This window comes from Aneurinibacillus tyrosinisolvens (assembly GCF_001015055.1).
GTDB lineage: Bacteria > Bacillota > Bacilli > Aneurinibacillales > Aneurinibacillaceae > Aneurinibacillus_A > Aneurinibacillus_A tyrosinisolvens.
This window is the reverse complement of record NZ_BBWZ01000006.1, coordinates 172,227-227,752: the sequence shown is the minus strand read 5'-3', so window position 1 is coordinate 227,752 and position 55,526 is coordinate 172,227. Positions and strand designations below refer to the sequence as shown.

Genomic DNA, 55,526 nt, shown 5'->3' with positions numbered 1-55,526 from the left:
CCGTTTGTCCTGGTTATGCCTATTTTCCTGAAAATGACCTTCGATCGTGCAAAGTATAGAGAAACCCATAAGTTTCTCTACACTCTGAGGCTCTATCCAATTAGGGTAGAGCCTTTTATCCTCCGTCTCCACAAAATTAAAAATAACTAATCACACCATATCGCACTTTTCATTTTAATGTAAAAATAACTTCTACAACCACTTTCTATATCTACGGAGGGATTAAGTGTTATATTGTTTCTTTCTCCTATTATTTTATATGTGGAGTTGTGTTTTTCACCAATAAAAGAACCATTTTGAATCTATGCCCACTAGGACAACGAAATTTAATTCATTTTGGACTTAAGCTTCTTTCACGATTTAATAAAGTAGGAAGTGGGTCTTTCGCTATACATTTGATGAACAGGCTGGAAGTAATTCCATAAACTTATCAATATCAGTACTGTCATTAAACAAATGAAGTGAAACTCGCAATCGTCCGTCCCCGCCCCATAGATAGATGTTTTCCTTTTGTAACCGGTCAGCAACTATTGCCGCATTTTCGCACACAATAGAAATATTCCCTGCCCGTTTGGATGGTTTATTTGGCGTCATTATTTCAAAACCCGTCTTTTTCAACCGTTCAATTAAGGACCCACCCAATTCCAACACATGTCGCTCCACTTTCTCGATGCCAGTATCAAGAAGTAATTCTGTACTGCTGGCCAAGGAATAGACTGTCGAATAACTGGGGAAGCCCTGCTCATAACGGCGTGCATCATCATGGAATTCAAATGATTCAAATCGGGTGGAACTAAACATGTTCTGTATGCTTCGCCACCCCGCACTAACAGGAACGATATCATGTAAGCGCTTATGATTTACACCGAGAATGCCGGCACCATGTATTGATAACAGCCACTTGTATGAACTACAGACCACAAAATCCGCATCCTCCATATTCACGGGCACAACCCCCAGTGACTGGGTTGCATCCAACAGGAGTAGAGCATTGGTTTGGTTTAATTCTCGATATAGCTTTTGGTAATCCAATCTAGCGCCAGTCATATAGCTAACATGACTAGTCATGACTAGCTTTGTACGATTATCCACCAAAGCGAGAATGTCATCGGGTTCAATTTGCCAAGCCTGAGCCCTGGCAATTCGCACTTCCACTCCTCTTTTTTTCAGTGCCAACCATGGTAGCACACCTGAAGGAAACTCCAATGTATTAATCACCACGTTGTCTCCCTGTCGAAATGGGATTGCTTGAGCGATTATTGAAATCGCGTCGGAAGAATTGGATATGAGTGCGATATCCTCTGCTTTGCCGCAAAGCAATTTTGCTACATTTTGTTTACAGGTTGACTCAATCATGGCATTTCGTTCCCGTCCAAGAGGACCTAAACTTCTCGACATGAAGTAATCATTCACAGCTTCTACGCTTCTGCGCAGCGTAGGAGTTTCTGCTCCACTAAACAACCAGGTGCAACTATCTAGACCGATAAAGTTCGATTTGTCGATTAAGGAGTTCATATTTCGGTATTCCTCCCTGACGAGCCTCTTGCACGACTGTCACGTATTGTTTTGCTTTGTGGGTAATTTTGGTATAATCAACAGATTCTATGGCATATCGGTCTATAAGATGCTCTTCAATTCTGACAGTTGCCACTCCCTCCCGCACAAATGATGCGATATTCCCAAGGCTTACACCTCCAGTTGGGATGACAGGAATATAAGGAAAAGGAGCTTTTATATCTTTGATGTATTGCAATCCAAGACCGTTTGCCGGAAAGATTTTGACCAAATCGGCACCCCATTCGATAGCTGTAATCATCTCCGTCGGCGTCATCACTCCTGGGACGGCAATCTTGCCATAACGAAGGGTAGTTTGAATTACCCCTTGGTGGAGGCTGGGGCTAATAATAAACTCAGCCCCACTTTGGACTGCTAATCGAGCAGATTCACTGTCGATAACTGTGCCCGCACCAATGATTGCTTGTTCTCTCCATTTTGCAGAAAGCTTATTTATAACCGTAAATGCTCCTGGCGAGTCTACCGTTACTTCAAGTGCTGTAATACCTCCTTCGATTAGGCTCTTGGCAACTTGTTCAACCTGTTCTTCTGGAATTCGCCGGAGTACAGCGATTACGCCACTCTCCACGAATTTATTTAAGAGAATCACTTTTGGTAACATTGTTGCCCCTCCTTTTAACTGAATCTGCTAACGTAATACTTCTTTTGTCTTTTCACCGAGCTTTATAACGACCGTGTTAGTACTGCTCTATTTATCAATTATTTGAATCAATTTCATAATTGCTTTTTAAAAATTTCAATACCCACAGAATTTTTGTATTCAATTTTAAAAACGACCGGAGGTCGTATTCTGCTAAGCGGCTTTAACGTTCAATTTGGTGTTAATACGATTGACAGCTAATTTAGAAGCATTAAACAATAGACACAGCAAATCAACCTGGACTTTCGCTAATTCTCCAGAACAATAGCGGATATTGTTCAGTTGAAAATACTCTTTTAAGTACGCGTTCACTCGTTCAACAGAAGTACGTTCCTTGTAAAGCTCTTTCCATGACTTACTTCCACGAGCGGGAGCTGGATACCGGCGCAAATCGGCTGTCTTTTTGATTTTCATGCTCTTTTGACAGAGCGTGTCACGAGCAAGCGGACAGTCCGCACATTCCTTTGGTCTTGTATACTTGAGTGTTTCGTATTTTTTATCATAGCTGTCATAACGGTAGGAATACTCACGAACACAGGTCGGTGCAAAATACTTATCGACACCGATAGGTGGCGCTTCGTTCCGCTTATTATAGGCAATGATACCGTCCGCTTTCATGCGGTAAATTTGCTCATAAATCGGGTTGTAATCATATCCAGCGTCCGCCATCACTTTCGTGATGGTAAGCTCAGGAAAACACGCAGCGACTCCTTTTAACAAAGGAATGGCAGCTTTCGCATCATTCATGTTTCCGGATGAAAGCAGATGGCCTATCACATACTGGCTTTTTGTTTCTACCACTAAATGGAGTTTGTAGCCGTACCAAAAAACGTTTTTTATTTTCAGAGTTCTTTTTAATTCCCCACCTGGGAGCGTTTGGCATTTCTTTTTGAAGCTCATCGAAGGTGTAATCCAATTGTTTTTCGATTTTCTGCTCAAAAATAGGCAGGTTATTTTGGATTTCTTCCTGTTCTTTTTTCCAGGCCTCATAGTCTTCTTTCTTTTTGCGGCCTCGTTTTTTCGGTTCTTTGACAGCGGGTTCCTCTTCCCCTTCTTCCTTTTGTGGAGCTTGATCTCGCGCCTCTATATGCGTAGCGTCAATGGCAATATGGCTGCCATCAATAAAACCTTCTTCCATCGCTTGGGATAGAAGTTGATGATTCATTTCAACCAATGCGTTTGAGATTTTGATTTTTCGAATCAAACGTGAGAAAGAAGATTCAGATGGTACCCGATCAGAAAAGGAAAAACCACAATCCAGACGGAAAAGAACATCTTGTTTTAAGCGGCGAACAAGAAGTTTTATTGTTGGGATCCCCTCTAAAATACGAGCCAGCATGGAATAAATCATCGCTGGATAATTAAGCGACTGAGGGGCACCATCACATGTTTTCTTAGATGTAATTTTAAGCAGTGGCATAATATTAATGCCTTCAAAAGTCGCCGTGTAACGTTCGGTAGGTTCTAAATCTAACAAATCTTGCAGGGAAAACAAATGACCTTGGCGAATAGAGTACATGAGGAGACCCACCTTTCTCATTGAGTTGTGGTAGCAACTACTCTATTCGAGATTTAGGGAGGTACTCCTTTTTTTCATGTTCATTGAACCTTACGGTTCAAGGGCTTTGAGTTATGAAATTGATTCATTTATTAAAAATTTTGATAAATTCATCTAGATTGTTTTGAATGAGGGGTACATCACCGACAATATTTACACTACCCATGTCTTTCAATCCATGTCCGGTTAATATGACAACAACATTATCATCTTTGTGAATCCGATTGTCTTTCAAACTTCTTGCTAGACCGGCAATGCCTGCTGCAGCAGAGGGTTCCACGAATAACCCTTCATCTCGCAGTAGCCACATTTGAGCTTCTAGAATGTTGGAATCAGCCACATCAATGACAAATCCATTGGATTGTTTTACAATCTGCAATGTATAGGTTCCATCTTTTTCGTATCCAACTAATCCGTCTGCGATTCCGCCAGCGATTGTACGCGGATTTGGTTCTGAACACACGACAGATTTTCCATGCAAAAATGCAGATGCAATTGGATTGTTGCCTTCCGCCTGGATTCCTGCCATTCTGGGCAGTTTTTCAAAGGGATGAAACTGCTGGCATTCCTGGAAGCCCTTATAAATACCAACAAGTAGGGGTCCTGCACCAATAGGTACATAAATGACATCGGGGATCGAGCCATTCAATTGTTTAAACAACTCATGTGCTACGACTTTATCCCCCTCCACCGTATAAGGATTCAAGAACGTCGTGGTCAGATTAAAGATATTTAATTTCTCTCCAATTTCTTTGGCTAAAGAAAAACAATTGCTATATGGACCCGTAACACGTACTACGCTTGCACCATATGCGAGAGTCTGTTTTACTTTTTCCACGGGAGTCGTATCAGGTACTAGAATGATAGCTTCAAGGCCGGCGCATGCACTATATGCGGCAACCGATGCAGCTCCGTTTCCGCTTGAAGCGGCAATTACCTTTTGAAACCCAAATTCCAAAGCTTTCGAAATCCCTATGGATACGGGTCTATCCTTAAAGGATCCAGTCGGATTGGTAAATTCACATTTGAGTAACAACGTTTTCAGACCTAGCCTTTTGCTAAGGTTTTTGGCCAAAAGCAACCCGGTTGCACCTTCATCCAAACTAATCCGTTTTTTGCTAGTTATAGGCAACAATGCGAATGGGTCTTTGGCTTTACTGAAATCATAATAAACTTCCAGAATCCCATGGCATTTATCGCATTCATAAAGTGGGTCAAGCGGATACATAGTATGACAGATAATACATCTCAACCCGACAGCCTGCATCTTTTCACGACCTTCTGTGATATATATGAACTTCGTCGACCAACAGGTTTGACGCCATATGCATTCCTTCTAGATAACCTTTCGTAAAAAGGTTTGTGTCCGTTCATTTTTGGGTGTTTGAAAAATCTCTTCTGGCTTCCCTTCTTCAACAATGTATCCCTGGTCCATGAAAATCACCCGGTCGGCGACATCCCGGGCAAAACCCATCTCATGTGTCACAACAACCATTGTCATTCCTTCACGAGCCAAGTTTTTCATTACCGCCAATACTTCCCCAACTAATTCAGGATCAAGTGCCGAAGTGGGTTCGTCAAAGAGCATAAGCTTGGGGTCCATTGCCAATGCCCGCGCGATCGCTACACGTTGCATTTGCCCCCCTGAAAGGTTCCCAGGATAAACATCCGCTTTATCCTTCAATCCGACCTTATCCAGTAATTCCAAAGCCTTTGTCCTCGCTGCTTCTTTGGAAATCTTATTTACGAGCATTGGGCCAAGCATCACATTCCCAATAGCTGTCTTGTGCGGAAACAGATTGAATTGTTGAAACACCATTCCCACTTCCGCACGTACCCTGTTGATGTTCGTTTTAGCATTGCTTAAATCATATTCACCAAGCAACACTTGGCCACTTGTTATCTCCTCCAATCGGTTCAGACAGCGAAGGAATGTGCTTTTTCCAGAACCAGAGGGGCCAATGACACAAACCACTTCTCCCTCGCGAATCTCACAGTCAATTCCTTTTAGAACCTCCAGCTTTCCGTAACTTTTATGCAAATTTTTCACTTCAATGTTCATCCAAAATTTCAACTCCTTTTTAGTGCCTTCACAATTGTCCTCTAAGCTGCACTATGAAGCCCAACTCACGTATCGGACTGCAAAAACTTTGATTCGAAGTAATAGGAAGCCTTTGATAGCCCGAAACACAGAACGAAATAAACAGCTGCAACGACCAAAAAAGAGGCAATCGGGTTATAAGTTAAATTGCTGACGACTTTACCTGCCTTTGTCAAATCAATGTAGCCGATGACAGAAACCAATGACGAATCCTTAATCAAAGCAATAAAGAATCCAATTCCCGGTGGTATGATAAACTTAAGTGCTTGCGGTACAATAATATGTTGGAACTTTTGGGCGTACGTCAATCCTAATGCATCTGCAGCTTCAAATTGTCCTTTCGGTACAGATTGAATCCCTCCCCTTACAATTTCCCCTAAATAAGCACCAGCATAAATCGAGAGCGCCATAACGGCGGAAAAGCTTTTGGAGAAATTGATTCCAATCTCAAGCATTGGCAGCGCAAAGTACACCATAAAAATAATCATAAGCAAGGGACTCCCCTAATCAGTCTGATATATAAGGAAGAAAGGGCTTTCGCTAGCTTACTTTTGGACGTCGCTCCTAATCCGATAACGATTCCAATTAGGCTTCCAAAGAGTATTGAAAAGAAACAAAGTTGTACGGTTAACCATGCGCCCTTGAGGATTGGAATGATATGAATCCAACCAAAATCTTGTGTTATCACTGTTATCCCCCCATTACCATTTGAACACTTTCTTTTCTAAAACATTTGACAGATAGGCAAAAACGGATGAGCAACTGTAATATAGGACTGCAGCTATTATTGTTACTTCCAGTGTTCTCGCCGTTTTTGATTCAATATTCATAACCTGGTAGGTCAATTCTTCCAGTGAAATGATAGAAGAAACAGAAGAAAACAAAAAAAGTAAAATAAGTTGATTGGTTAAGGCAGGGAACGCCGTTCGAACCGCAGGGGGCAGTATTACATGTCTGAAAATCTGCGTCTCATTCATCCCTAATGCACTTCCCGCTTCGTTTATTCCTCTGGGTACACTACTAAAACCGGCCCGGAATATTTCAGCTGTATACGCACCATTATTGATGGTAATTCCAATCAGAGCTGACCATACTGGACTGATATCGATATGGAGTTGACCCAATCCAAAATAAAGGAGATACAATTGCACTAGAAGGGGGGTATTTCGAATCAATTCGATGTACGAATTACCCAAAAAGCTGATAACAACATTCTTACTCGATTTGCATAAAGCTACAAAAAGCCCAAGTAAAGTTCCTGCTACCATACAAATAATGGTAATATATAAACTTGTGCCTAACCCTTTAAATAAGAGGGGAAAATAAGGCACAATATCCTGAAATACTAGGTCCATATATCAATCACCTCATTTTAGGGTGGATCAGAACGGGGGGTTCCCCGTTCTGATTGTTGTCGAGCAGATTAAGGATTAATAGGTCATCATTTTTGGTGCATCGACGCCAAACCACTTCTTGTACAGTTCCGCACCTTCACCGGAATAATTTAGATTACGTATAAAATTGTTTAAATAATTCAGCCATTCTTGGTCACCCTTTTTCACACCCATGGCAATATATGCAGGTTTAAACGGTTGACCCGGCATTAGTTGGAATTCCGGATTCTTTTTCGCCAGATCCAAAGTAATTCCGTCTTCTTCTGCGAATGCATCAACTTTTCCAGTCTTTAAGGCCATAAAGGCATCTGCCACTGCATCAAATTTAACCAACTCGGCCCCTTTAACATACTTGGTTATTGCCATATCTGATGTCGTACCCCGAGCAACTGAAATCTTTTTTCCTTCTAGGTCTTTCCAACTGTTGATTGGTTGGCCTTTTTTAAACATCGGAACTATACCGGCGGCGGAATAAGGGATGGTAAAGTTAATCGATTTTGCACGTTCATCGGTTGGAGTAAATACCGAAATCGCAACGTCTGCTTTATCTGACTCGAGGAGGGGGATTCGGTTTACCCCATCGGTTGTTACAAATTCAATTTCTGCTCCTAGTACTGCCGCGAGTTTACGAGCAATATCAGGGTCATAGCCCTCGTACTCTCCTTTTGCATTTAATACACTCCACCCGGGACTGTCGGCATAGGTTGCAATTCTAATTTTTTTCGATGAAATGATTTTGTCCAACCGACTCTCGGTATTTTTAGATGCTGTTGCATTTGTTTCGGAACTACACCCAGAAATTAACAAAAAAATCGACAGAGCTAAAATAAGAATGGCACTTGTCTTTTTAAGAAACATGTTCAGAGTCCCCCTTAACAATATTTTTTCTTTTTTGTCTTACAAAATTACAGATTCGCGAAACGCCTTCGAATAACTTGGAATCCTCAGTCGCAAAAGAAATACGGATCATCTTTTTTGTGGTCGAACCGAATGTCGCACCCGGTGCCACTGCTACCCCTGCTTCTTGTAACAATATAATTGCTGGATTTTTCTCATCTGGTATAACATCAGAAAGGTCAACCATCATGTAAAAAGCTCCTTTAGGCTTGTATGCATTAATCCCCGCTTCTTCAAACAGTTTGTATACATGATCACGGCGTACTTTGTAGATGCTGCGCATTTCTTCTACAAAATCTTGCGGACAAGAGATAGCTGCTTCAGCAGCTTTCTGGGAAACAGAGGATGCACACGATACCAGTGGCTCTAATACTTTGGCAATGGTCATAGCAATATGCTGTGGGGCAACTGCGTATCCCACTCGCCACCCTGTCATCGCGTAATTCTTGGAAAAGCCAAAAATGCTGATTACTCTTCCTTCTGTATCGTATAACAGAGGACAAATGTGTTTGCCTTCAAAAATAATTCCGTCATAGACTTCATCTGAAATCACATAAAGGTCATGTTTAGAGGCAAATGCCAGCACTTCTTTAATGTTCTCTTCACTCAATACTCCGCCAGTGGGATTTCCAGGAGAATTAATAATAATTGCCTTGGTTTTCGATGTTACTACCCGCTCTAGTTCTGTTGTGTCTGGAATAAAGCCTAATTCCGGATTTAACTTGTACCGCTTAGGGATAGACTCCTGGCTTAAAATAATCTGCTCATAGTTAGGCCATCCCGGATCCGGAATCAGCACTTCTTCTCCAGACTCAACTAGCGAGAGTACACTGGCTGAAAGTGCGTTCACCGCTCCTGCAGTCACGACAATTTCTTCAACTTTACTATTCAAACCATATTGTTTTTGTAAATGTGTAACAATTGATTCACGAAGTGTGTTCAAACCCGCATTTGGAGTGTAGTGGGTAAAGCCTTCGTTCATTGCGGCATATGCTGCTTCACGGATATGAAGAGGGGTATCGACATTGGGTTCCCCCACTTCAAGATGGATTACATCCGGAATGTTCACTGAATAATCCATAATTTCGCGTATCCCTGAACGAGGTAGAGCACTCCGGGTTTTAGATAATCCTTTCATAATTGATTACTCCCCCTTGGATTTTAGCTAATTGGTATAAAAGTGATTCAATGGCTGGCTCCAATGTCCACCTCCTTTCCCCTATAATTTAGAAATGATTTTGTCCCATCCTTAGTTTCAATCCACTCTTCAACCGAATTTTTATTAAATGAAGCGCTTTCAAATTGATTTTCAAATAATCATTATAGGTAGTTATTGTAAATCGGGCATCCCTCTCGCTTTCTTTATTCTCAATGAAATGTTCAAAATTCTTTTGAATAAATGCATCTTTGATAACTTTGTAAATTAATCACTCTATAATTTCGGCGATAACATCGATTTCAATCAGAATATTAGCCAGTTGACTTCCAACTGTAGTACGTACAGGAAAAGGCTCAATAAAAAATTCCTTATAAACTGAATTATATGCCTCAAAGTCTTTTAGGTCAGCTAGATGTGTGGTTACCTTAACCACATCTGTCATTTTAGCTCCTGCTGCCTCCAAAATGTATTGAAGATTTTTAAGAACTTGCCTTGTTTGTTCCTCTATGGTCTCAGGGGTTTCTCCAGTTACTGCATTTTTAGGGCCCTGACCAGCCACATAAACGCTATTTCCGATTTTAATTCCTTGAGAATATGGACCTGCAGGCCATGGTACAAGGTTTGTAGAAATTTCTTCTTTCATTTTCGTTACTCCTTTTCCATTTATAAATTTTATTTTTCAATCACTGAATGTAGAAAGTTTTTTATTCTTTCTTCCTTCGGCGATGTGAAAATTTGTTCGGGGGGTCCTTCTTGAATTTCATTAAAAAATTCCCCCTTTATTTGTTTTTACCCCTGGCATCAACAGGAATACTTTGAATTATTTCTCCCCCTCTAACACCTATCAATTCATCACATAAATTAGGAATAACACAGGCATGATTTGGAATTATAGTTAACCGCTGACCAATATGGAGTTGAACAGATGGGTCAAAGCGTAAAAAACCATGTTCTTCATTTAGTTTGAAAATTTCGACTCCCGGGTGTTCAATTATGTAACCAAAACCATTCCCAAAATGAGTTGTATCTGTAGTTAACGTTTTCGAACCTGCATCAATGATGGCTTTTCCTGGTGAAGGTGTACTTACCACCGTTGCTATTACACGTAATGCACACTCATCAATTGTTACCATACCAGTTGAAAGCTGTGATACATCATTGAAAATATAATTACCAGCTCGAACTTCTGTAACACCCTCCATATTTTCCACAAATTTAGAGGAGATAGATGACCCTGCGCTAACTGCTTGTATAGAGAAACCAGCATTACGCAGAATATCTGCAGTCTGTTTAATTGTTTTAGCTTCCTCCTCAGCCATTTTAGCTATTTCATCAAAAGTTCCTTTACTGTAGATTTGACCGGCATATGTTAATAAACCAATAATCTTTATTCCAGGTAAATTTTTAATTAAATTAGCGAATTGGAGTGTATCCTCTCCTGGCTGTCTGCCACAACGATGAATCCCTCCATCAACTTCAATATAAACTTGTATAGGTTTATTTAGCTTTGCTCCAATATTAGATAGGGATTGAGCCACATCTATACTATCAATACAAGTCCTTACATTTATCTTTTTAGCCAGTTGATAAAAACGTTCTAACTTGTCTTCGCCAACAATCGGGAATGCTATCAATATATCGTTGAATCCAGCCTCTGCCATAATTTCGGCTTCCCCTAACTTTGCGCAGGTGATTCCCGATATACCAGCACGTTGTTGCATCTTGGCAAAATAAACCGATTTGTGAGTTTTTATATGTGGTCGATGCTTTATGCCTGCTTTTTTTACTTTTTCGGCCATCTTACTAATATTTTTCTCAACGATATCTAAATCAACAATAACCACTGGAGTTGATAATTTATTAACCATAACCTTCCTCCTTCTCCCAAGTTTAATAATTTTTTTTGAATTCTTATTTTATCTAAAAAGTTACAAAATATGGGCCTTGAAACATAAAAAATATAAAGCGTATTATGTAAAATCATACGAAAGATCTGATACATCAGATCTTTCGTATGTAATCATTGTAAAATATTTTTAGAAATTGTCAACAATTTTTTAAATATTTATTATAATCAATATTTTCAGTTTTCATTTTCGTTTTATGTGAACAATTTCCTAACCATAAAGATTTATATGTAATATCTAATATTTTGCATCGTAGGTGAATTGTATATAATTATAAAAAATGTTAATAATGCTGTTGCGATTATAAAATTGTTCGGCACTTTTGCTTTAAAACATTATGATTGACTAAATAAATGCATGAATTACACAAGGCAAAAGTCTGTCCGTTTTCCAATTGATGGGGAGGTTAAATAAATGATTGATACATCGAATCTTACTGATCGGGTTTACCTAGAAATGAGAAGCAAAATTATCAATAAAGAATTAGAACCAGGAGAACGGATTAATTATGATTTACATTGTGAAGAAATGGGCATTAGTCCTACCCCACTAAGGTATGCCATTAACCGACTTCAACAGGATGGACTTGTTGAAGTTAAACCTCGTTTAGGAACGTTTGTTAGTAGACCTAATTCCAAAAATATTATGGATGTTTATGATGTTAGGAAAGCAGTAGAATGTCTGGCGTTGGATTTATCTTTTGATTCTTTCTCTGAACAAATGGTAGATGATTTACTAAGGGAAGTAAACTTTGCTTCTAAACACTTACTTGAAGATAATTATCAGGGGTATTTTTCTATAGATAGGAATTTCCATTCTACTATTATTAATCTTTCAAAGAACAACTATATTTTTAAGATTATGGGGAGTTTAGAGTACTTAATCCAATGGTTTTCTGTTCTAACAAGTAAAAACGTTGAACGACCCTATTCTTCAAATGAACAGCATAAAGAAATATTATTTGCTATACAACGTAAGGATCGCAAAAAAGCCGAAGAATTGCTAGAAGAACACATTGAGATTGCAAAACGCACTATGTTAGAAGATTATGGGGACGCATAATGAATTTTTCTTAAAAAACAGTCTTTATAGTTCTTAAATTGTGATTGTAATTTGCAATACCAAAAAGATCTTAGGCATTTTTTAACTCATATAGTGTTTGATAACGGCCTGTTCGGTAACATATCAGCAGTCTTCTTGTTTATACACTCATAGATATTTCATGTATTTATATGCAGATTATTTACCCTCGCTTGCCCTTCAAAGTCAAGTAGGATGTCTGTCAGGATGTCCGCTGTATTTAGTTTTTATCTAGATTTCATCGTTATCTTTCAACCATTAGTAAACAAATCAAAAGAGCAATCAATACAAGCACAGAAAAAAACGGTAAAATAATCACTTTAAAAAACTATGTATATCTGATGGAACTGTAACCTGAATAAGGGACTTTTTTAAAGTGTACTTTATTCGGGTTACAATTCATACAATGTTGGGTGTTTTTTACTCTTGATATTTACCACTCTTCCTCTTTACTATCTATTCCGAATTATCATAATAGGTCCTAAAACAATTCCTGTTACTCCTATTAACCCGAATGTAATTCCTTTAGTGAAATTCGTAATATTTTCCCTCGTTTTAATCCAACCTTTCTGATGTGCTTTAATAAACTTCTGTCATATCATATCAGGGATCGATAAAAAGGAAAAATGTGGATTTGGAATCCGAACTATAATTAGGCAATTTAGAAAAGGTATTTTGTATTTATGGGGACAACTAGAGTACATTATTTAGCAGAAGTAAAGTGAAATTCGCTCAAGATGAAAGAGTACGGGTACACCACTCGTGCATTCATGAATAATCTGCTACATTCCTAGTGTAAATTCCCTTTCTTTATTAGCCGTGCCAGGCCGAAATTAATCACTTATACGACGACAACAGGAAAGGACTGCGATAACGATAACTGTTGTATAAAGGCAAACAATGTCATTAAGGGGTAAATCAAAACTTCTCACCTTATCGGAGACAAAAACGAAATGAAAAGCCGAGAACGTATTTGTGTATTAAAACTAACCGTCGGCATAGATTAAAGCGAATTTACGGAAGATCTTCCTCCTTCACGTGGGCTAAGCTGTTCAGAAATTAAACGACTATAATATTTCATCTCTTTTACATTGGCCTGCATTTGTGAATGGGAGAACAAGTTTCTTGGTCCTGTGATACTAATTGCAGCAATAATTTGTTTGGTCATTTCATCAAAAATAGGTACAGCTACCGAGTACATCCCGAACCTAAATTCTTCTTTGGATAGGGCATAGCCCTTTTCTTGGATTAGATTTAATTCGTCTTCAAGTTCTTTCTGGTTGGTGATGGTATTGGAAGTGAGCGGTTGGAGTTTCCCTGAACATACCCGCTCCCTTTCTCTTTCATTCTGAAAGGCCAATAAGACTTTACCAGAAGCCGTAGCATAGGCAGGAACACGCTTGCCCATTCGATTAAAAATTTGTGTTTCTCGGTCTTCGGGCAGTTTAAGCAAATAAATGACGCTCCCATGGTCATACATAACAAGTTGGATGACACCGCGAACAGTATTCATCAGTTTGTTCAGTAGAGGAAAAGCCACTTGGCACACTTCAATATCATGGTAAACGACACAGCCAATCTCAAAAGCAGTGATACCCAAATAGTATTTTCGTGTTTTCGGATTTTGCTGAAGGATATCCTCTGCACATAAAGTTTGTAAAATCCGGTAAACGGCACTCTTTGATAAGTCCAACCGATGGCTTAACTCTGTAATTCCTAGCTCTGGCTCATCAAAGGAAAATTCCCTCATAACTCGTATTGCATTCTGAACGGAAGCAAGTAATTCTGGTTGTCCCATTCGTCCTTTCTCCTTTCTCCATTCCCCCCAAAAAAAATACCTATTGTTTCGGATAGCGAAAAACACATATTTTTATTATTGTAATTGATTTTATAATGTAAACAGAATTAATTCAATGACTATTCAGAATAAATCAAGAAAGGAGGTCAGATATGAATTTTTTTGCAAAACCAATACTAGCGATTACCATCGGAGATGCTGCCGGAATTGGGCCGGAAATTGCCCTAAAGGCTTTACAAGAGGAATGGGTATACAGATCATGCAATCCTGTATTAATCGGAGATCGAAACCTGCTTTCCTTTTATGTAGAAAGGTTTCAACTGCCGCTTCAACTAAATCCGATTATCAAAATCAGCCAAGCAGAATTTACACCAGGTGTGATTGACCTGTTCCATTTGGATACAATCGATATGAGCCATTTCCAATTCGGTGAAGGGGACTCCATGACAGGCATGGCAATGGTCGATTATACGAAACTAGCTGTAGATTTAGCGGTAAAGGGCGAAGTGGATGCAGTGATAGGCGGTCCGCATACCAAATCGGCCGTAGAAAAAGCAGGACTTTTCTTTGACGGGTATCCCAGTTTAATCGCCCGACTAACCGGAACAAAGGAAGAAGAAACGTTCTTGATGCTGGTGAGTGACCATTTTCGTGTGGTTAATGCTACCCTTCATGTGCCGATGCGAAGAGCATTGGAATTGGTAAAGCATCCTCTTATCTTCAAGGCTATTCAAGCTTCCGATTATGCCGGCAGAATGCTGGGGTTAGATCACCCGAAGATAGCTGTAGCTGGTCTAAATCCTCATGCAGGTGAGGGGGGGTTGTTCGGTCTAGAGGAACAAAATGAAATTATACCTGCAATTACCCAGGCTCAAGCGGCTGGTATGAATGTTGAGGGGCCATTTGCCAGTGATACATTGTTTGCTGAATTTGGTAATTACGATATTTATCTGGCCATGTATCATGATCAGGCCCATATTCCCATGAAAATGAAAGCGTTTAAACAAATGGCAGCACTAACGATTGGAACACCCATCCTTTTTTCTTCCATTGGCCATGGAAGCGCACCGGATATTGCCGGAAAAGGAATTGCCGATCCAACTGGTTTGTGGAAAACCATCCAGCTACTCAGTACTGTAAAATCCAAAATGAGTGACCGAATAGAAAACCATTGATGAAGGGAGCTTGTTCGATATGACGACAGCAAAAGAACTCAAAAGGAATGATTTGATCTGGCCGAAGGAAGGAGAAAGCCGGATACCTTATCAGGTTTATGCGGATCAGGAAATTTACAAAAGAGAAATGGAAAGCATTTTTAGAGGATCGACATGGAATTATTTAGGCTTGGAAGTAGAAATTCCAAACCATGGTGATTATAAAACCACTTATATAGGGGATACGCCAGTTGTCGTAACGCGGGATACTGACGGTTCCATCCGGGCTTTCGTCAATCGCTGTGCACATCGCGGCGCTACGGTGTGTATGGACAAATGCGGGAATGCAAAAACGTTCACTTGTGTCTATCATGCATGGGTCTATGACACGAAAGGAGATTTAAAAGGCGTCCCCTTTAAAAATGGGGTAAGTGGACAAGGCGGAATGCCGGAAGGATTTGATATGGGAAAACATTCGTTGCAAAAGGTGAATGTAGATACCCATTTGGGCGTGATTTTCGGTTCCTTTGATCATCAAATCGAACCGGTACAAGATTATTTGGGAGAAAAGATGTGTGATTATTTGTCTCGAATATTCAGCCGACCCGTAAAAATTCTTGGCTATCAACGCCAACTAATGAAAAATAATTGGAAACTATATTTTGAAAATGTGAAAGATTCTTATCATGCAAGCCTGCTGCACCTATTTTTTTCAACCTTCGGAGTAAATCGCTTGTCTCAGCGAGGGGGGATTGATTTGGATGAAACGGGTCGCCATCATGTCAGCTATACGTATGGAAGTCTCAATGAAGATACGGAGGCATATAAGAACTCCAATTTGCGTTCCTATTCTTCCAAGTATAACCTGGAGGATCCATCTCTCCTTATAGGCCGCAATGAATTTGCTGATGGCATTACCCTAGCAATTCAATCATTGTTTCCTAACATGATTGTACAGCAAATTCACAATGCCCTTGCTGTTCGCCAGCTTCTCCCTAAAGGGGTGGATTCCTCTGAATTGGTCTGGACATACCTTGGTTTTGCTGATGATGAGGAGGAAATGACGAAAATTCGCTTGAAACAATCGAATTTAGTAGGGCCCGCAGGCTTTGTTTCCTTGGAGGATGGCGGAGTTGGAGAGTTAGTGCAAAAAGGAATTGTTGGTGGGGAAAAAGAACTATCGTTTGTTGAAATGGGCGGAACAGGGGTAGAAAGTCAACCGTTCCGGGCCACTGAGAGTTCCATTCGCGGGTTTTGGAAGAACTATCGACAATTCATGGGTTTATAATATATTGAGAGGGTGAAAAGAGGATGGAAGTAATACAGTTGAAAGAGCTACGAGAAATTCAGGCTGAAATCGAGGAACTCATTCATGCCTATGTTCAATGCATTGACGAAAACCATCTGGAGAAGTGGCCAGAATTTTTTGCAGAAGAATGTCTCTATCAAATTATTTCTCGAGAGAATCACGAACGAAATATGCCGGCCTCGATTATCTATTGCGATAGCAAAGGGATGCTCAAGGACCGGGTTACGGCGCACCGTCAAGCGAACATTTTCGAAGCACACGTGTACCGCCACCTTGTGAGTAGTATCCGCATTGTTGACCGGGTCGAGGATACCTATACGGTCCATACAAACTATGCCGTCTTTCAAACTCGACTTGATGGATATTCAGAAGTTTATAATGTAGGAAGATATATTGATACCGTGATTTTCGAAGGAAACCAGGCAAAATTCAAGGAAAAAAAGGTAGTCTATGATTCATTGGTTATACCGACTTTGCTCGTGACACCGATTTAAAGCACAAAAAATTGTGGAAGTGAGGAGTTCCATCTCGCCTTTGCTTTCCCTCTTTATGTATACCAAGACCTTTTTGTCTTACTTCTGTTGTTTTATTTTAACAAAGTCAAATAAAAAAGGCGGTGTTATGGTGGCAAAGAGCCCTTCAAAACCAATTTGGATTACCGTATTCATCTCATGTTTTCTGGGCCTCATTTTTGACGGCATGGACATGCAAATTCTTTCATTAACTCTTTCCAAGCTAATGCAAGAATTTCACATTAGTAAAGGAGAAGCAGGGTTGCTTGGTACGTGGTCCTTAGTGGGCATGGCCATCGGCGGGATCGCTGGCGGTTGGTTGTCAGACCGATATGGTCGAGTACGAATTGCAGCATGGATGATGGTCGTTTTCTCTATTGGTACAACCTTACTTGCCTTTGCACAAACATACGAACAATTTTTAATGCTCCGGACCATTTCTGCTATAGGGATAGGAGCGGAATATACTGTAATTACGATGCTTATGGCTGAGTATGTACCAACCAAAAAACGAACGACGATTCTAGGTTCACTCCAAGCAGCCTATTCAGTGGGATTTTTAGCAATCACCTTACTGGCTGGGTGGGTCTTGCCGAGTTTTGGCTGGCGATTTCTTTACTTAGTGAATATTCTACCTGTCTTTCTTGCTATCTATATAGGATTTAAGATTCCAGAACCTAAAGGATGGAAAGAAAGAGTACAAAAATCGAGGACAGGTAAGAAAAATCAATGGATCACCTTGTTCAAAGAGCCAAAAACGAGAAGTACTTTCCTGTTATGGACTTTTACCGCAATATTTTTGCAGTTTGGTTATTTCGGTGTGGGGACCTGGTTGCCGACTTATATTGTAAGTGAATTAGGTTTCAACTATACGAAGATGACAGGGTATCTTGTTGGAACCTATACGGCAATGATCTTAGGTAAGGTCATTACAGGCTGGTTGGCAGATAAATATGGTCGTCGTCCTATGTTTGTCATTGGTGGTTTAGCCACTGCAATTGCCCTGCCAGTAATCAATACTTATCATACACCAGGCAATATTATCGTATTGCTAACCATTTTTGGGTTCCTCTATGGTATTCAATACGCAGTCATTGCAACGTATATGAACGAAAGTTTTCCGACCCATATTCGTGGCACGGCTGTAGGTGGTTCATATAATGTGGGGCGATTCGGGGCAGCCATAGCACCTATCTTAATCGGAATCATAGCGGAACACAAGTCAATCGGATTCGGCTTTGCTATGCTAGGCATATCCTATGCTCTAAGTGGGCTTCTTCCTGCACTGTTTATTCGAGAAAAAATGTACGACCCATTCGATAATGAAATAAACATTTCTAAGGAATATGAAAGTGTTTCTGAAAAAAACAATTTGCGTAGAAAGATTCAGCTAATTTCCCCTTCTTTATATGAAGGGGAAATTCACTTTATTTAGGAGGGAAACGGTATCCTTGGTCCGAAGATCCCTTTGAAACAACAAAACGGAAAAATAAACCTTTGGCCTATTCATCATGTGGCGCCCTTATATACTCTTTCGTTTCTTCCTGCAGCTTTTGCTGTAAGGCCATTTTGTACTTTTCTTCGCTTAATCTACGTGTTTGATAGGTTTTTCCCGTCTCTGCTATGATAGCAGGTATAAAACCACGAACAAGCTTACGATAAACCGGCATCTTCTTTCTCCTTTTTTAGGGGAGGATACGGGACAAGATTCGGAATGGCTTTAGGAATCCCTCCACGCGGATCGGTGATATCCCCTTTATAGTGTGGAATCAAATGCATATGAAGATGCACCACAGTTTGTCCACCATAATACCCTACATTTACCCCAATATTGTAGCCATCTGGAAGATAGTTCTCATCAATAAGCTCTTTTCCCTGTCTAATGAGTTGATGTGTTGATGTATAGAAGCGATTTCCTCTGCAGTTGCATCAAAATACGTTTCTACATGCCGTTTCGGAACGATTAATAGGTGACCTTTCTGTACAGGGTACTTATCAAAAAAAGTAAATACCAGCTCATTTTCTAGCACAACGGACGTTTTTTCAAGCTGGCAAAATGGACATTGGTTAGGCATAACTCTTGCTCCCTCAATATTCTAAGTTTTTAACTCAATTTAATTAATAGAAGATGCATACGAGAAAGAGTACAAGGACTCTGACGATTTATCGATGAGAGACAATAATACATCCGCTTTCAATACAAGAATAATCGCCGGTAAAAAGCAGCTATCAAATCACAGCTACGGTATGGGAATCGACATCAATCCGGTACAAAACCCTGAAATCCAAGGAAATAAAAGTCAGACGGACAGTGAAGAGGTAATCACTGTCCGTCTGACTTTAAGGAACCGTCTTATACCGAAGGAGACGTATAGTGGTGAGAAAGTTAGAGATTCACCGCTCCCCTACTCCATTCTATTATGCCAAACTGTACTCGTCTTTATTATCTTCTTCTGCCGGTGGAAGTTGCGCAGCCTGATCTAGGTTATAGTATTGGCGAATCTTTGTCTCAATTGAATAGGCAACATCTTGATTTTCTTTTAGAAATTGCTTCGCATTCTCACGTCCCTGACCAAGGCGCTCCTCGTTATACGAGTACCACGCGCCACTCTTATCAACGATATCTAATTCAGTACCGATATCAAGAAAGCTTCCTTCACGTGAAATGCCTTCACCGTACATAATGTCTACTTCAGACATTTTAAACGGGGGTGCCACTTTATTTTTCACGACTTTAATTCTCGTACGATTTCCAACCATGTCATTCCCTTGTTTTAACGTTTCGATGCGACGCACATCAAGGCGTACGCTGGAATAGAATTTCAGCGCTCGTCCGCCTGGCGTTGTTTCCGGGCTGCCGAACATAACGCCCACTTTCTCCCGCAGCTGGTTGATAAAAATGGCAACTGCCTTAGATTTATTAATGGCTCCGGCCAGTTTCCGCAGCGCCTGTGACATCAGACGGGCTTGTAAACCGACATGGGATTGGCCCATATCGCCTTCAATTTCTGCTCTTGGTACGAGGGCTGCAACAGAGTCTACGACAAGGATGTCAACCGCACCGGAGCGAACAAGCGCTTCAGCAATTTCTAGTGCTTGTTCGCCTGTGTCCGGCTGTGACAGAAGCAACTCATCAATGTTCACCCCCAGCTTGCGTGCATACACGGGGTCCAAAGCGTGCTCGGCATCAATAAACGCAGCGGTGCCACCTGTTTTCTGCACTTCGGCAATGGCATGAAGCGCAACCGTCGTCTTACCAGACGATTCCGGTCCAAAGACTTCGATAATCCGGCCGCGCGGATACCCTCCAATTCCAAGTGAAATATCTAAGGCAATCGAGCCACTGGATACCGTTGATATTTCAGTATTTGCAGCCATTTCCCCTAATTTCATTATTGAGCCGGTACCAAATTGTTTCTCAATCTGGCGCAAGGCCATATCTAAAGCAGTTTTGCGATCAGACAAAGCTATCGCTCCCTTCGTTGTATCATGATGTCCATTCATCAGGTGAGTTACTTGATGAATAGAAATAGAATCACATACCCATCATTCCAGGTTTCCCCTAGGAAATGTATAGGTGTGTTTATTATCATCCAAAATAAAACTCCGATTATCTTGTGATCTTTTAACACCATAACAGGAATGTATGTTCCCATTATAACATAAACGTTCTTATTATGGGATAAATGTTATACAGCAACAAATGTATGTATTTCCAAAATCTAACTGCGGACTTTCTTTATCTCATTTAATAGTCAAATGTGCGTGCGAACAGATAAGAATTTCTTTACTTTTGTCTCCACGTTGAACACGAGTGTTCTGCTTCTTCTCTTGTCCCTTCTTCTCATCTCTTTTCTCATTTATAAGAAAGGAAAAAAGAGACGGTTTGAGAATTTCCGGACTGAACTTTATACTTCTGTAGTGATTCAAAAGGATGCTGTTCAATGTTCCCAGCCCATTCATCATTCAGGTAATGAAGAAAAAGAAGTAAACATGAAAAAAGCAATCCCTCCCCTGACTTACAGGTAAAGATTGCTTTTGGTTCACCATTTTTAGTTCTCTTTGGAATTAATACTAAAACATCCATTTCCCCTTATACTTGCATTTCAGTTATCATAACCCCTATTTCTAAAGCAGCTATCATCCCCTCATAGGTGGCTTCTTCCAAAGTGCGGGGCGCGAGACAATCCCCAATCTGCCGAACAAAGGGGGCCATTCCCTTTACTTGTTCATAGAGTTCAATATTAGGAATTCGTCCCAGTGATAAGACAACGGCATCCCAATCTTGCACCAGATCTGTATCATGTGAAAATAGATTTCGGATGATAACATCACCGTCCTGAATACCGCCAAAATCATAATGCGGCCGGAGGGGTACTTTCAACTGATAGAGTCTCTTCAAATATTCATTACGAAGATACTGGTGAACCTCTTGCCCAATATGGAGCTTAGAGGAAATCAACGTTACGTCATGACCTTTTTCTGCCAGGAATATAGCGGCTTCTATCGCAGGCCAATCTCCACCAAAATCAAATACCAGGACACGATGTCCTACCGCTTTGGGAGTACCGCTAAAAAGACGTTCAACCAACATAACACGAGAATCATGGATTCCTTCTACATGTGGCAGGTAGGGTCGAGAACCCACAGCACAGATAATCGCATCAGGTTTTAGCCCCGCTATATTCTCACAGGTAAGTTTTTTCCCCAGTTGGATATCAACATTACTTTCGACTAACTTTCGTGAATAGTTATCCAGCATAGATTCCGCCAATTCCTGACGCATGGGTGCTCGCCGCATCGTTCGTAATAATCCGCCAATTTCCTTGCCTTGATCGATTAGCGTAACCTCATGGCCTTGTGCATCAGCCGTCAAAGCCGCTTGCAGTCCAGCTGGTCCTGCCCCTACGACGATGACACGCTGTTTTATCCTTGATTGCTGTATAAGCGGCATCAACTCTGCCTCTTTACCGGCCATCGGATTCTGTACGCAGCCAATCGTAAGCCCCTTGTGATAATGGCCAATGCAGGCTTGAAGACACCCAATGCAGGCGTCAATGGACTGAACGTCTCCCCTTATGGCCTTATTCGGCATCTCGGGATCAACAATCAAAGCACGCGTCATCCCTACGACATCCGCCTTACCGGCAGCCACAATTTGCTCCGCTTCTACAGGGTCAATAATACGCGATCCAATAAAAACAGGAACAGCACCTGCCATCCGAATTTTAAATCCATGGGGGGAAAGATAAGCATGCTTTATAGGGGACGGCGGTGCAATATGAGTAGAACCAGCATAGGTGCTTGAGTCCCCTGCCGTAACGTTAATAAAGTCAAGTCGAACCCGGTCTACCAAGTATTCAACAATCTTTACCGCATCTGCCAGGTTCGTACCGTCCATGGTCATCTCATCGGAACTTATCCGGATTCCCACCGTGTACTCTTCACCTACTGCCTGCCACACGCGTTCCAAGACTTCAAGAATAAAGCGCATGCGATTCTCAAAGGATCCACCATACTGGTCCGTACGATAATTGGTATGACTAGACCAAAATTGTGCGGGCAGGTATCCGTGAGAACAGCACACTTCCACCCCGTCAAGCCCTGCCTCTTTGGCTAATTTAGCTGATAAAGCAAATCCATCAATGACCTGCTCGATATCCTCAAGGCTCATAGGTTTGGGCATAGCTCCGAATCGCAAACTAGGTTCTGCAGAAGGAGCCCACGCAGCATTGCGATATTCACTCGCTATCACTTCCCTGCCTCCGTGAAATAACTGAGTGAATACTTTTGTCCCATATGGATGTACTTGCTCGGCAACTTCAGAATAAGCGGGTACAACTTTTGGGTCGTATCCTGCAATGGTATGGGTGGTCAGCATGCCAGATACGTGCACAGCCGCCGCTTCAAGAATAATCAGACCAACTCCGCCTTTAGCACGTGCTACATGGTAAGCGGTCATCTCCGAGGTTGGAATCCCGTTTACAACATGATTCGTCTGGTGGGCCGTGCTTAAAATTCTATTTTTAAGTTCTACCTTGCCGATTTCAACTCTACTAAATAAGTTCTTGAAATTTGTCATTACAACTTCCTCCTTCCTGTATAAACATTACAGAAAAACGTTCAGTAACAAATCGAAACAATAGTCGGATGAATGAAAGAGGAAGTAGGTTGACATCCCACTTCCCCCATCCACTAGGTATGCAATGCTAGCTCGTAATCTCTCTGCATTACGATTTATGACGGACTTCTGTACGTTTTATCTTGGTTGCCTGCTGATCGACTGTAAAATCAGCCGTAAGCATGACACCATAAAGATTGACAGCTTGTTCCTTCGAAATAATGTCATCACGCACATCTTGTGCAACAAGTTCCGGATCACGGCTCAGAGGATCGCCCCAGCCGCCGCCACCGGTACTCTCGAAGACAAACGATTCACCGGGCTGAAATTGAATTCCCCCTAGCATTTGCGGCCGCCATGTCCCGTCATCTGCTAATCCACCAATGGTTTCCAACTGACCATTGGAGTTTTTGCGCATTTGTCGTTGTCGCGCTGAGTGTAGTCCCCCATTAACCCCGGGCGACCCTTCGCGTGTTCGTGAACACTCCATCCAGATCATCTCGCCACGCCCAAGGAACTCTACTTCAACGTGCACGCCTACACCGCCACGATAGCGCCCTGCTCCAGCCGAATCGGTGCGCATTTCATAAGCATTGTAACGGATGGGAAACAGAAGTTCAGCGATTTCAGCAGGGAGGTTCTGACAGTTTCCAAGCGGATCCATTGTCACATGCATGCCGTCGTGTGCTGGTGTGCCACCCCATCCCCCAGCAGGTAAATCAGTAAAAACATGTAGCTCACCGGTAGTTGGATCAGTCGCGCTTGCCACGAACCAGTTGGCATCAGAACAGGTTGGAGCTACAATGCGGTCAGGAATCGCCTGAGCCAGGGCCATCCAGATGGCTGCAGTGATTTTGGAAGAGGCTACGGTCGTGCATCCAAGTGTCGGTGCTGGCCAATGTGGATTAAGCCAGGTGTTCTCCGGAATCGTTAAATCGATTTGACGATACATCCCGGCATTTGCTGGTGCCTCGGGATTGAGAAAGAACTTTAAAGAATAATAGACCGCTGAGGCCGTATTGGCATAGGGGGAATTAATCGGACCAATCGCAATCGGATCGCTTCCTGTAAAATCCACCCCAATCCGATCTCCCGAAACAGTGAGTTTAACATGTAACCGGACTGGATCATCGGTAAATCCATCACTGTCAACATAATCGTTCGCTTCGTACACACCGTCGGGAATTCGACTGATTGCTTCTCTTGTCATCTGTTGCGTGTAATCGAGGACTTCACGCATTCCCTGCTGAACAACATCAGCTCCGTACTTGTCAGCAAGTCGTATGAATTCGTCACGCGCCGCCCGTAGTGCCCCTAATTGGGCTTGAATGTCACCCTCAATGTACTGAGGTGTGCGTGTGCCATTCTTGATGATACTAATCAGTTCGGTATTGGGTTTGCCTCCCTTATAAAGCATCAATGGAGGTAGACGCAAACCTTCCCCAGCGATGTGAGTGTCGAAACCACCACCAACATCGGTCCAGTGCGCTCGGCTGACCGCGAAGCCAAGCAGCGCGTCCTTATAGAAGATTGGCATGGTCATCGTAACGTCAGGGGTATGAGTACCACCATCGTAAGGATCGTTAAGGATGATGACATCATCAGGACCTAACTCCTCTATGGGAAATCGTTTGAGTGAGGCACGTGCACTGAAATGCATGGCGGCAATATGAACGGGACAGTTAGCCGTCTGGCCGATCAAATTTACGTCCGGATCAAAAATAGCGTTCGAGTAATCCACCATGTCATAAATAATCGGTGAGAATGACGCCTTTTGTAACACCAAGCTCATTCGTTCGCAGGTATACTCAAATGAACGTCGCAAAACTTCAAAGGTAATGGGATCAAGCAAACGCTGTGCAGATCCTGTATTAATAGTTGTCATAGTACCCCCTCCTCAGTGGAAAGAATGATATTGCCATTTTGACCTACTTCGTTCTCGTTAGAGATAAGGATGTTTCCATACTGGTCTACCTGTGCGACCGTATGGTGTGGAAGTACAATCTCACTGTCAGGTTGTTCGATGATTGCCGGACCTTGAATGATTTGACCCCTGCTGAGATGTGCGGGGTCATAAACTTCCACCAGGTAATGCTGTCCATTAAAGTAAACCTCGCGTTGTTCTTTGACCGAGAATGTACCATTTGGATTACCCATCCCCAGTGCTGCTTCCAAATCGCTGGCCTCTGGTTTAGTTATTTGTCCATACCCGGTGACACGTAAGGTGACAAAAGCGACGGGGAAGGATTCTGATGAGACGCCATATTCACGCTTATGCTCTCCATGGAAAGCAGCAGCTACTTCGGCCACTATCGCTGCATCAAGATTACCATTAGGTACCGGCGTGGTTACTTCATATGACTGTCCAATATAGCGCATCAAGGCGTTGCGCTCAAACGTCATCTGCTCTGCTATGATTCCATCGTTCCCGAGCAATTGACGACATTCCTCTTCTAGCTTGGTGAAGGCACCTGTCAATTCACTCGGATCAAGACCTTCAACGGGCGCATAAAACGTCGCTTCAAGATCATGGCGCACCTCCATTGTGGTGGCTCCAAAGGCGCACGCGACACCAGCAAATGGGGGTATTAGGATACGATTAATACCAGCTGCGCGAGCAACGTTATAGGCATGTAACCCGCCAGCGCCCCCAAAGGCAACAAGCGTCTGATCACGTGGATCGCGACCGCGATCAGTCGAAACCATACGTATGGCACCTGCCATATTCTCACAGACAATCTCGATGATGCCTTCAGCGCAATCGAGAACGGATAAACCCAGTGGTTCTGCAACGGTACGTATGGCGGTTACAGCGGCATCGTAATCGAGCTGAAATTTGCCACTTAAGGTCTGGTTCAGGCGCCCAAGCACAAGATTTGCGTCTGTCACTGTTGGGCGGGTGCCACCGCGACCGTAGCAGGCTGGTCCCGGATCGGCTCCAGCACTTTGCGGGCCAACGCGTAACGATCCACCCTGATCAATCCATGCAATCGAACCACCACCTGCACCAATACTCCGGATATCAAGCATAGGCGTAATAATTGGCATCTCCCATTCAAGTTCATATTCGTCCGTTACCAGGCCACGACCGTTCTCCATTAGGCAAGCCTCAAAACTGGTGCCGCCTACGTCAGTAACAATCATGTTCTGCGTATTAAGTAAAGTACTCAGAAAGCCTCCTGCTGCGACTCCGCCCGCAGGTCCCGACCCAATCAGTTCTTCAGGACGTTCTTTGGCGGTAGTACTGCGCATCATGCCCCCATTACTTTTGACAATGAAAAGCGGCGCACTTGAACCAGCCTCAGCCAAGGTTGCTTCCAATCGGGTGAAGTAGTCGCTCACAACAGGAAACAAGGCAGCACGTATGGCGGTCGTGACGAAGCGGCCTAGTTCGCGAACCTTAGGGCGTGTTTCAGAGGACAGAGCAACACGTGCGTCCGGGATCACTTCCAATATGATTTCACGCATCTCCTGCTCATGCCGACCATTAACATAAGAATTAATAAAGGCGATGGCAATATTCTTGATGCCAAGTGTAGCGATATGTTCAGCCACTCGTCGCGCTTCTTCACGATCGAGTGGCTTTACTGTTGTCCCGTCAGCGCCCAGTTTTTCACTCACCGTAAAGCGGCGACTGCGGCTAATCAAAGGGCGCGGTTTGACTTGATAGGGATCGTAGAGGTGACGGCGACGCTGACGACCAACTTCGAGTGTGTCGCGGAAACCGGCAGTCGTCACTAGCGCCGGTTCAGGATATTTACGTTCAATCAAAGCATTTGTTCCGATGGTCGTTCCATGAATGATGGTATCAATTTCGGCTGGCTTGATACCCGCCACCGAAAGCGCATTCATAAATCCGATTACCGGATCCTTTGGGGTTGAGAGCACCTTTGCCGTACGTACACGGGCGGATCCTGTGGCCTGCTCATCCCAGGCAAAGAGATCAGTAAAGGTTCCACCGACATCAATTCCAACTCGTAACATATATCTTCCTCCTTTTTTATTGGTTCCTGTTCAGCCTCCATGACCTGCTACGGTATCAGACTGACAAAAACCTCCCGTCCATAGTCCAGGTCGTTTATTTCTGCCCACGGAACCGCACGATTCTACTAAACAACGTCTTGAGAATGGATTACTCCATTAAACCTTGTCCTTCCTTCGTTTTCACCCCGAAGGTTCTAACGACACACTAGTAATTTACATTGTTTTTATTATAATCATAATAGTTGTTATGTTCAGTATATTTCTAACCTCACCGGCTTTTCAATACGTATAAAAGGATAAACTTTATAATTAATTTCGTACGATGGGATGAATGCTTATGACAATTACTGTTCGTGAACTGGTCCATAATCCGCATTTACAAACACGGGTTCTCGCGGGTACTGTCGGCCTGGAACGGGAAATCACTTGGGCACATGTATGTGAACTACCCGACCCGACACCCTGGCTGAATGGGGGAGAATTAATTATGACCACCGGTCTGGCTATTCCGCGGATTGCACAGGAGCAGGAGATCTACTTGCAGCGTCTGGTAGCTGCAGGAGTGAGTGGGATAGCAATTGCGGAAGGGATGTACGCTCCTGAGTTGACCAATCCTCTATTGGCTGAGGCCGATCGCAATGCTTTTCCCGTTTTGTTGACAGCCTATGAGATTCCCTGGCTTGCCATTACACGCACGGTGGCAGATGCTAATACACATAAAGAACACGCGCGTGTCGTGCAGACGTTGCGTGTGTATGAGATTGCGCGTCAGTTTATTCATAATACTTCTCCGGCGACAATACTTAATATGCTTGGTGAGATTATTAACTGTAGGCTTTCTATTGTAGACTCGGTTAACAGAAAACCATTGTTCTATGATGTCAAGTTGCAGAACAACATCGAGGACATACTGGACTATATACGTCCAAGCAATATACCGCATTCACCTGTTGTACATCGTTTAGAGCGGAGTGGAACTATAGTGTTGCAGGTATCTGTCCCTGCTTCCCGGCCTGCGGTCCTACTTGCCATTCCTCATTCAACAGATATCCCTCATAACCTCGTATTACGCCATATCGCAACGATTGTAGGGCTGGTAATTGAGAAAGATACAGCAACCCATGAACGTCAGCGACGATTAGGGGCTGAACTTCTAGTAGGCCTGATTGATGGGCGGCTCGCAGCTAATACTGCCTCTCTCTTGCTGGCTGAACATGAACTGAGAGAAGAACCTTGGTGTATTGCTGCCTGCTCCGAGGGAACACAGCCTTTCGAGCATGCATGGTTACATCTACAATTGTATGCTCGCGGCATTCCGCATTTGTTAGCTCACCGAGGAAGCATTCTTCTGGCTTTTCTTCCCGCCAACGCTGATGTACTTTCCAGTTTACAGACCGAATTGCCAGCAGACGTACGCTTGGGCATCAGTAATACTTTTAGGATCCCTACAGGCACACCTGAAGCGTATCAAGAAGCCCTATGGGCATTACGTGCAGCAGAAAGCCATGAAAAAACCATTGTTTACTATAGTGAAGAGTCACCCGTTTCACCCTTCCTGCCTCGAAGTAGGAATGAAGCTCAAGAGTTAGTAGATTTGGTTATCGGTGAGCTGTTAGCATATGACTTCAGACATAACAGCCAATTGGTAATGACACTCTATATCTATTTGCGTGAGAATCGCTCCTGGCAGGGTGCCGCAAAAAAATTGCATATCCATAAACAGACGTTAGTCTACCGTATTAACCGGATTGAACAAATGACGGGGCGTCGCCTTAATTCCACCGGCGATGTCGCTGAGCTTTGGCTCGCTTTACAAGCAGCTATGATGCTTGGTTTGTTGCCAGACTTGTCGTAGTTTGAAGGTTTATGCGGGTGAATCCTAGATCCACTATGGAACGGCAAGAACCATATACACTTTAGCTACTTCTGGGTAAAGGATATAAATTTATTAAAAAGAAAAAGCCCCCATCATAGGAGCTTAAAATATATGAGAAAGTTATTAATTAACCTAGAGAAAAAGTTGCAAGTACCTTAATTTTAGGGGGGAATTAATGGTACATATTTATTATATCGCGAGGTAAAATTAATGTCAGATCCGAATAGTGTTAACTCTTTATTGACTTATATATTTGCCCCCTGAATGGCCTCCTCTTTTTCAATCCTACGTGATACATATGCGTCCAAAATATCCTTTTGATTAACAAATACATTAACCTCTTCAATTGGCAGCACTTTTATTTTAAAGATATTTGACTCTGGTGTACGATATGATACCGCAACATGTGTAATCTCAATCTCTTGCCCATACGCGTTAACATATCTTCGTTTAATTCCTTCTATAATATCGAATGCCATACCATTCCCTCCTTTTTTAAAGAATATTCTCAAGAACAAGAAAAAAGCACTAGCATTATTAGCATAAAGTAATAGGTGGCCTTAATGACCACTATAAACTCTTTCCGACTTGCTTAAGAATAACTACAAAAGGCTTCGTTTTGAGGGATTAAAAAAGTCCTTGCATCGCAAGGACTTTACATGTTCATATTTATGGCGGCCCCGAGAGGACTCGAACCTCCGACTCACAGTTTAGAAAACTGTAGCTCTATCCTGCTGAGCTACGGAGATGCCGAAAAATTGTTGAGCAGGCAGAAAACTCGATGAATTTTATAACTAATATTATTCATTTGCTAATCGTATGAGGCTTTGCATTAATAAATTAACCCCGCATGACACATCCTCAAAGCTGCTCCATTCTTTTGGGTTATGGCTAATTCCATCTTTGCTTCGGATAAAAATCATGCCTACCTCTGTGATATGCGACATAATCATGGCATCATGTCCAGCTCCACTCACGATGTGAAATGGCTTCAAATCCATATCTGAACATGCTTCTTCCATAATAGTAACAATATTTTCTGAACAAAGAACGGGTGGAATATCCATGTTTACTTTTAAATCATATTGTAAAGAACGCTTATGACAGATGAATTCTAACGCAGATTCAATTTTCTCTTTCATTTGATTTCGTTGTTCCTGGTTAATATGACGCATGTCAATACTAAATCGGGCTTGAGCAGGAATAATATTGGCTCCTCCTGGTTCGAACTGGATTTGTCCAATCGTGCCAACTCCTTGATACTCTGTTGCAATTTGTTCCACCTGTAACATCACTTCCGCCGCAGCCAAACCCGGGTCAAAACGCAAATTCATCGAAGTAGTTCCAGCATGGCCAGCTTCCCCATTAATCGTGACCCCCAGCCACATTGGACCCGCAATCCCCGATACAATTCCAACAGGAAGCCCTTCGTTTTCAAGTACCTTGCCCTGTTCAATATGAATTTCAATAAATGCCTTGATGCTGCCAGGCTTTCTGTTTGCTTTTTCATAATCATCCGGATTGAAACCCGCTTGTTCAAAAGCTTGGGCATACGTTACTCCATTTTTGTCTATCATTTGATCTAAATGGTGGCGCTGAAATAAGCCACACATTCCTTTACTTCCAGTAAACCCGGCTGAAAATCGCGCGCCTTCCTCATCTGTAAAAGAAACTACTTCGATAGTACGTTGTACTTTTATATCATTTTCTATTATCGTCCGTACAGCTTCGAGTCCTCCCAACACCCCTAATGGACCGTCGAATTTCCCTCCATTTAAAACGGAATCGATATGGGAACCGACCATCACAGGAGCTAGCGATGGATCAGTTCCGGGTAAACTTCCAATAATATTAGCCGCTTCATCTATACGGACTTCTAATCCCGCTTCTGTCATCCAGCGAATAAGAAGCTCTCGTGCTTCAAGGTCTTCTGGGGAGAGAGAGGTACGGGTAACCCCTCCACTCTCCTGTCTTCCTATTTCAGCAAGTTCAATCAGTTGTGTCCAGACCCGTTCTGCGTTTATTGCTAGGATTGCTGCATTCCCCATGCTGACACCCTCTCTACCAAAGTTGACCAGATTTGTACTCTTTTATATACGTGATAATAATCCAGGCTAATGTTGCAACACTACCAAACACACCTATAAAAATAAGTAAGGAATAAAACCAAAATGGTGCAATCATGCGAATCCCCTCCCTTTAAGCTAAGACCTTTGCCTTGTCTTCCGCTATATTTTCCTCTTTACTTTCAAAATTCCTTAAACGTCTAAAGTTAAACCGTTCAGGTTGGATAAGAGAAACTCCTACAGTAAATAAAAGGGATATCAATCCACCTACGATAATCCCTTGGAAAGCTCCACCCCAAGAAATTGTCGTGATTTGGATTTTAGTGAATATAAGATCAAATCCACCATTACCATAGATAAAGAGGCCAATGATACTACCAAGCAGCGCACCTAAGAAAGCACCATGACGATTGGTTTTGCTCCAGAAAAGTCCTAATGTAATTGGGAATATATACGCAGCATTAATGACACCAAGAAGTAGCAGTAGGCCCATCATGCTATTAGGTTTGCTCCACGCAACAGCGATTGCAATGACGGCTGCTAAGACTGTGACGGCCTTTCCAACTTTGATGAGTTGCTTATCCGTCGCATTTGGATTGATATGAACTTGATAAACATCATTAATAAAAATAGCAGAGACAGCATTTAACAAGGCTGCTACAGTCGATGCGATACATGCCCAAACCAATGATAAGAATAATACAGAACCAAGTTTCCCAGCATAATGACCAACCACTAGAGGGGCAACTGCATCCGGATGGTCCACTTTCATTCCAGTCCCAATTGCTACAAACGCTAAACAACCAATGGCAATCGGTACAAACATCCAACCCAATCCAGCATAAATGAATGTTTGTTTTGTTTTATCTGGTCGAAGACTGAATACTCGTTGCCAGAAGGTATTATCCATAAAGACTTCCCCAATACCCATAATCGGCCCAACAACACAAAACAAGAGTCCTGCAGGCAAGGCAAGGTTCATTTTATCTGGAGCTAAATGAATAATGTTCGTGTATACATCTGCAAACCCAGCATTGCTAAATACCCATGCCGGAAAAATAAATAGAATGGCTAGAATTAATAATGTCTGCATAAAATCTGTACCCAGAACCGATAACATTCCACCGGCCGTTACATAAAGGGTAACGATACCAATGGTTAAAATAAGTCCTGTATGGAACGGAATCCCGAAAATCGATTCTAACAGCACGCCAGCTCCCAATCCCTGTGTTAACAACCAACCAATATCCCAAATCAATAACATAATTAAAAATAAATAGTAATTCTTCTTATCAAAACGGTGACGGAAAAAATCTCCAACTGTGCGGCCTTGTGGCATAGATATCCGAATTTTCTTCGCCAATGGGGCAAAGGCAAGAACACCAAGACCTCCAGTTAATGCATACCCAATGGTACCTAGAATGCCTGTAGAATAGGACATCTCAGCTGCAGCTAAAACGGTATTCCCTGTAACCCAGGTAGCTAGCAATGTAGCTGCACCAAACGCAACCCCTACATTTCTACCACCAACCATATAGTCATCTGCCTTTTCAACTTTCTTGGCCACTTTTATCCCAATAAAGGCCCAAATAAAGCCAAGCACGAGAACAACTAAAATCCCAATAGTCTGAAAGCTCATTTTATCACTCTCCGTCATCAATATACGTTAATTTCCCGCTTGTTGCCATGTAGATGGTTCCAAATAAAGCAATAAGAAAGATAAGTCCAAGAATATGCCAAAGCATTTATTTCACCTCGCTTGGTCTTTTCAATTCATTCAATACTTGATCTGTGGAGACTACTCTTGCATAGGTATGTCCAAGAACATCAATAGCATTTTCATGTAATTCCTTCGTAAGTGCGGCACATGCATCCTCAGGCAATGTCACAAGGAATCCTAAATCTGCTGCCATACGTACAGCATTTTCAATGCATTCATTTGTTACTACCCCTGTAATAACCAGGTATTCAATGCCTAAATTACGCAGGACATATTCAATGTTTGTTGAACCAAATATACCTGAAGCCGTCTTGCTGAAGACAATCTCGTCCCCAATCGGTTTAACTTCCTCCAAAAAGTCCGCTTCTTTTGATCCCTTTGGTGCATGCAATCCAAGAAGCTTATGCTCAGGGCTACGATCACGTCCATCCTGTGTTAAAGACTCAATCTTTGTATGGATAACTTCGAGATGTTCCATTCTAAAAGCCTCTTGTAACCTTCGAATATTTGGAATGACATGTTCTTGTAAACGATTAAAATAATAATCGAGAGAACTTTCTACTCCTAATTCTGCAGCCTTAGCAAATAACCCGTATCCTGGTGCAGCATCGAGATATTGCATATCAACAACAAGAAGCGCTGTTTTTCCTTTTACAAACGGAATATGCGCAATAGGCTTATACAGGACTTTCAAAGGATCTAAGTTTTCCATAAACATCCCTCCAATTCTTATTTATCTGTATTTTACAACAATTTTATTACATGATTTTTTGTAAAAAAATGAAATTTAGGAACTCATTTTTTGAATAAAATAAAAAACGGCTAGTATTAGCCGTTAGTTTTTTTCTAATATTTCTTCCTTGATCCCATAGGTTTCGAGTATTTTCCATGCAAAGGATAAATTAAAATAGTTAGAGTAATCATCCATAGAAAAGCCTAAAATCTCTTCAATTCTTTTAATCCGATACACTAATGTATTAGGAAGGATATTCAATTCACTTGCTGCTTCCTTAACACTTCTCCCGGAAACAATATACGCATCTAACGTTTTTAAGAACTCTATCCTCTTTTGCGTGGGATATTGCAGCAAAGGGGACAACAGATCATTTACATATGAAACGAGGTCTTCCCTGGAGCGATCCAGCATAAATCTTACAGCGCCAATTTCTCTGTAATCACGAAAAATATTTTTACCATTCTGACTTTGGATAAGAGTGATACATTGCTTTGCTTCCTCATAGGATTGTACAAATTCCTCTATCTTTTTACACATTCTTCCTATACCAATGCAACACTCTATGTTTGGATATAAACGTTCCATTGTCGTAATGATTCCATTTGCTAGTCCTCTGCTTCGTTTGATTACACTTTCTTGCGTTGTTTTCTTTGGCCAACCTACTAGAATAATGGAATGATTATATCTATTTACAACCAGGCTATTCGGATTTCGGTTAAGTATATCTTTTTCAATCATTTTTTGAATATGATGAAGGAGAGTATTTGAACTTCCCTTTAATTGAAAATTAACGATCATAAAAAGATATGCTTCCTCCGAGCTAAGGCTTAATATTTTTGCCCTTTCCTTTAAGATTTCAATGTTTTTTTCTGAAATTAAATCATCTAGAAATTCTCCCTTATAACGTTGCTCCGTTTCATAAATAGCTTCATGATTTAAAAGGTCTAAAGCGAGTACAATTCCGCACTGTTCAGCTAATACCATATCCTGTTGTTCAAACTCGTGATTTGATTCTAATACCGCTAAAATCCCTAGAATCTTTTCAGATGTTACAATGGGAATTAACATGACCGGACAGGATAACGGCACTTGAAGACTAGGAAGAATTCTTTTTGGACTCCAATCATTTAACATTTTTTGAAGATGCGAAAGAAATGGAGGGATTTTTGCTTGGATATCTATAACCCCACATTCTCCTACTACGCATAATAAAGGGTCATAAATTAATATTGGATTTTTTAAAATGGTATGGATGGAAACAGCCATATCTTCCAGGGTATCCCCACTTAACACCTGTTTCATGAGCTGCTGATGAGCTACGTTAATTCGGAACAGTTGATCACGTTGAGCCTGAATAATCTGATTAAGTTCTTCAAGTTGTTCTCTTCTGTTTCGTTCTGATTGGTATAATCGGGCGTTCTCTAAAGCGACGGCTGCCTGGTTTGCAAGTGTGACCAGGAGTCGTAAATCTTCATTTGTAAAAGAAACATCAGATGAAAAATTATCAATAGTAATGACACCGATACAATCGTTTTTTATTAGTAGCGGTGTACACATCACGCTACGTAAAATAAGTTCACCGCCATGCAACTTACGTATAGATTGTAGAGCTCGTTCGTAAAAAGGTTTGTTTTTAGGATCCATCGTATGCATCCCTTTATCAACATCGAACGTTCTCTCGTAAATTTGTGGTAACTTTTTTTGATACGTATACCCTGTCATAGATTCGCCTGGTATAAGTATAACGTTACGAAGTTCTTCCCATTCAAATCCTGCGCAAGCGGCTGGACGTAACACATTGTCCTCTTTGTCATATAAAAAAAGGGCTCCTGCATCAGCCGCTTGAATAACTTGCAATGATTTATCCAATATTTGTGTCATAATTTCATCAAAATGAAGACTTGAAGCAAAGGATTCGGCTGCATCTTTCAATAGTTCAGCTTGCAACAATTGTTGTCTTAACTGTATCAACTCTATCTGCATTTGCATTTCCCCTTCATGCAAAACTTTGTATGTGTCTTAATATAAAATAGCACTAGTGTTGCATTAATTATATTTCAATATTAAAAATCATCCTACTATTGAAATATATTGTTTTTGCCAATAAAAAAATCCTTTATAATGGAAAGTACAGGTGGTTTCCTGTCCAAATCCAATATAAAGGACCATCGTTATGGACAAGAATACACGAAATTCTTCATTTGGTAAATGGATTTCGCCCATAAATTTTCAAAAACTATATGAACAGGTCGAAATCCTCAAGCAAGATGATTATACAAAAAAACGGACGACTGAATCTTATCTCAAGCTTCTTCTTTTTTCGCACTTAGAAGAGACGGAAAGCCTACACGCCCTAAGCGATGCTTTACTGGATACAGACCTTCAAAAAACCGTAGGTTTTGAGTCGATTAGTGTCTCGCAGTTATCCCGAAAAAATAATCGCGTAGAACCCGCCCTACTTTCCCGTGTGTTCTTAGATCTCGTGCAAAAAATCCAACAGTTTCATCAAAAAAGCGTAAAGCCGATGCCGTTAAAATTCATTGACTCCAGCATCTTCCCCTTGAACCTCACTCACTATAAATGGGCGAAGTTCCGAAAAACAAAGGCCGGTGTGAAACTTCACCTTCGGTTCGTTTTCATGGATGAAAAGACGGCCTATCCGGATAAAGCGATCATGACAACAGCCAAGGAGCATGATCGCGGCCAACTGGAAGTGCTCGTCGATGATAAAGAAGCCATGTACGTGTTTGACCGTGGTTATGTGGATTACGAACGCTTTGACTGGATGACCGACGATGGATACTTTTTTGTTTCGCGACTCAAGAAGAATGCCGTGATACGTGAGATCCACTCTTTCTCTCTTCCGAAGGAAAGTACCGTTTTGTCAGACCGAATGGTGTATATCGGAACGACACAGAACCGGGCAGAAAACATCTTTCGGCTTTTGGAAGTCATGGATACGAAAGGAAATCCCCTTCGACTCATCACGAATCGTTTCGATTTAAGTGCCGAGGAAATCAGCGAAATCTACCGGTCTAGATGGGCCATTGAATTGTTTTTTAAATGGCTGAAGCAGCATGTAACGATTAAACAATTTTACGGGATGAGTGAAAATGCCATACAGAATCAAATCTTTTTGGCACTCATTGTGTATTGTTTGCATGTGCTGGTTCAACTGGAGACAAACAGCAAAAAGAAGATCCTTCAGATTAGCCGGTGGCTCAAAGCTGCTTTATGGAAGCCATCTACCCTTTGGATTCGCCAATTTTCTAATCAAACCGTTCCGTAGGAACGAAGGCGTCGTAGTTGCACCTGTTTAATTGTATAAAAATCCCAAATGGACAGAGCGACCTTTACTATAGGCTTTGCCTTTTTGGCTTACAATCAAAGAAAAAATAAATCTGATGATTCTGTATTTATTCATGCAACACTAGTGATAAAATAGTTTATTATTAAAACTATCTTTAGCTGGTTAAAAACACCCCTACGGGTGTTTTTAGTTAGGGGTGCGGGGAAGATTCTTTCTCCTTGTTGCGGAAAAAGCATGAGGGTCATCGGAACCAGAGACCGAAGATCCAAAGAAAGATCTGGGGAGACAAAGGTTTATAATCTCCGCCGTCTTAGCTGTAGTGGTTGTGGGAGGATTCCTCATGAATTACCGGACGTTCTGGTTCCTTACAAACGGTACGAATCAGCGTGCATTGAAAGGGTTCTGTCGAAACTATTGCCCATGATTTAGAGATTATACGTTTTACAACCCTCTCCATCTAAAAAGAATTGCATACTGACAAAGGAGGTTGAATAGCTCATATCGAAGTAGTAGTATTTATTTGTGACAAAACACTTAGCTCAGGGGAGCATAAGGAGTGAGTAGATGAAAATCGGTTTTGATATAGATGATACATTGAATGATATGCGATATACGGTAACACGCATGTTCAATGAAACTCTACAACGGGAAATTACAAATGAATTTGTAGATACCTTCCCTACCCTTCATATTTATGATGCGTTCAATCTCAGCAGAGAAGAAGGCCGTCTACTATGGAAGCAATTACAATCTCGTATTCACGAGGAGAGCCTCCCACTTGAATACGCCTCTAATATACTCAACAAACTAGCAAAAGAAGGACATGAAATTTTTTATCTTACCGCACGCGAAGATACCCTAGAAATCCGCGAAGCCACTACGGAATGGTTGAGAAAACATGATTTCCCTTTCAAAGAAGCTCATTTCTATATTGGCATGAAAGATGAAGAAAAAGCAGGGATCGCTCAAGGATTAGGGCTGGATTTATTTTTTGATGACAAACCACATGTCTTAAGTGCTTTTGAAGGAACCGGAATAAGAGTATACATCAAAAATACCTGCTATAACCAGCATGCCTCGTACCAACGAATCTCCAGTTGGTCAGAATTAGAAAAAATAGTGGAAGAACATGAAAAAGACAAACAATAAGCGTCTGCTTTTTCACGAAACGAGACCAAGGCATGTTCTTAACCTGGTAACTGGAAATCGTATTTTGACGCAGCTACTTAAAATAAAACATCACACACTATGGTTTCGTTAGTTTCTAGGTAGTTACTTCACATCATATGTGGGCATTCGACTTTACATAAGACAAATAAATTTTACATTCAATCAGCCTTTTTTAATCATATCCATAGTTTCAACACCAATCAGAATATAAGTGACTCTCCAAATTCCCTGTCACTCTAGCGGTTAAAAAGGCACCTGAGATCCTCTAAGTCACAAGAAGAGAATAGAAGTTCAAACCTTAACCTTTAGCTTCTCATGGAACAGTGAAAATTGTGAGTCCTATCTTACATCCAACAAATGCGGACTTCCCATAAGGTGCAAAAGACTTAAAAATTATCACCCTAAAATTTATTTAGGCGCAAGTATATTTCCAAGATAGAAAAGCAATAAGAAGGAGGGAAGATGACCTTTCTTGTATAGCAAACCGTCTTCCCATGGTTTTATCTAGCACTCCACATGTTTGTTACTTTTTGAGCTCCGTCCTCCAATACTCCAGCCTCTTCTGTTTTTCTGGTCCATTGATTGTATTCACGTCGAAAGCTTGTCGGGCAAACCTCTATATCAAATGGATAGTCTTTTACTATTGAAATGTTCTTCATAATAGAGGACCCATTAAAAACAGAAACAACTACTTTCACATCTGTAGTAAGCTGCTGCATTCTTCCATACATTTGCTCTAAAGCGCTCGTTGGAATATCTTCATACAAAGAGATGAACGTTCGATTTTTTCCTATAAAATGCTTTTTGAACAACTGTATGATTTCTGCGTCCTTCAGCACATAAAGCCCAATCATGACCAGGGCATCTTCTAGCATGTGCTCAAGTGTCGGTATCCAGGTGACTTTTTTTAACTCTTTTTTATATTCATGTTCAATGATATTTTGTGGAACCAACATCCATGCAGGACGGCTGTTTTCGCTTAAAAATAAGAAGTGACTCGGGTTGATTCCTCCATCATTTGGATGGGCAGTCCCAACGAGTATCGTTGCTGTCATTGTCGCCATCTTCCTTTCTCCTCTCCTGGATTAAAGTGTCAAGCCAAGCTGTTTTAATTGTATTAATAATTTCTTGTAATATGCTTCACTTACTTCCCCCTTTTACTTGTACATCAACAAATGTTGCTCGCTAAGCATTTGGAAATCCTTCTCGTTCAAATAAGTATTCTAATGCCTTGGTGGGAACTTCATATACAACCCCTTCAACTCTTTCCTTTTCCTGTTCGACAACATCGGCTCTGCTTCCATCATTTTCGGTTTTTCGTGTGTACTTTAAGGCAAACCCATCTAAGACATCGATGCCGTATATCGTTGAAAAATAATGCTTAACCCCGCTTTGTTTAAAACGCGCATCATCCATACAGGAACCGTAAGCATAATAAAGAAGAAAAACTAGATTTTTTTGAAGAAATTGATTCAGTTTCCAATCTCCACTCTCTATTTCTCTTCCTAACAAAATGGACTGATTTGCAACATATACATGTGCAATATATTGGAAATTATGTCTTATTCCAGAAGAATATATTGTAGCGGTTCGTGTTATCGGAAATGCAAAACCTTGTAGAAATACTATAATTCCAGGTGTCCATCTTCTTCCTCCCTTACGGTGTCTAGAAAGAAACGGGTTTAACATAGTAGCTTGTGGAAATTCAACATCGGTTAGCGGTTTTGTATCATTGCAACGCTAAATCACTATATCAATTTGGGCTACCGTAGCCGGTAGTTTTTTTCGATCTATCCTATTATTCCCTGAGTATGCATTGCCGAAATAAACTGTTATATAAATTTTTTGTCAATTGCGAATAGGAAATGATCGACAAAATGTTCACTTAGATGTAAATTACATATAAGGGACATTTACATTCCTTTTGGTAATTTCGGCGTCGTGCATTGATAAAAATCTCAACAGGTGTATCTATCATAGGCTTTCTTTTACGTATAATTAGGGAAACTTCTTATCAATGGATGCCAATAAAAACATAAACAAGGAGACCATGATGACACACTTAGAAAAGCAAAGCACTAGAAATTTCGTAGATTTTATCTGGGATGACTGGTTCATGAGTCTAAAGTTAATATATGTATACCAAAGTGAAATGGCAAACCTTACACTGCAGACGATAGAATACCAAAAAGAAGTTTGGACTCAAATAACGGAAAACACCATGAAAATAGAACAAGAAATAAATAAATTTTTCGAAGATATAAAAAATGATTATCAAAACAACACAAAAAGTCCAGGCGGTGAACAGGCGGCTAGAGTGTTTGAGGAATGGAACCAGCTTCTTAATGAATTTTTCAAACGTATTCAGTTGCTTACAGCAACACCTGCTATGGCTAGCCTGACTACAGTAAATAAATCACAGGAACAGATGGAAGCCTCCTTCAAAAGTCTAATCGAACAGCAGAAAAAAATAAGAGAAGTGAAAAATAAGGGAGAACCTCTCTGTGTACCAGGCAGAGAGGTCTTTAGTGTTGACATATTATAGAGTATGGAACATTGATTAGCATAAACATTGGTCCTTTCAAGAAATCACTCCTGTTTGTTTCCCTACGATTTTAAAGGCATCAACCAATTGATTTATATCCTCGTCTGTATGTGTCGCCATCACGGTAAGACGAATTCGAGAAGATCTAGCTGGTACGGCGGGGACGAATAGTGGGTGCAAAAATACCGAGTTCCTCCAAATCCTTTGAAAAAGTGGTAGCTATCTGGGCTTCACCAATAATAACGGCAATAATAGGCGTTTCTCCTTCTACCACATAAAATCCACATGCACTCAATTCCTCACGAATTCGTCTGCTAAGCAGATTTAAACGTTTTCTCCGTTCCGATGACTCCAGGAGATAAAGCGGTAGAGAAGATAAAGGGGCGTGCCTTGTTAATCAAAGGTAACCAGAACCAATGAGCCTTTTGCTTTTAGATTTTTTTTTAATAATTTCTTTATAGCTTAACAAATCGTCGAGTTCACTTTGCACAAACTCCTCCAGATATATGAAAGGCAAGACTGTTCCCCCTAAATTCGAGAATGATCCCTTTTTCTTCTGTTGGATGAATGACACACCTTGCATATTTTCAACAATTATCATGTGCCTCTCTTGGTAAAGTTTAATCACATCTCACATAGGCCTGAGGATTTCTTAAATTAGTAAAAGCCATTTCAACCTGGGATTCTGTATTTCTTTCTATAGAAAGTGGCGGGATTTCATCTTCAGCGAAAAAACCAACCGCACTTGTTTCTGTGCCTTCCTTCGCATGACCCCCAACTATTTCACACTGGATAAACATTTTATATACATGATACGGAGAGGGAGGATGCGGGTGGCACTTTTTATCCAAAACAGCCAGCAGCTTTGTCGCTTTGACATCAAACCCTGACTCTTCTTTTACCTCTTTAACGGCTACTTCCGTTGGAGTTAAACCGATGTCTGCCCAACCACCGGGTAAGGACCAATATCCGTCCATCTTCTCTTTAACCAGCAGGATTTTCTTATTTTTAAAAACAACCGCCCTAATATCGACTTTTGGTGTAGCATAGCCCGTTTCATTAGCAAATAAGTCTTTTATCATCTTCATGTCGGCATTTGTATGTTCTGACATAATCTCCATACTTATTTTTCTTATCTGTTCGAATCTCTCCAGGTCATATACATCTTTCGAATACGTTAATCCTGCCTGTGCAATAGATCGAAGTTGTTTCGCCCAATCAAGCCACTTATCATTCATACCTTCACCCCTATTTACTTTTTACTCACTATTGCTATAAAGATAGTCTTCACCCTGGAGTAACTCATCTAAGGCTTGCCTCATTCCCAATTGAAGGATTCGATTCACATTATTAGAAATAGATTCAACTAAACAGGGCACCTGATTCAGGTTGGTTCCCCACAAAGCTTCCCTGCCTCCTATCATTTCTACTACCTTTTCAACCTGCTCCCCTGTATCCTCTTTATAAAAGGACCATGCTTCCTCTACAAACACGAGGACTTCGGGCTCATCTCTGATGATATATTCCTCTTCTCCCCGGTAACCAGCCAATTGGTTGTCTGTAATCCGCCGTCCCCGGTAAAGCAAAAGCAGCGCAGCAAAAGAAAAGGTTACCGCTTCTGGCAAACGATTCCTCTGCTGTACTGTATCTAAAAGCGTGGGAAGAAGCCGGACCTTACATTTAGCAAATGAATGAACGGCAATATCAGAAAGAAAATGGTGACTAAAAGGATTAAGAAACCTATCTATGACAGAATCGGCGAATCGCTTTTTTTGCTCTTCATCCACGGAAAGACAGGGAAGGATTTCCTGGTAGATCCCTTTTAAAACAAACTGGCGTAAACTTTCATCTTCCATTGTTTCTAGAACCGTGTTCTTCCCTGCTAAAAAAGCCACAGGAACCATCAAGGTATGAGCTCCATTTAAAATCCTAACCTTACTTTCCCGAAACGGCTTTACCTGTGCCCAGTGAACGTTGAGTCCGGCTCGATGAAAAGGCAGCAACTCTGCCACTTCTTCGTCAGCTTCAATCGCGAAGAGATGGTATGGCTCTCCCACGGTGAGCAAAGCGTCTTCATATCCTAAGCAATTACGAAAATCTTCAATCTGATCTTTGGGATACCCGGTAACAATCCGGTCCACGAGCGTATTGCAGAACTGGTTGTGCTCCTGAATCCACCCGGAAAAAGCATCCGGCAATCCCCAGTCTTTAGCAATCTGGAGAACGGTTTTTTCCAGTAGAGACCCATTGTCCTCCAGCAGTTCGCAGGGAACAATGATCATTGCCGATGCTTTGGAATCACCCAGCACCTGATAACGGTGATAGAGGAAGGCCGTCAATTTCCCTGGAAAGGAAAGCGAGGATCGGCCGGGGATTAACTTTTCCTTTACGTACGTTAAACCGGCTTCTGTTGTGTTGGAGAACACGAATTGAATTTGCGGATTCTCCGCCAGGTTTATGACTTCATTCCAATCTTCATACGGGTTAATTCCTCTGCTAATGGAAGAGATGATTTCCAGTTTATTGATTACGCTTTCCTTTTCCACCCCTCTAAGGGCAAGGGTATAGAGACCATCCTGAGCATTAAGCACAGGAACGACTTTCCCATGGGGAGTCGGTTGAATGGCAACAATTCTCCCGTTAAATAAGTCCTGTTTATTTAATTCATGGACCATCCAGTCTACAAAACCACGCAGAAAGTTTCCTTCCCCAAACTGAATAATTCGTTCGGGCAGCTCCTCCATCCCCTGCTCTTTTTGGAGCACTTGTTTGTTTAACTGCTGCATTCTTCTCCCCTCCTGTACTGAATAAAATAATAGGCTGCCGAGACTCTCGACAACCTGAACACTGAACAAATAACCGCTTATTTTTTCTATAATCGAATTTCCTCGAGCAAGCGTGACAATTCGTGCCAAACCTCGGGATCGATCGGGGTGGTGGCCGCACTCCAGCACTCCTCTACTTCTTTGGCTGAACAAGCCCCAATTAAGGTACAGCTAAGCCGTGGTTGACTAAGACTAAATTGTAAGGCTGAAGCTAAAATATTTATTTTTCTTCGTTTACACCATTCATAAACCTGGATGGCAGCGTCTACTTCTTCTTTAGGCGGTGTCCAGCGGAAGGTGCCAATGCTCCGGGGATCGCGTCCCGACAACAGGCCCATCGCAAGGGCCGCGCCATTCACGACCCCGACGCCATGCGGCTCTGCATAATCACACACACCGGATAGTACACTCTGACGAAGCAAGGTATAATCGTTGACCGTGAGTGCCATATCCAGTTGTCCGGTATCGATGGCCTGGCGAATCAGTTCATGGCTTTGCATACCAATTCCAATCGCCTTAATTACCCCCTGCTGCTTTAAATCCAGCAGCGCCTCCAGCGAACCACCCGGGCCCAGAGCCTGCTCCAGATGCCGGGGGAGCGGATCATGAATCAAACAAATGTCCAGGTAGTCCGTTCCCAGTGTCCTTAGACTGTTTTCCACGCTCCAGTAAGTGCTGTCCGCAGAATAATCCAGGTACCGTTCCCGATGGGTGCCTACCTTACTTGAAAGATAATAACGATTTCTTGGAACCCCCCGCAAAGCCAAACCCATACGTCTCTCCGCTTCAAAATAATACGGCGATGTATCCAGCCAATTCATCCCGAGTTCCAGCGCTTTATCGACGGCCGCTACTCCGTCGGCATCACTTACTTCCCCAAAAATACCGCCGAGTCCTGCGCCGCCTAAGCCAAGGATTGTCACTTCCATGTGAGTTCCAGTCAGTCGTCGTTTTTCCAGAGGGTGAGAAGTCTCCAGCCTTAACACTTCCTTTCAGCTTATTTGTCTATAACCACTTTTCAAAGAAGGAAAAAGCCTTTCTCCCGCTGAATTGATGGGCTCCCTCAAATAGGTCAATCTCCAGGCGATTCTCTGCACCTGCCGCCTGATAAATTCTCTTTAATTGTTCCTGGGCCTTAAGAGAGGCTTCAATGGGAAATCCGTCGTCAAAGACGCCATTTTCAATCAAAAGCGGCCGCGGAGCAATGAGCCCGGCCAGATCCGCCAGATCGGCATACTGATAAATTCCGGGGATAAATTGAGAACCACAGAAGTTTCCCATTTTGATGGCATATTCCTCATAAGTAGTCAGGGCACAGACAATTCCGGCCGCCTTAATCCGTGAGTCTAATCCCGCCGAATGGAGCACCATCGTCCCGCCAAATGATAAGCCAATCGCGCCGATTCGGTTCTCATCCACCTCCGGGCGGCCCATGAAATAATCCATCGTTTTCATGATGTCCCAGATATTTAACGTAATCAAATTGATTCCCATCAAGAGTCCGCGTATAAAATGAACATTACAGCTATCGCGGCCTGGATACAGGTCACCATCACTTCGCTCCCCGAAATTTCGAAAATCAGGTGTAATCGTTATATAGCCCTGCCTGGCGAATTGCACGGCATAATCATAGTTATATAACTGAATGATATCTCTGTGAGCCTGCGTAGATCTGACACCGGCAACAGAATCCTTACCGAAAGGACCATGCCCATGCAGGCAGAGTAATCCGGGATGTTTCCGGTCAACGGAGAGTTCTGCTCCTCGAATCACAAGGGCAGGAATGGAAGCGAACGGTTCAGAATTGAATACAATTTTCTCCTTAATCAGTCCGTTTTCTTCCACCTTCCAGATCGTTTCTGCTTCGAGAGGGACGGATGGAGGAAAATCACCCAGCAGCTCCTGGACTTTGGTTAACAATCTTGGCTGCCACTCCCGCACATCCCCTCCCTGGTACGCTAAGGAAGGTCGTATTTCCGCCCCGCGTTCCATAAAATACGTCCACAGGGAAAAGTTACGGTTAGCCATACTGATTGTTCTCCCTTCCAACACATTATGAATATGAAAAGAGGTACTCCGGGTCATTAAACAATTCTTGTAAAACAAGGGCACCCGAGCCGATAATATTGGCTTCTCTTCCAAGCTCAGAAAATTTAATCCGCACCCTTGCTTTAGGAACAGGGAGCGCTCGCTGTTGAATTTCACGCTCGATCCGCTGGAGTAATGGTTGGCCTAAATTCACCATCTCGCCATGAATGACAATCAGTTCGGGATTCATGGCATTAACCAGATTCGTAATCCCTACTCCTAAGTATTTGCCCAACTCATCGATCGCCATTTGCTCTACCACGGTGTCTCCTTTTTCAATGGCTTCTATAATCCGCTGAATGGAGAGTTCGTCTTCCGCTATAATCATATTTTTCAATACGATCGTCTTCGGCATTTCTTGTGCGACCTTCGTTAAGAGGGCATTCGAAGAAGCATAGACCTCCCAGCAGCCCCGGTTTCCGCACTGGCAGAGAGGTCCATCCATCTGGATCGTCGCGTGTCCAACCTCTCCGAAACTATCATCTTTCCCTCGTAAAATTTGATTATCAATAATAATTCCTGCGCCAATTCCAATATCAGTCATCAGGCTGACGAATGTATTTACATCCTGTCCTAACCCGAATATTTTTTCCGCCAGCCCTAAATTTCTGCATTCATTATCTACCCAAACCGGGGTCTGGAATCGGGACGCCAGGCTGTCTCCGATAGGAAAATTGTTGATGGCCTCAAAGTTTGCCGCAGTCAATATCGTACCTGTACTGGTCTCAATCAATCCAGGGCATCCTACCCCAATTCCACGGACTGAAATCTTAAACTCCTCTGCCTTATGAAAGAGATGTTCTGTCATCTGCAAAATCCTGGTGAGAAGATGATCTCGCGAAATCCGAGGAGTCATCGGTATTTTTTGCTCAAATAAAAGATTGGCTGATAAATCCAATAAGGCTCCTGACAGCATATTGACTGTGAGGTGTAAAGCGATAATCCCGCCTCCCCGCGGATTGAATGCGATAAGTTTGGGTCGTTTACCCCCCTGATCGGTTGAAGTCCCGATACCGGTAACCCTGATATATCCTTCCGAAATAAGTTCATCAACCAGTGTCGAAACCGTGGGGCGGCTGACACTGAGCTCCCTGCTGATTTCAGGCTGGGTGGTCTCCCCACGGTGTCGAATGAACTGCAAAACACTTAATTTATTCGATTGCTTTACATCTATCTTTCTGGAGATCGGAAGCAAGTTGTATCCACTCCTATCAAAGTACATTCTCTATCTTTATTACAGGATTCCGTATTTCTGAAATGCTTCGACTACGCTCATTCCTTCTTCAAGCGCTTTGCGCATTTGATTCTCACCTTTTACTTTCTCCAATGCTTTGATGATGACTTCTTCAGCAATCTGCTGCGGAATAACAGCAATCCCGTCATGATCACCGAAAATCAAATCTCCAGGATGAATGAATACCCCTCCGCATCGAATCGGGACATTGTAATCAATAACGTCGGTTCGACCTTTCGAATCGTATGGACAGTATCCCCGTGAAAAAACGGGAAAACCTGTCCTCTTAATCTGGATGCTATCCCTCGTAAAGCCATCAATGACAGCCCCTCTGGCTCCTTTAACCATCGAGGCCGTGCTCAACAGTTCCCCCCAAAAACCGCTGCTTATGGAGCCATTCGTTGTCGCAACTAACACGTCGCCTTCCTTAAGCTGGTCGATGGCCTCCAGTTCCTTTTGGTAGGGGAAAGCAGGAATTTCATACACATCCGTTGCCAGTACCGTTAGCGCCCGGCCCATAAATTTACACGAGGGATCAATTGGACGAATCTCATGAGACATGATCTGTTCTCTATAGCCTATCTCATCTAAAATGTCAGCGACGACTGCACTATATAGTTTATCTTCAAGCAAGGTGAAATCAAAGGGATTCGACATGTTCGCACCTCTCATTTGGTTATAGGTTGGGAATGGATAGAAGAATCAGCCATCCATTCCCCTGCTGCTGGTTTACTCTGTTTTCTTCTGAAGTTCATCTAACGCGTCCTTCGGAGATTTCTGGCCGAGGAGTGACTGCTGAACGGCTTTAATCGTTTCCAGGCGCATTTCAGTAAACTTAGGGTCTGTAAGCGGATAGAACTTCGCAATCGGAAGCTGGGAAATAAACTGTGCAGTCAGTGGGTCCTGTTTCGACATACTGTCTCCAACAGATTTTGTCGCAGGCAGCATTCCTTCATTTTTCATAAATTCCTCATAACGCTTATCATCGTATAGGAAATTCAGGAATTTCCCTACAGCGTCAGGATGTTTCGTTGTTTTAAAGACCATCAGGAAATCTTCAACCCCCAGGTTAAAGGGTTGTTTGCCCTCATGGATTGGAATTGGGGCAACTCCGTACTTTAGGTTTGGTGCGTCTTTTTTCAGAATGGTAGGCAGGAAGTTGGCTGTAATCATCATTCCAACCTTCCCTGCACCAAATACCTTCTGTAACTCATCACGATTTATCGCTGTTGGTTCAGGATTGGTCACCTTATCTTTTCTTACTAAATCCGTGAGATATTGAAGCCCTTCCACATTTTCCGGAGAATTAAGTACCCATTTACCGTCCTTCTTCCAGTCCCCGCCGTTCCCCCATGTAAAATAGGAGAAATAAGCTTGCCCTTCAAATGTCGTCATCGGTACGCCAAAGCCGTCAACGCCTGTTTTGTCTTTGATGGTCTTCGCTGTTTGGCGAAGTTCTGCCCATGTTTTTGGCGGTTCTTTAATTCCTGCCTTCTCAAAAAGCTCCTTATTATAGTAAAGCCCGCGAATGGAGGCCAGCAGCGGCAGACCATAGGATTTCCCGTCCAGTTCCCCGGCTTTGTAGAAGGATTCATAGAATTTTGCCTTAAGCGCTGGGGGAAGGACCTCATCTAATGGCATTAACAAATCATCACCCGCAAAGGCAGCATAGTGGTTTAAATTCAAAATATCAGGGGTCTGGTTCGTGCTGACCATTGTGTTGACCTTTTGCTCAAGCACATCCCACCCAACTACTTGTAAATTCACTTTAATGTCTGGATTTTCCTTTTGGAAATCGTCGATTACCTTTTTTAAGAACGGCTCGGTTGCATTGCTGTATTGGGCAGCAACAAAGGTGATTTCTTTCTTCTCCCCGCCGCTAGCCGGAGTTGTCGTTGCCGGTTGTGATTGGGTGCCGCTACCACTTGAGTCCTTTGCTGGTTCACTGCTCGAACAAGCCGTTAGGAAAGCAGAAAAAATGAACAAAAGAGTAACAACCATTGATACCCATTTTCCTTGTAATCCTTTTCTCATACTGTTTACCCCCTTCAAAGGTCTTAAAAAAGAAACAATCAACCCATGATAGCGTCGTGCTGAACACCCTTTAGGAACAACCACCCCCTTTCAGTTTGACCAGCATCTCCCCTGCTTTTTTTACTACCATCTCCCCGGCACAGGGCAAAAGTTGGCTCGTTCGGGCGATTTTAATTTCATATCCTCCTTCTTCAAAGGCAAGCTCTGTGGGAACATAACCAATATAGTCATTCGCCATTCCTATTATCATGGTGGGGGAATAGGGGGATTGTTTCTTCAAGTCCAAACCGAATTCCACAAAAAACTCTCCAGGAAGACTCACCAGAGCAGTCTCTCCTACCTCTAGTACTTGAAGTTCTGTCGATAAGGTCTCTTCTTGGTTTTTGCTCATCACAAGGATTTCCCTGGCATAGGCCTCCTCAGGAACCCCATCAAGAAGTGAAGGAATCCGCCAATTCACCTCTTCCAATAACTTAAGCGCTACTTGTGCTTGCTCTATGGTAATGATCCTTCTGGGAAGTTCAATCGTCTCAGACAACGCCCCTAGCACAACCTCACTAGCGTATTCTAACTTACTTAAAATTTCAGTTATTTTGTTTGACAGTTTATTTCCTATACGCTCCGCTTCTTCAAAGCCACGGATTTGGTTTAGATCATGTGAATTAATATGATTAATATTGCCTTCCGCTCCATTGGCAAACAGGACAATGACGTCCTCTCCGAACTGTGCTCGCAAGTTGTCTGTTAAGCTGTGAATATAATCCCTTGAAATCAGCCAATCCTTCCCTACCAAAATCGCGGAATGGAGGGTGAAATTCACCAGCAAAGCGCGAATACGCTGATTCTGGTCGCGGACGGATAGCACAAACAGATCCGGATCGATCGGTCCGGCCGTATGATCGATCTCTGCAGGATCTAGGCCTTCCCAGTTCATCCGGAGTTGACCGTCTTTCATAAAAATACGCCGGTTAAAGCTAAGTGAATCCTCCGTTCCCTTTCCCACCGCAAAAGCCGCATCCCACGTGTTCCCTATACACTTGACGGCCCCATTGACTAGCTTCTCGTGCAGGGTGTCGATAAATTCTTCTACGAGGCGATCGTATTCCTCCTTAAATGCCTTCATCACATCCGGACCGGAGTGTGTATGGGTAGCAAACATAACAATATTCCGAGGCGAAATCCCTGTAGCCTTAGAAATATCAGCTTTGATTTCCTGGGTGAAAGAACGATAAATTCCGATTAAGTCGAGACCAATAAATAAGATCCCATTCTTGCCATCATGGAGGTAGAGAAAATTGGCATACAAAGGGTCGTGAATCCCTCTTGACCGATTATCATCACGAACATTCCCGCCAAGCGGGGTGCCAATCTCCGGTGTGATATCAACCCGATAACATCCTGCCCTCATTTTTCCACCACCTCGCCTGATTGTTCAATCTTTTTTACTTCACGTGTTGTTTCGTAGATACCACCTTCAGTTCTTTCGCTGTCTCTTCACCGGCCCCTATCCATGCGGCTGTTCCGTTACGAATGGCTTCATTCAATCCATCATCCCCTCTGTCTACTCGGCTGGTAAATGGTTCTACTGCCATGGTATAGGCATTTCCATACCAGGGATAATCGGCAGTCCCACCAAAATCCTGCCAGATCCACAGATGCGGAAAGTCCTCCACCGGCCACACCATGCCAACTCCAAGACCCATCCTATGATTCGTTAAGGCATACCACCCTTCCTTATAAGAGGTGGCAAATAACATATCAGAACATGCGGCTTCGCTGCCTCTGATTTGGCGAAGATCCACCTGATTCCCCTCTCTATCGATTCCAAGGGGCCAGTCAAATTCCTCAGCTTTCGAGAGGCGGCTGTTATCACCTGGTTTTTGTAAAGGAATAATTTTACAAGGGGGAAGGGCCAGCGTACATTCTTCGCTAAGGAACGGAGCCCCAAAGCTCGGATGGTGACCCCACATAAAATGCATTCCTTTTTTACCGTAATTGGTGATTTTCTCCTGCAGATAAATAATAGATTTACCTGACTCCAGGCGGATTTTTTTCTCAAGAAGAAAAGGAGTCCTGAGCGTTTTGACCGTCAATAAGACTTCAATCACTTCCGGTTCGTCGACCAGGATGCGGTAGTCCCAGGCACAAGATGCCACTTCTCCGTGGTAACCCAGGTAGGCACCTTGATAGAAACCGGGTCCGCTTCCGGAAGGAAACAGTTCCTGCCACCCTCCGTGATAATGATCCATGAAGACGCCTTGCGGATGGGGGGATCGATGGCAGTGAATGGGGAGGACGAATCCCGATAGGTGACCTCCAGAGGACATCGATATCTTTAGGCTTGTATAATAATTCGAAGATGTCCGAGCCTTTGTCCAGTAGAATCGACAGCCGTATCGTTTGATTCTGCAGGATCAACGTGCGCATCCCTTTATAGGTTCCAAAAGAGTCAATGCGGCATCCGTAATTTCGTTCGCTTCCATGACTGGTCATTTGTTTTTTCCTCTGGCTTCAACAGCAATGATGCCTTCGATCCTCCCATTCCGGATGCCGATTAACTCATCCGCCAGGTTTACAGTAGGGCACACATGATTGGGAATAATATCTACCTCGTCCCCGATTTGGATTTCAAAATCGGGTGGTGTCACGATTACTCCATGTTCTTCAGAGAGCCTGCTGATTGTAATCTCCGGGCATGACTTCAAAAATCCGTATCCTTCCGTATACGTGTTTCGATCAGAGGAAAGCGTTTTGGAGCCTGCATCGACAATTGCACGATCGCTGGATGGCCGGCTAACCACCGTAGCACGTATGGTTAAGGCACATTCCTCCTTCGTCACCAATCCTAAAGCGACCATGGTGGCATCATTGAAGACATAAGTACCCGGCCTCATTTCCGTAATTCCTTCCACCTCATGGGCGTAGAATGAGGTTGGGGTGGAGCCTACGCTAATCTCAGGAATATCAATGCCGAGCTTTTCTTTCGCTACTTTCTTTGTTTCTACAAGCAGGGCACCTTCCTGGCGGCTGATTCGAATCTGCTCTTCTCTTGATTTCTCTTGATAGGAATGACCGGCGTGGGTCATTAACCCGAGAATCCTTATGTAGGGCAGCTGGTTAATCAACTCTATCAGCTCTAGCGTCTCCTGGCCTGGCTCCTTCCCGCAGCGGTCTAACCCTGAATTTACATCGATATAGAGCGGGATGCTTCGGCCAATCTGTTTACCTGCCTGTGATATGCCGCGAGCAACCTCCAGGCTATCGAGGGAAACAATGACATCCGTATCCAGCGCTAATTTTCCCAACCGCTTTAGCTTTTGCTCCCCGATGATGGGATAAGCAATCAGGATATCTCTAATTCCATGTTTTCGCATTACTTCGGCTTCACCCAGTTTAGCCACCGTAATTCCTGAGGCTCCCTTTTCCAGCTGCTTTAAAGCAATGTATGGGCTTTTATGCGTTTTAATATGGGGACGAAGCCGGACACCAGCTTCACGGGATCGTCTGGCCATCTGCTCAATATTTCTCTCCATAATATCTAGATCTACAACCAGGGCTGGCGTATCAATCGATGGGGTCAATAGGATTCTCTCCTTTCGGTTAGTGCTTGACTCCTCCAGCGGTCAGTCCGCTAATGAGGTATTTTTCGATACAGAGGAAAAGAATAACGACCGGAATGATAGCAACGAGGGACGTTGCGAATACATACTGCCATTGCACATCATACATTCCAAAGAAAGCATAAATCCCGACTGTTAATGGTTTCGTCTGTTCTGTGGAAATGAATGTTAAGGCTACAGCAAACTCATTCCATGCAGCAATAAAAACAAAAATGACGGTTGTAATAATCCCCGGAATCGCCAGCGGAATGGTAATCCTGCGCAAAGCCTGCCACCTGGTGCAGCCATCCAGCCAGGCGGCTTGCTCTAATTCATAAGGAATGGTAGAGAAATACCCGCTGAGAATCCAAACGGCAAAGGCCTGGTTAAAGGCAGCATTCGTTAAAACAAGCCCCCATACAGAATCCATTAGGCCAAACCAGTGAATCTCGCGGAAAAGACCAACCAGCAGCACAATGGGCGAGAACATTTGGGTGACCATGATGAGATACATGTACAATTTCTTTCCGGCGAACTGCATCCGGGCCATGACATAGGCTGCCGGAATGGCGCAGATTAGCGTTAGCAACGTAGCTCCGCCTGAGATAATTATGGTGTTTAGGATATAGTCGGTTAACGGAACTTTATGCCAGATGTCGATAAAATTCGTAAAGGTCCATTGATGAGGAAGCAGTGTCGGCGGGATGGAGTAGATTTCTGATTTGCTTTTTAACGAGGTAATAAGCATGATGACATACGGGAACATAAGGATAAGAAAGAGAAGATAGGCAACCACCATAATTACCACACGCTGGATTCTTAATGATTTCTGCATTTATTCTTGTTCCCCCCTTAATGCGATGGACACATAAAGAATAGAAAATAAGAGGAGCAAAAGGAAACTAATCACAGAGACAGCAGCTGCACTGCCCATTTTATGCGAAATGAAGGCCAGTTTATAAAGGTACGTAATAATGGTATCCGTTTGATTAACCGGGTCTCCTTTTGTCATAGACCAAATAATAGGGAAGGAATTAAATACATAGATGGTATTTAATACTGTACTAATCGTTAATGGTTGTTTTAAAAGCGGCAGGGTAATGTGATAGAACTTCCCCCATCCATTGGCTCCATCAACGCTTGCCGATTGATATAAATCACTCGGGATTGCTTGAAGCCCTGATAAAATGACGAAACTGGTAAACGGGATGGTGACAAAAATTCCAACTCCAGTCATGAGCGGAAAGGACGTGGTCGGATCCGCCAACCAATAAATATTTTTATCAATGATATGCAGCTTCGTTAAAATTAAATTTAAAACACCGTAGTTATAATCCAGTATCCACTTCCAAATTACCGACGTGATAATCAGGGATACGGCCCAGGGAATAATCAACGCTGATCGAACCAGCCGGCGGCCAGGAAACTCACAGTTTAATATGGATGCAATTCCAAGTGAGAGAACTGTACTAATACCGACGACACTGACCGTCCAGATTAACGTGTTTTTAAGGGATAAAAGAAAGGTAGGATCACTCCACACGTTAGAAAAATTCTTCAGACCAATAAATCCCTTTTTCACCCCTGCAAGACTGATTTTGGAAACGGAGGTTGAGAACAGTTCATAAACCGGAAAGATGGCAACGACGATGATTAAAATAATGCTTGGCAGTATCCAGAGGTAGGGCGTAATGTTTCCGCTTATCTTCCGTTTGCTTCGAATTTTGGCACGGGTTTTAATCGGTACTACCTGTACTTTTTCAGTATTCATTGGCCCTCCTCGTTGTTTTCGACTTGTGATAAATTATTTTCGAATAGCAACGACGTCGATTTCTACTTTAATCCCCATCAACTGACTTCCAACTGTTGTACGTACGGGATAAGGCTCATTAAAATACTGCTTGTAAACTTCATTAAAGGCATGAAAGTCTGCTAAATCACTTAAATGAACGGTGGTCTTTACCACATCATCCATCGCAGCACCAGCCTGTTCGAGAATATGTTTAATATTTTCAAGTGTTTTAGCCGTCTGCTCCTCAATGGTCTCCCCTGCGACTTGTCCTGTTTCCGCATCGATGGGCCCCTGCCCTGCCGTATAGATCGTATTACCGACCTGGATGCCCTGGGAATACGGTCCTGCCGGAACAGGAGCCAGCTTTGTTTTCAGCTCTTTTTTCATGTTTATGTCCTCCTCATTTTCATTAGCTTTTTGCAACTTACTTCGTTACTCGACAACTCCGCACCATTCTACAATCGTAAGAGCATACATTTTAACCAGATTGAAGAAATCTTCAATCTCGATATACTCGTCTGGCGCGTGGGCATTTCCGCCTTTAGGTCCCCAAATGATGGCTGGCGTATGGCTGTACAGATTAAACATGAAGGAATCACAGGCAAACGGGGCACCCTTTACCGGCAGGCCCTCCGGATAGACTCTGGCAGCAACGTCGGAAAGCACTTCAAGCGAACTGTGATTGTCGGGTATCCCTGTTCCCGGAAGAAAACGAATGAGCTTTTCTATTGTTGGAGCAATATGGCGAAGTATGTCATCCTTCTGTGCCCTTTCCTCATAAAAACTTACAAAGTCACGGTGCAGTTCCTCTTCCGTTGTTTCCGGATAACACTGGATCCAAACATCCATTGTGCAGTGGCTTGGGACACGATCAGACAGTGGCAAATGGACTGGACCGGCCTTAACGCCCTGAACATAAGCAGGAAGAAAAGGAACAGAGGCAAACCATTTGGATGTTGATCGTTTCTGCCCATGATAGCTTTCAAACTGGTGAAAGATATCCAAAAACCTTGCGGCTGCAAAAACGGGATTTACCAGCGTTTCTCCGCTAAAAGCACGTCCAGGGTGTCCTTTAAATGTGATACGAAACATACTGCCGCCCTGGTTTTCCGGACAAATAGCCAGATTCGACGGTTCTGGAACGATAGCCAGGTCTGCTTCATAACCGCGAAGACGGCAGGCCAATGTTCCATTGGCTCCTCCGTATTCCTCATCGACAACCGTTTCGATGAGAACATCTCCTTTAAGGGAAATATTCAGCTCCTCGATGAGCCGCAAGGCCATCATAGCTGCAGCCATTCCGCCTTTCATATCAAAAATACCTAATCCATACTGTTTTCCA

General features: G+C 42.6%; 51 protein-coding genes, 1 tRNA gene and 2 pseudogenes (1 of these 54 only partly in view). 11 read left to right on the top strand and 43 right to left on the bottom strand.

What is annotated here, in order from left to right:
- Window positions 1–387: 387 nt before the first annotated feature.
- The 11 genes and pseudogenes from MBEAL2_RS08445 to MBEAL2_RS08395 all read right to left on the bottom strand — a co-directional run bounded on the left by MBEAL2_RS08445 (window position 388) and on the right by MBEAL2_RS08395 (window position 11,192).
- Entirely contained in the window at window positions 388–1,515 is a 1,128-nt protein-coding gene (locus MBEAL2_RS08445) for an aminotransferase class V-fold PLP-dependent enzyme (protein ID WP_047151853.1), read from the bottom strand.
- On the bottom strand, window positions 1,472–2,176 hold the full coding sequence (locus MBEAL2_RS08440; protein WP_047151852.1) for a bifunctional 4-hydroxy-2-oxoglutarate aldolase/2-dehydro-3-deoxy-phosphogluconate aldolase: 705 nt from the start codon (window positions 2,174–2,176) through the stop codon (window positions 1,472–1,474). The genes MBEAL2_RS08445 and MBEAL2_RS08440 overlap by 44 nt, the downstream gene beginning before the upstream one ends.
- A 192-nt stretch (window positions 2,177–2,368) precedes the next feature.
- Window positions 2,369–3,734: pseudogene (locus tag MBEAL2_RS08435) on the bottom strand (transposase).
- A 124-nt stretch (window positions 3,735–3,858) separates the two neighbouring features.
- Window positions 3,859–5,040 (bottom strand): threonine synthase, encoded by a 1,182-nt coding sequence (gene thrC, locus MBEAL2_RS08430; protein WP_047151851.1) that lies wholly within the window; start codon window positions 5,038–5,040, stop codon window positions 3,859–3,861.
- Window positions 5,041–5,109: 69 nt separating this feature from the next.
- Window positions 5,110–5,835 carry an amino acid ABC transporter ATP-binding protein gene (locus MBEAL2_RS08425; RefSeq protein ID WP_047151850.1) on the bottom strand — a complete coding sequence of 242 codons (726 nt, stop codon included), beginning with the start codon at window positions 5,833–5,835 and terminating at the stop codon, window positions 5,110–5,112.
- A gap of 65 nt (window positions 5,836–5,900) precedes the next feature.
- Window positions 5,901–6,562, bottom strand: a pseudogene (locus MBEAL2_RS08420) (amino acid ABC transporter permease).
- Between the two features lie 13 nt (window positions 6,563–6,575).
- Window positions 6,576–7,229, bottom strand: a complete 654-nt coding sequence (locus MBEAL2_RS08415) for an amino acid ABC transporter permease (protein WP_047151849.1) — start codon at window positions 7,227–7,229, stop codon at window positions 6,576–6,578.
- Between the two features lie 75 nt (window positions 7,230–7,304).
- The gene (locus tag MBEAL2_RS08410; RefSeq protein ID WP_052947586.1) at window positions 7,305–8,126 is read right to left on the bottom strand and encodes a transporter substrate-binding domain-containing protein; all 822 of its coding nucleotides are present in this window, start codon (window positions 8,124–8,126) and stop codon (window positions 7,305–7,307) included.
- The gene (locus MBEAL2_RS08405) at window positions 8,116–9,303 is read right to left on the bottom strand and encodes a pyridoxal phosphate-dependent aminotransferase (protein ID WP_047151848.1); all 1,188 of its coding nucleotides are present in this window, start codon (window positions 9,301–9,303) and stop codon (window positions 8,116–8,118) included. The genes MBEAL2_RS08410 and MBEAL2_RS08405 overlap by 11 nt, the downstream gene beginning before the upstream one ends.
- Before the next feature lie 289 nt (window positions 9,304–9,592).
- Window positions 9,593–9,967 (bottom strand): RidA family protein, encoded by a 375-nt coding sequence (locus MBEAL2_RS08400; RefSeq protein ID WP_047151847.1) that lies wholly within the window; start codon window positions 9,965–9,967, stop codon window positions 9,593–9,595.
- Between the two features lie 136 nt (window positions 9,968–10,103).
- The gene (locus MBEAL2_RS08395) at window positions 10,104–11,192 is read right to left on the bottom strand and encodes an alanine racemase (RefSeq protein ID WP_047151846.1); all 1,089 of its coding nucleotides are present in this window, start codon (window positions 11,190–11,192) and stop codon (window positions 10,104–10,106) included.
- A 453-nt stretch (window positions 11,193–11,645) separates the two neighbouring features.
- On the opposite strand from MBEAL2_RS08395, the gene MBEAL2_RS08390 reads away from it, so the two are divergent.
- Window positions 11,646–12,293: a GntR family transcriptional regulator gene (locus tag MBEAL2_RS08390; RefSeq protein WP_047151845.1), complete on the top strand. Its 648-nt coding sequence runs from the start codon at window positions 11,646–11,648 to the stop codon at window positions 12,291–12,293.
- Between the two features lie 1,021 nt (window positions 12,294–13,314).
- Here MBEAL2_RS08390 and MBEAL2_RS08385 read toward each other — a convergent pair.
- A complete protein-coding gene (locus MBEAL2_RS08385) occupies window positions 13,315–14,109 on the bottom strand; it encodes an IclR family transcriptional regulator (RefSeq protein WP_047151844.1) in 795 nt (264 codons plus the stop codon).
- Window positions 14,110–14,261: 152 nt separating this feature from the next.
- Between MBEAL2_RS08385 and MBEAL2_RS08380 the strand changes: the two genes are divergently transcribed.
- The 4 genes from MBEAL2_RS08380 to MBEAL2_RS08365 all read left to right on the top strand — a co-directional run bounded on the left by MBEAL2_RS08380 (window position 14,262) and on the right by MBEAL2_RS08365 (window position 18,519).
- Window positions 14,262–15,284 carry a PdxA family dehydrogenase gene (locus MBEAL2_RS08380; protein ID WP_047151843.1) on the top strand — a complete coding sequence of 341 codons (1,023 nt, stop codon included), beginning with the start codon at window positions 14,262–14,264 and terminating at the stop codon, window positions 15,282–15,284.
- 19 nt (window positions 15,285–15,303) lie between these two features.
- Entirely contained in the window at window positions 15,304–16,551 is a 1,248-nt protein-coding gene (locus MBEAL2_RS08375; RefSeq protein WP_047151842.1) for an aromatic ring-hydroxylating dioxygenase subunit alpha, read from the top strand.
- Between the two features lie 23 nt (window positions 16,552–16,574).
- On the top strand, window positions 16,575–17,066 hold the full coding sequence (locus MBEAL2_RS08370; RefSeq protein WP_047151841.1) for an aromatic-ring-hydroxylating dioxygenase subunit beta: 492 nt from the start codon (window positions 16,575–16,577) through the stop codon (window positions 17,064–17,066).
- Between the two features lie 127 nt (window positions 17,067–17,193).
- Window positions 17,194–18,519 carry an MFS transporter gene (locus MBEAL2_RS08365; RefSeq protein ID WP_082129835.1) on the top strand — a complete coding sequence of 442 codons (1,326 nt, stop codon included), beginning with the start codon at window positions 17,194–17,196 and terminating at the stop codon, window positions 18,517–18,519.
- Between the two features lie 67 nt (window positions 18,520–18,586).
- On the opposite strand, the gene MBEAL2_RS31705 is transcribed toward MBEAL2_RS08365, so the two are convergent.
- From MBEAL2_RS31705 to MBEAL2_RS32750, 3 genes are read right to left on the bottom strand one after another with little or no spacing between them, the layout of a single operon-like run.
- The gene (locus tag MBEAL2_RS31705; protein WP_047151887.1) at window positions 18,587–18,754 is read right to left on the bottom strand and encodes a nucleoside triphosphate pyrophosphohydrolase family protein; all 168 of its coding nucleotides are present in this window, start codon (window positions 18,752–18,754) and stop codon (window positions 18,587–18,589) included.
- Window positions 18,738–18,878 carry a hypothetical protein gene (locus MBEAL2_RS32755; protein ID WP_236692727.1) on the bottom strand — a complete coding sequence of 47 codons (141 nt, stop codon included), beginning with the start codon at window positions 18,876–18,878 and terminating at the stop codon, window positions 18,738–18,740. The genes MBEAL2_RS31705 and MBEAL2_RS32755 overlap by 17 nt, the downstream gene beginning before the upstream one ends.
- A 26-nt stretch (window positions 18,879–18,904) precedes the next feature.
- Window positions 18,905–19,159 carry an HIT family protein gene (locus tag MBEAL2_RS32750; protein ID WP_269082452.1) on the bottom strand — a complete coding sequence of 85 codons (255 nt, stop codon included), beginning with the start codon at window positions 19,157–19,159 and terminating at the stop codon, window positions 18,905–18,907.
- Between the two features lie 94 nt (window positions 19,160–19,253).
- Here MBEAL2_RS32750 and MBEAL2_RS33950 point away from each other — a divergent pair, with 94 nt between their 5' ends.
- Window positions 19,254–19,568: a M15 family metallopeptidase gene (locus MBEAL2_RS33950; RefSeq protein ID WP_082129834.1), complete on the top strand. Its 315-nt coding sequence runs from the start codon at window positions 19,254–19,256 to the stop codon at window positions 19,566–19,568.
- Here MBEAL2_RS33950 and recA read toward each other — a convergent pair.
- From recA to MBEAL2_RS08330, 4 genes are all read right to left on the bottom strand, one after another.
- A complete protein-coding gene (gene recA, locus MBEAL2_RS08350) occupies window positions 19,503–20,549 on the bottom strand; it encodes a recombinase RecA (protein ID WP_047151840.1) in 1,047 nt (348 codons plus the stop codon). The genes MBEAL2_RS33950 and recA overlap by 66 nt on opposite strands.
- A 628-nt stretch (window positions 20,550–21,177) precedes the next feature.
- Window positions 21,178–23,166, bottom strand: a complete 1,989-nt coding sequence (locus tag MBEAL2_RS08340; RefSeq protein WP_047151838.1) for an oxidoreductase — start codon at window positions 23,164–23,166, stop codon at window positions 21,178–21,180.
- 148 nt (window positions 23,167–23,314) lie between these two features.
- The gene (locus tag MBEAL2_RS08335; protein ID WP_047151837.1) at window positions 23,315–25,090 is read right to left on the bottom strand and encodes a hydantoinase B/oxoprolinase family protein; all 1,776 of its coding nucleotides are present in this window, start codon (window positions 25,088–25,090) and stop codon (window positions 23,315–23,317) included.
- Window positions 25,087–27,189, bottom strand: a complete 2,103-nt coding sequence (locus MBEAL2_RS08330; protein ID WP_047151836.1) for a hydantoinase/oxoprolinase family protein — start codon at window positions 27,187–27,189, stop codon at window positions 25,087–25,089. Before MBEAL2_RS08330 ends, MBEAL2_RS08335 begins: the two co-directional genes overlap by 4 nt.
- A gap of 337 nt (window positions 27,190–27,526) precedes the next feature.
- Here MBEAL2_RS08330 and MBEAL2_RS08325 point away from each other — a divergent pair, with 337 nt between their 5' ends.
- Window positions 27,527–29,044: a PucR family transcriptional regulator gene (locus tag MBEAL2_RS08325; RefSeq protein WP_047151835.1), complete on the top strand. Its 1,518-nt coding sequence runs from the start codon at window positions 27,527–27,529 to the stop codon at window positions 29,042–29,044.
- Between the two features lie 266 nt (window positions 29,045–29,310).
- On the opposite strand, the gene MBEAL2_RS08320 is transcribed toward MBEAL2_RS08325, so the two are convergent.
- From MBEAL2_RS08320 to MBEAL2_RS08295, 7 genes are all read right to left on the bottom strand, one after another.
- Entirely contained in the window at window positions 29,311–29,544 is a 234-nt protein-coding gene (locus tag MBEAL2_RS08320) for a hypothetical protein (RefSeq protein ID WP_047151834.1), read from the bottom strand.
- A gap of 193 nt (window positions 29,545–29,737) precedes the next feature.
- Window positions 29,738–29,817 (bottom strand) — tRNA-Arg (locus MBEAL2_RS08315).
- Between the two features lie 48 nt (window positions 29,818–29,865).
- A complete protein-coding gene (locus tag MBEAL2_RS08310; protein WP_047151833.1) occupies window positions 29,866–31,113 on the bottom strand; it encodes a Zn-dependent hydrolase in 1,248 nt (415 codons plus the stop codon).
- Window positions 31,114–31,126: 13 nt separating this feature from the next.
- Window positions 31,127–31,249: a hypothetical protein gene (locus MBEAL2_RS33535; RefSeq protein WP_269082451.1), complete on the bottom strand. Its 123-nt coding sequence runs from the start codon at window positions 31,247–31,249 to the stop codon at window positions 31,127–31,129.
- 15 nt (window positions 31,250–31,264) lie between these two features.
- Window positions 31,265–32,770 (bottom strand): sodium:solute symporter family transporter, encoded by a 1,506-nt coding sequence (locus MBEAL2_RS08305; protein ID WP_047151832.1) that lies wholly within the window; start codon window positions 32,768–32,770, stop codon window positions 31,265–31,267.
- 106 nt (window positions 32,771–32,876) lie between these two features.
- Window positions 32,877–33,563, bottom strand: a complete 687-nt coding sequence (locus MBEAL2_RS08300) for a cysteine hydrolase family protein (RefSeq protein ID WP_161798193.1) — start codon at window positions 33,561–33,563, stop codon at window positions 32,877–32,879.
- A 123-nt stretch (window positions 33,564–33,686) separates the two neighbouring features.
- Window positions 33,687–35,570, bottom strand: coding sequence for a helix-turn-helix domain-containing protein (locus tag MBEAL2_RS08295; RefSeq protein ID WP_047151830.1), 1,884 nt, complete (start codon window positions 35,568–35,570; stop codon window positions 33,687–33,689).
- A gap of 190 nt (window positions 35,571–35,760) precedes the next feature.
- On the opposite strand from MBEAL2_RS08295, the gene MBEAL2_RS08290 reads away from it, so the two are divergent.
- The 3 genes from MBEAL2_RS08290 (at window position 35,761) to MBEAL2_RS08285 (ending at window position 38,046) form a co-directional block, all read left to right on the top strand.
- A complete protein-coding gene (locus tag MBEAL2_RS08290) occupies window positions 35,761–36,876 on the top strand; it encodes an IS4 family transposase (RefSeq protein WP_047151829.1) in 1,116 nt (371 codons plus the stop codon).
- A gap of 201 nt (window positions 36,877–37,077) precedes the next feature.
- Window positions 37,078–37,326 (top strand): DUF6431 domain-containing protein, encoded by a 249-nt coding sequence (locus MBEAL2_RS33945; protein ID WP_369405479.1) that lies wholly within the window; start codon window positions 37,078–37,080, stop codon window positions 37,324–37,326.
- Window positions 37,327–37,461: 135 nt separating this feature from the next.
- Complete coding sequence (locus MBEAL2_RS08285; RefSeq protein ID WP_047151828.1) at window positions 37,462–38,046, top strand: 5' nucleotidase, NT5C type; 585 nt, start codon at window positions 37,462–37,464, stop codon at window positions 38,044–38,046.
- 521 nt (window positions 38,047–38,567) lie between these two features.
- Here MBEAL2_RS08285 and MBEAL2_RS29085 read toward each other — a convergent pair.
- Together MBEAL2_RS29085 and MBEAL2_RS29080 are read right to left on the bottom strand one after the other, a co-directional pair.
- A complete protein-coding gene (locus MBEAL2_RS29085) occupies window positions 38,568–39,131 on the bottom strand; it encodes a hypothetical protein (RefSeq protein WP_052947585.1) in 564 nt (187 codons plus the stop codon).
- A 121-nt stretch (window positions 39,132–39,252) separates the two neighbouring features.
- Entirely contained in the window at window positions 39,253–39,756 is a 504-nt protein-coding gene (locus MBEAL2_RS29080; protein WP_052947584.1) for a gamma-glutamylcyclotransferase family protein, read from the bottom strand.
- 328 nt (window positions 39,757–40,084) lie between these two features.
- Between MBEAL2_RS29080 and phaP the strand changes: the two genes are divergently transcribed.
- Window positions 40,085–40,612 (top strand): polyhydroxyalkanoic acid inclusion protein PhaP, encoded by a 528-nt coding sequence (gene phaP, locus MBEAL2_RS08270; protein WP_047151827.1) that lies wholly within the window; start codon window positions 40,085–40,087, stop codon window positions 40,610–40,612.
- Window positions 40,613–41,009: 397 nt separating this feature from the next.
- On the opposite strand, the gene MBEAL2_RS08265 is transcribed toward phaP, so the two are convergent.
- The 15 genes from MBEAL2_RS08265 to MBEAL2_RS29075 form a co-directional block, all read right to left on the bottom strand.
- Window positions 41,010–41,213, bottom strand: a complete 204-nt coding sequence (locus MBEAL2_RS08265; protein ID WP_047151826.1) for a hypothetical protein — start codon at window positions 41,211–41,213, stop codon at window positions 41,010–41,012.
- Window positions 41,214–41,232: 19 nt separating this feature from the next.
- Window positions 41,233–41,850, bottom strand: coding sequence for an NUDIX hydrolase (locus tag MBEAL2_RS08260; protein WP_047151825.1), 618 nt, complete (start codon window positions 41,848–41,850; stop codon window positions 41,233–41,235).
- Window positions 41,851–41,871: 21 nt separating this feature from the next.
- Window positions 41,872–43,398, bottom strand: coding sequence for a tagaturonate reductase (locus tag MBEAL2_RS08255; protein ID WP_047151824.1), 1,527 nt, complete (start codon window positions 43,396–43,398; stop codon window positions 41,872–41,874).
- Window positions 43,399–43,484: 86 nt separating this feature from the next.
- Window positions 43,485–44,366 (bottom strand): aldo/keto reductase, encoded by an 882-nt coding sequence (locus MBEAL2_RS08250; RefSeq protein ID WP_047151823.1) that lies wholly within the window; start codon window positions 44,364–44,366, stop codon window positions 43,485–43,487.
- A gap of 76 nt (window positions 44,367–44,442) precedes the next feature.
- Window positions 44,443–45,465 (bottom strand): alpha/beta hydrolase family protein, encoded by a 1,023-nt coding sequence (locus MBEAL2_RS08245; RefSeq protein WP_052947583.1) that lies wholly within the window; start codon window positions 45,463–45,465, stop codon window positions 44,443–44,445.
- A 25-nt stretch (window positions 45,466–45,490) separates the two neighbouring features.
- Entirely contained in the window at window positions 45,491–46,720 is a 1,230-nt protein-coding gene (locus MBEAL2_RS08240; protein WP_047151822.1) for an ROK family transcriptional regulator, read from the bottom strand.
- A gap of 39 nt (window positions 46,721–46,759) precedes the next feature.
- Entirely contained in the window at window positions 46,760–47,416 is a 657-nt protein-coding gene (locus MBEAL2_RS08235) for an RraA family protein (protein WP_047151821.1), read from the bottom strand.
- Between the two features lie 72 nt (window positions 47,417–47,488).
- A complete protein-coding gene (locus tag MBEAL2_RS08230; RefSeq protein ID WP_052947582.1) occupies window positions 47,489–48,793 on the bottom strand; it encodes an extracellular solute-binding protein in 1,305 nt (434 codons plus the stop codon).
- Window positions 48,794–48,863: 70 nt separating this feature from the next.
- On the bottom strand, window positions 48,864–50,201 hold the full coding sequence (locus tag MBEAL2_RS08225; protein ID WP_047151820.1) for a neutral/alkaline non-lysosomal ceramidase N-terminal domain-containing protein: 1,338 nt from the start codon (window positions 50,199–50,201) through the stop codon (window positions 48,864–48,866).
- Between the two features lie 34 nt (window positions 50,202–50,235).
- Window positions 50,236–51,042: a DUF4432 family protein gene (locus tag MBEAL2_RS08220; RefSeq protein ID WP_052947581.1), complete on the bottom strand. Its 807-nt coding sequence runs from the start codon at window positions 51,040–51,042 to the stop codon at window positions 50,236–50,238.
- 240 nt (window positions 51,043–51,282) lie between these two features.
- On the bottom strand, window positions 51,283–52,374 hold the full coding sequence (locus MBEAL2_RS08215) for an alanine racemase (RefSeq protein WP_052947580.1): 1,092 nt from the start codon (window positions 52,372–52,374) through the stop codon (window positions 51,283–51,285).
- Window positions 52,375–52,393: 19 nt separating this feature from the next.
- A complete protein-coding gene (locus tag MBEAL2_RS08210; protein WP_047151819.1) occupies window positions 52,394–53,227 on the bottom strand; it encodes a carbohydrate ABC transporter permease in 834 nt (277 codons plus the stop codon).
- Window positions 53,228–54,163 carry a carbohydrate ABC transporter permease gene (locus tag MBEAL2_RS08205; protein ID WP_047151818.1) on the bottom strand — a complete coding sequence of 312 codons (936 nt, stop codon included), beginning with the start codon at window positions 54,161–54,163 and terminating at the stop codon, window positions 53,228–53,230. It lies immediately after the preceding gene.
- A gap of 33 nt (window positions 54,164–54,196) precedes the next feature.
- Entirely contained in the window at window positions 54,197–54,571 is a 375-nt protein-coding gene (locus MBEAL2_RS08200) for a RidA family protein (protein ID WP_047151817.1), read from the bottom strand.
- A gap of 45 nt (window positions 54,572–54,616) precedes the next feature.
- Window positions 54,617–55,526, bottom strand: the 3' portion of a protein-coding gene (locus MBEAL2_RS29075; protein WP_052947579.1) for a M20/M25/M40 family metallo-hydrolase. It continues 371 nt past the right edge of the window; only the last 910 of its 1,281 coding nucleotides appear in the window; its start codon lies off the right edge, out of view; its stop codon occupies window positions 54,617–54,619.

What these genes read in the sequence shown, in the direction of transcription:
- MBEAL2_RS08290 (WP_047151829.1), top strand. Translation starts at nt 35,761, where the DNA reads ATGGACAAGAATACACGAAATTCTTCATTTGGTAAATGGATTTCGCCC.
- MBEAL2_RS08230 (WP_052947582.1), bottom strand. Translation starts at nt 48,793, where the DNA reads ATGAGAAAAGGATTACAAGGAAAATGGGTATCAATGGTTGTTACTCTT.
- MBEAL2_RS29085 (WP_052947585.1), bottom strand. Translation starts at nt 39,131, where the DNA reads ATGGCGACAATGACAGCAACGATACTCGTTGGGACTGCCCATCCAAAT.
- thrC (WP_047151851.1), bottom strand. Translation starts at nt 5,040, where the DNA reads ATGCAGGCTGTCGGGTTGAGATGTATTATCTGTCATACTATGTATCCG.
- MBEAL2_RS08300 (WP_161798193.1), bottom strand. Translation starts at nt 33,563, where the DNA reads ATGGAAAACTTAGATCCTTTGAAAGTCCTGTATAAGCCTATTGCGCAT.
- MBEAL2_RS33535 (WP_269082451.1), bottom strand. Translation starts at nt 31,249, where the DNA reads ATGATTGCACCATTTTGGTTTTATTCCTTACTTATTTTTATAGGTGTG.
- MBEAL2_RS08400 (WP_047151847.1), bottom strand. Translation starts at nt 9,967, where the DNA reads ATGAAAGAAGAAATTTCTACAAACCTTGTACCATGGCCTGCAGGTCCA.
- MBEAL2_RS08250 (WP_047151823.1), bottom strand. Translation starts at nt 44,366, where the DNA reads ATGGAAGTGACAATCCTTGGCTTAGGCGGCGCAGGACTCGGCGGTATT.
- MBEAL2_RS08320 (WP_047151834.1), bottom strand. Translation starts at nt 29,544, where the DNA reads ATGGCATTCGATATTATAGAAGGAATTAAACGAAGATATGTTAACGCG.
- MBEAL2_RS08220 (WP_052947581.1), bottom strand. Translation starts at nt 51,042, where the DNA reads ATGGATCATTATCACGGAGGGTGGCAGGAACTGTTTCCTTCCGGAAGC.
- MBEAL2_RS08440 (WP_047151852.1), bottom strand. Translation starts at nt 2,176, where the DNA reads ATGTTACCAAAAGTGATTCTCTTAAATAAATTCGTGGAGAGTGGCGTA.
- MBEAL2_RS08205 (WP_047151818.1), bottom strand. Translation starts at nt 54,163, where the DNA reads ATGAATACTGAAAAAGTACAGGTAGTACCGATTAAAACCCGTGCCAAA.
- MBEAL2_RS08370 (WP_047151841.1), top strand. Translation starts at nt 16,575, where the DNA reads ATGGAAGTAATACAGTTGAAAGAGCTACGAGAAATTCAGGCTGAAATC.
- MBEAL2_RS08310 (WP_047151833.1), bottom strand. Translation starts at nt 31,113, where the DNA reads ATGGGGAATGCAGCAATCCTAGCAATAAACGCAGAACGGGTCTGGACA.
- MBEAL2_RS08375 (WP_047151842.1), top strand. Translation starts at nt 15,304, where the DNA reads ATGACGACAGCAAAAGAACTCAAAAGGAATGATTTGATCTGGCCGAAG.
- MBEAL2_RS08335 (WP_047151837.1), bottom strand. Translation starts at nt 25,090, where the DNA reads ATGACAACTATTAATACAGGATCTGCACAGCGTTTGCTTGATCCCATT.
- MBEAL2_RS08325 (WP_047151835.1), top strand. Translation starts at nt 27,527, where the DNA reads ATGACAATTACTGTTCGTGAACTGGTCCATAATCCGCATTTACAAACA.
- MBEAL2_RS08210 (WP_047151819.1), bottom strand. Translation starts at nt 53,227, where the DNA reads ATGCAGAAATCATTAAGAATCCAGCGTGTGGTAATTATGGTGGTTGCC.
- MBEAL2_RS08330 (WP_047151836.1), bottom strand. Translation starts at nt 27,189, where the DNA reads ATGTTACGAGTTGGAATTGATGTCGGTGGAACCTTTACTGATCTCTTT.
- MBEAL2_RS29080 (WP_052947584.1), bottom strand. Translation starts at nt 39,756, where the DNA reads ATGTTAAACCCGTTTCTTTCTAGACACCGTAAGGGAGGAAGAAGATGG.
- phaP (WP_047151827.1), top strand. Translation starts at nt 40,085, where the DNA reads ATGGATGCCAATAAAAACATAAACAAGGAGACCATGATGACACACTTA.
- MBEAL2_RS08285 (WP_047151828.1), top strand. Translation starts at nt 37,462, where the DNA reads ATGAAAATCGGTTTTGATATAGATGATACATTGAATGATATGCGATAT.
- MBEAL2_RS31705 (WP_047151887.1), bottom strand. Translation starts at nt 18,754, where the DNA reads ATGCCGGTTTATCGTAAGCTTGTTCGTGGTTTTATACCTGCTATCATA.
- MBEAL2_RS08265 (WP_047151826.1), bottom strand. Translation starts at nt 41,213, where the DNA reads ATGATAATTGTTGAAAATATGCAAGGTGTGTCATTCATCCAACAGAAG.
- MBEAL2_RS08380 (WP_047151843.1), top strand. Translation starts at nt 14,262, where the DNA reads ATGAATTTTTTTGCAAAACCAATACTAGCGATTACCATCGGAGATGCT.
- MBEAL2_RS08295 (WP_047151830.1), bottom strand. Translation starts at nt 35,570, where the DNA reads ATGCAGATAGAGTTGATACAGTTAAGACAACAATTGTTGCAAGCTGAA.
- MBEAL2_RS08200 (WP_047151817.1), bottom strand. Translation starts at nt 54,571, where the DNA reads ATGAAAAAAGAGCTGAAAACAAAGCTGGCTCCTGTTCCGGCAGGACCG.
- MBEAL2_RS33950 (WP_082129834.1), top strand. Translation starts at nt 19,254, where the DNA reads ATGAGAGACAATAATACATCCGCTTTCAATACAAGAATAATCGCCGGT.
- MBEAL2_RS08340 (WP_047151838.1), bottom strand. Translation starts at nt 23,166, where the DNA reads ATGACAAATTTCAAGAACTTATTTAGTAGAGTTGAAATCGGCAAGGTA.
- MBEAL2_RS08415 (WP_047151849.1), bottom strand. Translation starts at nt 7,229, where the DNA reads ATGGACCTAGTATTTCAGGATATTGTGCCTTATTTTCCCCTCTTATTT.
- MBEAL2_RS08410 (WP_052947586.1), bottom strand. Translation starts at nt 8,126, where the DNA reads ATGTTTCTTAAAAAGACAAGTGCCATTCTTATTTTAGCTCTGTCGATT.
- MBEAL2_RS08365 (WP_082129835.1), top strand. Translation starts at nt 17,194, where the DNA reads ATGGTGGCAAAGAGCCCTTCAAAACCAATTTGGATTACCGTATTCATC.
- MBEAL2_RS08245 (WP_052947583.1), bottom strand. Translation starts at nt 45,465, where the DNA reads ATGGCTAACCGTAACTTTTCCCTGTGGACGTATTTTATGGAACGCGGG.
- MBEAL2_RS08260 (WP_047151825.1), bottom strand. Translation starts at nt 41,850, where the DNA reads ATGAATGATAAGTGGCTTGATTGGGCGAAACAACTTCGATCTATTGCA.
- MBEAL2_RS08255 (WP_047151824.1), bottom strand. Translation starts at nt 43,398, where the DNA reads ATGCAGCAGTTAAACAAACAAGTGCTCCAAAAAGAGCAGGGGATGGAG.
- MBEAL2_RS08445 (WP_047151853.1), bottom strand. Translation starts at nt 1,515, where the DNA reads ATGAACTCCTTAATCGACAAATCGAACTTTATCGGTCTAGATAGTTGC.
- MBEAL2_RS08235 (WP_047151821.1), bottom strand. Translation starts at nt 47,416, where the DNA reads ATGTCGAATCCCTTTGATTTCACCTTGCTTGAAGATAAACTATATAGT.
- MBEAL2_RS08385 (WP_047151844.1), bottom strand. Translation starts at nt 14,109, where the DNA reads ATGGGACAACCAGAATTACTTGCTTCCGTTCAGAATGCAATACGAGTT.
- MBEAL2_RS32750 (WP_269082452.1), bottom strand. Translation starts at nt 19,159, where the DNA reads ATGCCTAACCAATGTCCATTTTGCCAGCTTGAAAAAACGTCCGTTGTG.
- MBEAL2_RS08305 (WP_047151832.1), bottom strand. Translation starts at nt 32,770, where the DNA reads ATGAGCTTTCAGACTATTGGGATTTTAGTTGTTCTCGTGCTTGGCTTT.
- MBEAL2_RS08395 (WP_047151846.1), bottom strand. Translation starts at nt 11,192, where the DNA reads ATGGTTAATAAATTATCAACTCCAGTGGTTATTGTTGATTTAGATATC.
- MBEAL2_RS08390 (WP_047151845.1), top strand. Translation starts at nt 11,646, where the DNA reads ATGATTGATACATCGAATCTTACTGATCGGGTTTACCTAGAAATGAGA.
- MBEAL2_RS08425 (WP_047151850.1), bottom strand. Translation starts at nt 5,835, where the DNA reads ATGAACATTGAAGTGAAAAATTTGCATAAAAGTTACGGAAAGCTGGAG.
- MBEAL2_RS08225 (WP_047151820.1), bottom strand. Translation starts at nt 50,201, where the DNA reads ATGAGGGCAGGATGTTATCGGGTTGATATCACACCGGAGATTGGCACC.
- MBEAL2_RS08405 (WP_047151848.1), bottom strand. Translation starts at nt 9,303, where the DNA reads ATGAAAGGATTATCTAAAACCCGGAGTGCTCTACCTCGTTCAGGGATA.